Genomic DNA, 57,671 nt, shown 5'->3' with positions numbered 1-57,671 from the left:
CACGATACGGCCCTGGTCCATCACCACCAGCCGGTCCATGCGCGCGATGGTGGACAGGCGGTGCGCGATCGCGATGACCGTCTTGCCCGCCATCAGCTCGTCCAGGTTGTCCTGGATCGCCGCTTCCACTTCCGAATCCAGTGCCGAGGTCGCCTCGTCCAGCACCAGGATCGGCGCGTCCTTGAGCAGCACCCGAGCGATGGCGATGCGCTGGCGCTGGCCACCGGACAGCTTCACCCCGCGCTCGCCCACGTGCGCGTCATAACCCTGCCGCCCTTCGGCATCACGCAACGTGTCGATGAAGGCGGCAGCGCGCGCCTTGCCCACCGCCGCACGCAGTTGTTCCTCGGTGGCGTCAGGCCGTCCGTACAGCAGGTTGTCGCGGATCGAACGGTGCAGCAGCGACGTGTCCTGGGTAACCACGCCGATCTGCCGGCGCAGGCTTTCCTGGGTGACCGCCGCGATGTCCTGGCCGTCGATGCGGATGTGCCCGCTTTCCAGGTCGTACAGGCGCAGCAGCACGTTCACCAGCGTCGACTTGCCCGCGCCCGACGGGCCGACCAGGCCGATCTTCTCGCCCGGCTTCACGCTCAGGTCCAGCCCGGCGATCACCCCGCCCTGCTTGCCGTAGTGGAAATGGATGTCATCGAACTGTACCCCGCCTTCGTGCACCACCAGCGGCACCGCATCGGCGCGGTCCTGCACGCTCAGTGGCTGCGAAATGGTGGTGATGCCGTCCTGCACCGTGCCGATGTCCTCGAAGATGCCGTTGATCGTCCACATGATCCAACCGGACATGTTGTGGATGCGGATCACCAGGCCGGTGGCCAGCGTGATCGCGCCCACCGTGATGTTGCCGTGGCTCCACAGCCACAGCGCCAGCCCGCAGGTACCGGCGATCAGGAAGCCGTTGACGATCGCGATGGTCAGGTCCATGCCGGTGGTGATCCGGGTCTGGCGGCGGTGCTTGACCGCCAGTTCCTCGATCGCCTCGGCCACATAGGCCTGCTCGCGCCCGCCGTGGGCGAACAGCTTCAGCGTGGGAATGTTGGTGTAGCCATCGACGATCCGGCCCATCGCCTTGGAGCGCGCCTCCGACGCGATCCACGCACGCTCCTTCGCACGCGGCACGAAGTACACCATGATCACCACGTAGGCCGCCAACCACAGCACCAGCGGGATCATCAGCCGCCAGTCCGCCTGCGCGAACAGGTACAGCGCCGTGCCGGTGTACACCACGATGTACCACAGCGAATCCACCATCTGCACCGCCGACTCGCGCAGCGACGTACCGGTCTGCATGACCCGGTTGGCCATGCTGCCGGCAAAATCATTCTGGAAGAACGACAGGCTCTGGCGCACCACGTAGTTGTGCATCAGCCAGCGCGACCGGTTGCTCAACCCCGGCACGATGGCCTGGTTGACCAGCAGGTTGTGCAGGCCCACCAGCACCGGCCGCGCCACCAGCGTGATCGCCGCCATCCACAGCAGTGTGTCGGCGTGCCGGGCGAAGAAGCCCGCATCCGGCTGCTCGCTGACCATGTCGACGATGCGGCCGAGGAAATCGAACATGGCCACTTCCACCAGCGCCAGCAGCAGCCCGGCGATCAGCGTGGCCAGCAGCACCGGCCAGACCGGGCGCAGGTAGTGGAGGTAGAACGGCAGCACGCGGCGCGGCGGCATGCGCGCGTCGATCGGCGGAAATACGGGAATCAGCGACTCGAACCAGCGGAACATTCCATTTCCTGGAAAACAGGCAGGCCGCGATTATCCCACCGCAGCCTGCCGTTTGTTTTCACGGGGTCAACACCAGGTCCTGGAAATCGAAACTGAAGTCGGTCAGCGACGATACCGCCTGCATGCGCACCTCGCGCACCTTGCCATCCGGATCCAGGCTGAAGTTCACGAACGCATCGGCGTTGAGCGAGCGGTCGTCCCAGCGCACGATGAACGTATCGTGCTGCCAGTGCTCCATCGTGCCCACCAGCTGCGCCGTCCTGCCGAAACGCAGGCGCAGCTCGCCGGCACGCTGCTCGACGAACACCTCGCCATACCACGGGTCACGGTAGGTGCCGGCGTAGCGCGCCAGCGGCAGCGACGGCGTGGATTTCGGATCGCGCGCCGCCTGGTGCGCCGCCCAGCCCTCATCGGCCTTGTCCTGCGCCTTGGCCACCGCCGCGGCGTACGCCGCCACCCAGTCGGTGGCCGGCGCCTTGAGATAGGCGTCCAGCACGTCCATGGTGATCGCGTTGAAGGCCGCGCCCACTTCCTGGTTGGTCAGCACCACGATGCCCAGCTTCTGCTCCGGCACCAACGTCACCCGCGACACCATGCCCGGCCAACCGCCGGTGTGCCACACCAGCTTCTGCCCCCGGTAGTCGCTCAGGCTCCAGCCCTCGCCGTAGCCGGCGAAGTTCGGGCGCGCGGCAGCCAGGGCCGGCACGCTCGGTTCGGGCACCACCTGCGGGGTGATCATCTGCCACATCGCCTGCTGGCTCTTCGGGCTGAACAGCGCGGTGCCGTTTTCCAGCTTGCCCTGCGCCAGCTGCACGTTCATCCAGCGCGCCATGTCGTGCACGCTGGAATACACCCCGCCCGCGCCGGCGTTGTTGGACCAGGTCAGCGGCGCCACCGTGCGCAGGTCGGTGAAGTCGAACTTGGCATGCCCGGTCGCGGCCTTGTCGCCCGGCTTCAGGTGATCGGCATTGAAGCGGGTGCCGGCCATGCCCACCGGGGTGAAGATGTGCTGCTGCAGGAAGTCCGCATACGACTGCCCGGAAACCTGTTCGATCACCTGCTGCGCCACCGCATACAGGATGTTGTCGTAGGCGTAGCGGTCGCGGAAGCCGGCTTTCAGCGGCACCTTGCCCAGCCGCTGCACCACCTCGGCGTTGCTGTAGGTGGTGGTCGGCCAGAACAGCAGGTCGCCCGCGCCCAGGCTGAGCCCGCTGCGGTGCGAAAGCAGGTCGCGGATGCGCATTTCGCCGGTCACGTACGGATCGGACATGCGGAACGACGGCAGATGGTCGATCACCCGGTCGTCCATCTTCAGCTTGCCCTGCTCGGCCAGCAGGTTCAGCGAGGTGGCCGTGAACGCCTTGGTGTTGGAGGCGATGGCGAACAGGGTGTCGGCCTCGACCGGTGCCGGCTTGCCCAGCTCGCGCACGCCATAGCCGCGCTCGAAGACGACCTGACCGTCCTTGACCACCGCCACCGCGATGCCGGGAATGTCGAACTGGCTGCGCACGCGTTCCACCGTGGCATCCAGCCGCTGCAGTTCGGCCGGCACGGTTGCCGACGCCAGGGGTGCGCACGCCAGCAGCACAAGGCCTCCGATCCAGGATGTGTTCAATCAGTGTCTCCGGTTGCATGTTGCAGGGGCGTCGAGGCCACCGACGGGCCGGTTACGCCAGGTTTCGCGCGATGGTAACGCGGCCGGCCGCAGGCTCGCCTGTGCCAGAAGCCGCCCACCCCGGAGCACCCGCATGACCGTCCCCACCGACCGCGGTTCCACCATCATTCCCTGCCTGCGCTACCGCGACGCGCGCGCGGCCATCGCCTGGCTGGAGCGTGCGTTCGGGTTCACCGCGCAGGCCGTGTACGCCGAAGGCGACCTCGTGTACCACGCACAGCTGGTGTACGGCTCCGGCATGATCATGCTCGGCTCGGTCGACAACGGCGGCGACTGGGGCAAGCTCATCGTGCAACCCGATGACGTCGAGGGCCGCGAAACCCAGAGTGCCTGCGTCATCGTGACCGACCCCGATGCCCACTACGAGCGCGCGGTCGCCGCCGGGGCCGAGCTGGCGATCGATATCGCCGACCAGGTCTACGGCGGCCGCGGCTATGCCTGCCGCGACCTCGAGGGCCACCTGTGGTGGTTCGGCAGCTACGACCCCTGGAAGGAGACCGACGCTTGAAGCACGCTGTTCCCGGACCGATTCATACCGGCATCGGCGGTTGGGTGTTCCCGGCCTGGCGCGGTGGCACGTTCTACCCCGCCGGCCTGCCGCAGCGCGAGGAGCTGGCGCATGCCAGCCGCCAGCTCGGCTGCATCGAAATCAACAGCACCTTCTACCGCGCGCAGAAGCCGGCGGTGTACGCGCAGTGGCGCGAGCAGACCCCGCCGGGCTTCAAATTCTCCGCCAAGGCGCCACGCACGATCACCCAGACCCACGACCTGGCGGCGGCCGGCGCACGCGCCGACAACTTCATCAACGGCATCACCGCGCTGGAGGATCGCCTCGGCCCGCTGGTGTGGCAGTTTGGCGATACCCATCCGGCGGGTGCACAGGAGTTCGATCGGTTCCTCGATGCCCTGCCCGGCAAGGCCAATGCACAGGTGCTCCGGCACGCACTGGAAGTGCGCAATCCCGAGGCGTGGACGCCGGAGCTGGTGGCCGTGGCGCGCGCGCACGGCGCGGCCCTTGTGTTCAGCGGCTCGGCCGATTACCCCAGCTTTGCCGACCCCACCGCGGATTTCATCTACGCCAGGCTGATGCAGTCGCGCGCCAACCTGCGTGCCGGCTACCCCGAGCGCACGCTGGAACAGTGGTGCCTGCGCGCGATGCGCTGGGCGCGTGGCGACGACAACCCCGACCTGCCGCACATCACGGCCGACGCCCCCGCCAGCGGGCCGCGCGAGGTGTACATGCTGTTCATCGGCGCCGCCAAGCACCGCAACCCGGGCGCCGCGGTGGCGCTGCGGAAACAACTGCAGCAGGTCGGCGCGTAGGGCCGGGCAAGGCCCCGCGCTATCGGGGCCTTGCCGATTGACGCACAATACGCGGATGCCGATGACCGACACCCGCAAAGCGCTGCTGCAAATCCACTTCTGCGTGCTGCTGTGGGGCATCACCGCCATCCTCGGCAAGCTCATCAGCCTGCCCGCGTTGCCGCTGGTGTGGTGGCGAATGCTGCTGGTGGTGGCCATGCTGGCCCTGCTGCCACGCGTCTGGCGCGGGTTGCGCCAGCTCTCCCCCGCCCTGTTCGCCGGGTACTGCGGCGTGGGCGCGCTGGTCGCCCTGCACTGGCTCACCTTCTACGGCGCGGTGAAGCTGGCCAATGCCTCGGTGGCGGCAACCTGCATCGCGCTGGCCCCGGTGTTCACCGCCGTCATCGAACCCTGGGTCGCCAAGCGCCCCTTCCAGCTGCGCGAGCTGGCCTTCGGTATCGCCGTGCTGCCGGGCGTGGGCATGGTGGTTGGCGGCGTGCCTGACGGCATGCGCGTGGGCGTGCTGGTCGGCGCCATGTCCGCATTGCTGGTCGCCATCTTCGGCTCGCTCAACAAGCGGCTGGTCAGCCACGCCGACCCACTCACCGTCACCGCGGTGGAACTGGGCGCCGGCACCGTCACCCTGACCCTGCTCGCCCCGCTGCTGCCGTTCCTGCTGCCCGCGCTGGCCAGCCCGCTGTGGGTGATACCCGACCTGCGCGACGGGATGCTGCTGCTGGCCCTGGCCGGCGTATGCACCCTGCTGCCGTTCGCCCTGGCGCTGGTCGCGCTGCGCCACCTCAGCGCCTACACCGTGCAGCTGGTCACCAACCTCGAACCGGTCTACGCGATCCTGTTGGCCATGGTCCTGCTGAGCGAACAGCGTGAACTGACCCCGCTGTTCTATGCCGGCGTGGCGATCATCGTTGGCGCGGTATTCCTGCATCCGCTGTTGAACCGGCGCAAGAAAGTGCAGCATCCCGAGATCCTTGGCACCGCCGAAGCGCGCAACATCGCCGAGTGACGAACCGGAACCCGCGCGGCGGGTAGAGCCGACGGGTAAAGCCGGCGGGTAGAGCCGACGGGTAGAGCCGACTGTTAGTCGGCTGCCTTTCGCGCGAAAAGCAGCGGACTAACAGTCCGCTCTACCGATCCGTTTTCCGGTCCGTCTTCCCGATCCGTTTCCCGATCCGTTTCCCGATCCGTTTTCCCGATCCGTTTCACCAATCCGTTTCACCGATCCATTTCACCAATCCGTTAACCGATCCGCTTTTTACGGGCCAACGCTTCCGGCATCAGCGTTCGGGCCAGTACCATGCCGGCGCGTCCAGCACGCCCTGGCCCACCAGCGTCGTACGGCTCATCTGCTTTTCCAGCGCGATCGACGTGCACGGCTCTGCCTCGCGCAGCGCCGCGATCAACCGGCTGGCATGCGACACCACCCACACCTGGCTGCGCGCCGCCGCCCCGATGATCAACCGCCCCAGCGCCGGCAGCAGGTCCGGATGCAGGCTGGTTTCCGGCTCGTTGAGCACCATCAACGGCGGCGGGCGCGGCGTATGCAGCGCCGCGATCAGCAACAGATAGCGCAACGTCCCGTCGGACAGCTCCGCCGCGCCCAGCGGCCGCAGCAGACCGGGCTGGTGGAACTTCAGGCTCAGGTGATCCTCACTCGGCTCGATGTAGACCCGCGCCCCGGGGAACGCATCGTCCAGCGCTGCCGCCAGCGCATCGGAATCGCCGATTTCCACGATCGTCCGCCACGCCGCCGCCAGGTCATGCCCATCGTGGCTCAGCACCGGCGTACGCGTGGCCAGGCTCGCCTGCCGGGCCGGCGCATCCCGGTCACTGCGGAAATGATCATAGAAGCGCCAGCTGCGCAGCGTCTCGCGCAGCCGCAGCACCTCCGGCATCCGCTGCGGATCGGCCACCTGCGTAACCAGGCTTTCGTGCACCGACAGGTTCGATTCCAGCAGCTCCCAGCTGCGCCCACTGCGCCGCCGCACCATCGCCCCGCGCCGCTCCACCAGCACGTTGCTGCTGCGCAGGAACGGCCCGGCCCAGATGCTCTCGCACTTGATCTGCGGGTCCAGGTTGAACATCGAATGCGAATCGGCCACCGGGTAGCCCAGATCGATCGCATACCCGAAATCATCCGCCGCAAAACCCAGCCGCAGCGCCACCGATGCCTGCCGCGGCCCGCCCTGCACCGGCACCTCGCCCGACAGCATCCGCCGGTCCAACCGCTCCGGACCGGCCCACAGCGCCGACTGGAACCCGCCCTCCCGCGCCAGCGACGGCGTCACTCCTCCCCGCGCCGTATCGGCCAGCAGCCGCAGCGCGCGGTACAGGCTGGACTTGCCACTGCCGTTGTCACCGGTGACCAGGTTCAATGCCCCCATCGGCACGACCAGGTCGTGCAGGGAACGGTAGTTGGAAATGGCGAGGGTCTGCAGCACGGAAGGACTCCGCAGGGAAACGGGATTGCAGGATGGCAGCGCCAGGTCGCAGATATTGCGATTGATGGCGCGATTGACCACGCCCGCAGACCAAGGCTCTAAAACTCAGGGCGCCAACTCAACCCGATTCCGCCCATTACCCTTCGCCCGGTACAAGGCCGCATCCGCCCGCTCCAGCGTCTGCTCCACCGTGTCACCTGAACGATGCGCCGCGACCCCGATACTGACCGTCACCGGAAACCCCAGCGGCAGGTCGGAAACTGCCATCCGCAGGAAATCGCACTGCAACTCCGCCGTGCGCAGGTCCGTATCGGGCATCAGCACCACGAACTCCTCCCCGCCATAGCGCGCCGCCAGCCCGCGGCCCGAGAACTGCGCCCGCAGCAGCACCCCCAACTCCGCCAGCACCCGGTCGCCGGTCGCGTGCCCGTTGAAATCGTTGATCTGCTTGAAATGATCGATATCCACCAGCGCCACCGCCGTCTGCCGTGGCTGCCCGTCCGCATCCAATACCGACGCATCCAATGCCACCGCCATCGCGCGCCGGTTCGGCAGCCCCGTCAGCACATCCGTCCGGCTCTGCTCGGCCAGGTCCGCGTTCTGCGCCAGCAGCACATCGTGGTACTCGCCCAGCAACCGCTCGTAATCGTCGCGCTCCACCATGTGCGTCTGGATGTCCAGCGCAAACCGGCGCAACTCCATCACCAGCATCACCTGCCGCGACAGTGCCGCCAGCGCCTCGGTCTGCTGCGCATCCAACCGCTGCGGCTGTGGATCGAACACGCACAGCGTGCCCATCGGCAACCCCTCCGTACTCACCAGCGGCGCCCCCGCGTAGAAGCGCACCTTCGGGTCACCGGTCACGATGGGATTGTCATGGAAGCGCTCATCGCGTTGCGCATCCTCGACCACCATCACCTGTTCCGGGTGCAGGATCGCATGGCCACACATCGACTCCGAGCGTGGCAGCTCCTGCGCCTCCGTTCCCTGGATGGATTTGAACCATTGGCGTTCGGCGTCGATCAGCGTGACCGCCGCCATGGAGGCGCCACACACCGCCTTGGCGATGGTCACCAGATCCTCGAAGGACTTTTCCTTCTCCGAATCCAGGATGCGATAGCGATACAGTGCCGCCAGGCGAACCGCCTCGTTGACGGGCTTCTCGGGCTTGATCATGCAGCGGGTCGAATCCGGGAGCTGGCCACAGTCTAGCCCGATCACCCGAGGCAAAGGTTACCCGCCGGTGCAGGACCTACCAGTCCTGCTGCTGCGGCAGCAGCCCCTTCAATTCCGCATCGGTCAGGTTGCGCCACTGGCCCGGCTTGAGCGCCCCGATCTTGACGTTGTCGATGCGCACCCGGCGCAGCTGGGTCACCCGGTAATCGAACGCCGCCGCCATCAACCGGATCTGCCGGTTCAGCCCCTGCTGCAGCACGATCCGGAAGCCGAACTTGGCGATGCGCGAGGCCCGGCACGGCAGCGTCGTTTCATTGTGGATGCGCACCCCGCGCGCCATGCCGCGCAGGAATTCGTCGGTCACCGGCTTGTTCACCGCCACCAGGTATTCCTTCTGGTGGTTGTTCTCCGCGCGCAGGATCTGGTTGACGATGTTGCCGTTGCTGGTCATCAGGATCAGGCCTTCCGAATCCTTGTCCAGCCGGCCGACCGGGAAGATGCGCTGCTCATGGCCGACGAAATCGACGATGTTGCCCTTCACCGCACTTTCGGTGGTGCAGGTGATGCCCACCGGCTTGTTCAGCGCAATGTACACATGACGGCGGCCACCGGCCTTTTTTGCCTCGCGCGCGCGCAGCGGCTGGCCGTCGACCAGCACCACGTCGCCCTCGCCGACCACCGCACCGGTACCGGCCGGGTGGCCGTTCACGGTGACGCGGCGCTCGCCGATGATGCGGTCGGCTTCACGCCGGGAACAGAAGCCGGTTTCGGCAATGAACTTGTTGAGTCGGGTTGTCATCGCGCCATTATCCGGCAAAACCCCGTCCGGCGCGGCATCAGGCGACCAGCGGATCATCCGCCGGCAGCGCCTGTTCACCGTCGCAGACCTGGTTGCGCCCCGCACGCTTGGCCCGGTACATCGCATGGTCGGCGCGCCGCAGCAGCCCCGCCAGGTCATCACGGCCTGGGCGCAGCACCGCCAGCCCGATGCTCACCGTCACTGCCAGGCCGGAAATGCCCAGCGGCGCGGTCACCGTCGGAATCTGCCGGCGCACGCTTTCCAGCCGCGCCAGTGCCGCGCCGTGGCTGGCGCCCGGCAGCAGCACCAGGAATTCCTCGCCGCCCATGCGGATCACGTCGTCCTGCACCCGTACCGCCCCGCGCAGGCCACGCGCCACCGCCACCAGCACCTGGTCGCCGACCTCGTGGCCGAAGCGGTCGTTGATGTCCTTGAACAGATCGATGTCCAGGAAGCCGATCGCCAGCGGCTGCTGCTCCGCGCCCGCCCGTTCCAGATGACGGGCCAGCAGGTGCAGCCCGTGGCGGCGGTTGGGCAGGCCGGTCAACGCATCGGTATCTGCCAGCTGGCGCATCTCGTCGCGCTGCTGGCGCAGCCGGCCCAGGCGCAGGTTGAGCGCATAGGCGGCCATCATCAGGAACCAGGTCGCCGACAGCTGCAGCGCCTCGATCCGGTACGCGGTCAGCCAGTGCGCGTGCAGTGCGTCGGCGATGACCAGGATCCACCACGGTACCAGCGCGAACAGCCCCGCCGCCGCATAGCCATCGCGCTGCGCCAGCGCCCACAGGCCCACCCCGAGGCAGACCACGCAGCCCAGTACGAACACTGCTTCCAGCGCGGCCGCCATCCAGGCCAGCCCGGCCGTGCCCATCCATGGCACGCACAACCCGGCCAGCACCAGTCCCCACAGCACAGCGCGCTGGCCGGTGCCTGAGCCCGGCCACAACCGGGCGCCGCCGTTGAGCCGCCACAGGATCGGCAGCAACAGCGCCAGCGCGAACGTGCTCAGCGCCACCAGCCACCACGACGCGCGGTCGTGCACCGGCAACCACGGCTCGGGGTACCCGCTGAGGCCACCCAGCACCGCCTGCCACAGCACGAACACCGCGCAGATCGCCACGTAGTAAAGGAAGGTGCGGTCGCGGGCGGTCACGAACCCCATCAGCGCCGACAGCGCCAAAGCGATTGCCACCGCGATGCAGGCCGCGCGCACCAGCAGGCGGGCGGTATCGTTCTGCTGCACCGGGCTGGGCGCCCCCAGCCGGACGGTGGGAATCCAGCGCGGCTTCAGCGGGGCGGCCCATGACACGATGATCGGCTCGCGCTCGCCGGCCTTGGGCACCACCACCATGCCGACCCCGGCGCGGAAGCGCGAATCCCGGGTGCGGGCGTCGTGCATGCTGCCGCAGATCTGGCGGTCGCCGTGACTGATCCGTACCTCCCCGGTCAGCACCCCGAACACATCCACCGCCTGTGGCGCACCGGACCAGCCGCCTGCAGGCGCCGGAATCGAAAGGATGTCCTGGTGATGGGCCAGCACCTCCGGTGAGCAGGGGCGCTGCGGGGCCTGCTGGTCAGTGGCGGCCCCCAGCAGCAGCACATCACGGCCGACCTGGGCCGCGCCGGCCAACGCCGTGGCCGACAGCAGCAGCCACACCAGGCCGGTCAGCCACCGGATGGCCCCGCTCATCCCCTGCATCCCGCCGTCGCTGCGCCTCACACCATCACCCTGTCGCCCTGCACCGCCATGCACACCGCATGGCGTCCCCGTGGCGATTATCGCAAGAAGGCGCGCCGGTGCACGTCACAGTTCAGGAAAGGCGGCTGGACGGCACCGGGGTTTCCCGCCACAGCGAGGGCTGGGTGAGCTTTTCCAGCGGCATCGGCCGTTCGATGGCATACCCCTGCAGCCCTTCCACCCCGAGCGCCCGCAGCTGCGCGGCGATCTCTTCGGACTCCACCCACTCGGCGGTCACGCTCATGTGCAGCTCGCGGCCGATTTCGGTGATGGCCCGCACCGTGGCACGGCTGACCGGATCGATATCCATGTCGCGCACGAACACCCCATCGATCTTGAGCATGTCCGCCGGCAGCTGGCGCAGGTAGCCGAACGAGGACAGACCGGCACCGAAGTCGTCCAGTGCCACCCGGCAGCCCCGCGCCTTGACCCCTTCGACGAAGCTGCGGGCCTGGTCCAGGTTGCTGATCGCCGCGGTCTCGGTGATCTCGAAACACAGCTTGCGCGCCAGCCCGCGGTTGCGCTCGAGCAGGTCGCAGACGAAGGCCAGGAACGTCGGCTCGGCGATCGACTGCGCCGATACGTTCACGTTGCACAGGCCCAGCCGCTGCACATGCGCCGGGCACAGCTGCAGGTGGCGGAACAGCAGCCCCAGCACGTGCCGGTCCAGCGCCATGCCCATGCCATAGCGCTCCACCGCCGGCATGAAATCGCCCGGGCCCTGCAGCTGGCCGTCGGTACCGCGCATGCGCACCAGCACTTCGTAATGCAGGAAGCCCGGGTCGCCCACCTGCTCGATGCGCTGGGCGTACAGCAGCATGCGGTTTTCGGCGATCGCGCTGGACACATGCGCCAGCCGGTCTGCTTCCAGCAGCCGCTCCTCCAGCGCCATCCGGTTCTCGTTGAAACAATGCACGCGGTTGCGCCCGGCCTGCTTGGCCGCATAGCAGGCGCTGTCGGCCGCGCTCATCAGCCAGTTCACGTCCGCCACCTCCGCGGTGATTTCGACCACCCCGATGCTGCAGCTGACCCGCGGCAGCCCGTCGTCGCGCTGGAATCCGGCCTGGCCCAGGTTGCGTGCGATCCGCTGCAACACCTGCTTGGCTTCTTCCTGGCGGGCGTCGGCCAGGAACATCGCGAACTCGTCACCGCCCATGCGGCCCACCCAGTCCCCTTCGCGCACCGCACCTTCCAGGTAGTCGGCAAAGCCGCGCAGCAACTGGTCACCGGCCGCGTGGCCAAGGCCATCGTTGACCAGCTTGAAATAATCCAGGTCCAGGTAGCACAGGCTGTGGGTCCCACCATGGCTGCGCACATCCAGCAGCGCCAGTTCCAGCAGGCGTTCGATCTCGCGGCGGTTGACCAGCCCGGTCAGCGGATCGTGGCTGGCGTGGTGCTCGACCTCGCGGGCCAGCGCGTGGTTCTGCGAGACGTCCTCAATGATCGCAAACACCGAGACCTCACGGCCGGGGCTGCGCACCAGGGTGCCGCTCCAACGCCCCCACAGCAGGCCACCGTCGGCATGCCGGAAGCGCAGTTCGCCCGGGCGCAGCTGGCGCGGCCAGTCGATCTCGCCGGCCTCGTCGAGCACCAGCTCGCCATCCACCAGCAGTTCCGGCAGCTCCATGCCCAGCAGCGCGTCGCGGCGATAGCCGAGGATATCGGCCATGGCCTGGTTGGCTTCGACAATGCCCCCGGCGTGGTCCAGCTTGAGCATGCCCACCGTGGCCTGGTAGAACGCGGCGCGGAAGCGGCTTTCGGTGTCGATCAGGTCATGGCGCACGCGTCGTGACAGCAGCACGGCAACCAGGGTGATCAGCAGGACTGAGAGGCCGCCGACCACCAGCGTGACCATGCGCACGATGGAAGCCGTATTGAGCAGCGCCAGCGAGAAGGCGCGGGCCTGCGCCTGCAGGCTGCGGTCCAGCGCCTGCAGCTGGACCAGCAATGCTTCGCGCATGGCAGGCTCCACGCGGCCGTCTGCGTGCATCGCTTCGGCGCTGTCCATCATCGCCTGCAGCTGCGCCAGGCCATGGTCGGTCTGCTGCCACAGGTGCACCGCATCACGGAAGTAACCGAGATGCCCCAGGTAGCGGAACGACAGGATCAGCCGGTTGATGTCGCCCGGCTGGTTGCCGCCCTGCAGGAAGCCGCGCCGCGCCCGCGCGAGATCCACGTCGTCCTGTTCCAGCGCGCGGCGTGCGTCCAGGTCACCCAGCGGCACCTGCAGCGCCGCGCGCGCTTCGGCCAGTGCGGCCGGGTTGCCCGAGGTGAGGTATCGCTCCAGCGCGAAGGTGGCATGCTGCTGGCTGCGCGACCAATGGCTCTGCCCCACGATCCAGGCGGTGGAGGCGCCCTGCAGTTCCTGGATCAGCGCCGACAGCCCCACCAGTCCGACCGCCATGCCGGTGAGCAGCACGAACCGCAGGGTCAAGCCCCGCGTTACATGCGGCACGGCGGTACTGCCTACATCCCTGCTGCCTCCCAGCATCGCAGATCCCTCCGGCGCCCATGGGTGCTTGGCATAGTCCTCTGTGATTGCAGGCTAGGTCCAGCCTTGTTGAAACGGCGCGAAGTTTCGCCGTCACATCGGTCAGGTAGCTGAAACGACAACGCCAGCCCGAAGGCTGGCGTTGTTGGCTGCGGCGATGTGGAGCGATCAGCCGTTGCGCGGACCGCGCGGCTTGAAGCCGTCACGACGCGGCGGACGGTCGTTGCCGCCCGGACCACCCGGGCCACGGTGACCACCCGGACCGCCCGGCTTGCCGCCGCGGCCGAACTTCGGCTTGAACGGCGGGCGTGCCGAACCCGAGCCTGCGGTGTCTTCACCCGGCTCGACCTTGCGCATCTGGAGCTGCTGGCCCGACACCCACACCTTCTTCAGGTGGCTGAGCAGGTCGGCCGGCATTTCCGCCGGAAGATCCAGGATCGAGAAGTCGTCACGGATGTCGATGCGGCCGATGAAGCGGCTTTCCAGCCCGGCTTCATTGGCGATCGCGCCGACGATGTTGCCCGGCTTGACCCCGTGCACATGGCCCACTTCGATGCGGAAGGTTTCCATGCCGGGTTCCGGCTCGCCACGCGGGGCGATTTCACGGCGCGGGGCACGTTCGAAGCCACCGTCGTTACCGCCGAAATCGCCTTCCGGACGCGGCGGACGCGGGCCGCGGTCGTCTTCACGGCGCGGGCCACGCTCGAAGCGCGGTTCGAAACGCGCCGGGCGCTCGCCACGGTCGTTGCGGTCGGCACGCGGGTGCGGCGCACGCTCTTCACGGGCACCACGCACCGGCGGGGTCAGCAGGAACGGCGAATCGCCCTGCAGCAGCTTGGCCAGCGCGGCGGCGATGTCGATCGCCGGCACGTTCTTCTCGCCTTCCAGCTTCTGCAGCAGGTCGCGGTAGAACTCGGTGCCGCCGGCATCGAGCGCATCGCTGATGCGGCTCATGAACTTGTTGATGCGGGTGTCGTTGACCGCGTCCACGCTCGGCAGCTGCATCTCTTCGATCGGCTGGCGGGTGGCGCGCTCGATCGCACGCAGCATGCCCTTTTCGCGCGGGGTGGCGAACAGGATCGCATCGCCGGTGCGGCCGGCACGGCCGGTACGGCCGATGCGGTGCACGTAGCTTTCGGTGTCGTACGGAATGTCATAGTTCAGCACGTGGCTGATGCGCTCCACGTCGAGACCGCGCGCGGCCACGTCGGTGGCCACCAGGATGTCCAGCTTGCCTTCCTTCAGCATGCCGATGGTGCGCTCACGCTGCGCCTGCTGCATGTCGCCGTTGATGGCGGCAGCGGCCAGGCCACGGGCCTGCAGCTTTTCCGCCAGTTCTTCGGTGGCCGCCTTGGTGCGCGAGAAAATGATCATCGCGTCGAACGGTTCCACTTCCAGGATGCGGGTCAGCGCGTCCAGCTTGTGCATGCCGCTCACCCACCAGTAACGTTGGCGGATGTTGGCCGACGTGGTGGTCTTGCTGACGATGGTGACTTCGGCCGGGTTCTTCAGGTAGGTCTGCGCGATGCGGCGGATCTGCGACGGCATGGTGGCCGAGAACAGCGCGACCTGGCGGGTTTCCGGCAGCTTCTTCAGCACGGCTTCGACGTCGTCGATGAAGCCCATGCGCAGCATTTCATCGGCTTCGTCCAGCACCAGGGTCTTCAGCTCGGACAGGTCCAGGGTGCCGCGATCGAGGTGATCGATCACGCGGCCCGGGGTGCCCACGATGACGTGCACGCCACGGCGCAGGGCCTGCAGCTGCTGGCCGTACGGCTGGCCGCCGTAGACCGGCAGCACGCGGAAACCGGGGATGCCCGACGAGTAGGTCTGGAACGCCTCGGCGACCTGGATGGCCAGTTCGCGGGTGGGTGCCAGCACCAGCACCTGCGGCTTGGTCTGGTTGAAATCCAGGTTGGACAGGACCGGCAGTGCGAAGGCGGCGGTCTTGCCGGTACCGGTCTGGGCCTGGCCCAGCACGTCGCGGCCTTCCAGCATCGCCGGGATGGTGGCGGCCTGGATCGGCGACGGGGTTTCATAGCCGACGGCGGCAACGGCCTTCATCACAGCGTCGGACAGGCCGAGGTCTGCGAACAGCAGCGGCGTGGGGGATTCTTGGGACATGGGGAACTCCGAAGCCACTACCGTTTTACGTGGCAGTGGCATAAAAAAGGGGATGGTCCGCGCTTTGGGCGCCCTTTCTTATCGCGTGCCCTGGCGCTGCTCGGTCGGAGGAGAATTCACTCGCTCAGGGCGCGATGATACCGCATGAATCCTGAACCACGCGTACAGATTTCAGCACGGAAGCGGTAAACGCCGCGTGCTGGCGCACAATATGCGCCCGATTTCGGCGCGGCCCCGCTCCGCGCCCCTTCACAGGATACCCAGCTCCATGCAGACCCTCGAATTTGAACTGGACAGCGAGTACGTGGAACTGAAGCAGCTGCTCAAGCTGGCCGACCTGGTGACCAGCGGCGGCGAAGCCAAGACCGTGATCGGCGACGGCCAGGTGCTCGTTGACGGCGAAGTGGAGTTGCGCAAGGCCTGCAAGATCCGCGGCGGCCAGCAGGTCCAGTTCGGCGACACCGTGATCAACGTCATCGCCGACAGCGACGCCCCCTGATCCCGTGTGACGACCAACGGTCGTCACCTACCGGTGAGGTCCAACGGTGGTCACCTGCCGGTGAGGTGCGCGGCAATCAGCTGCCGGAACGGCGTCACCCCGTGGGCCAGCCGCAGCCCCGCCCGACGCAGCACCCGCGCCGGCAGGCGGTCATCGGTATAGAGCGTGGCGATCGCATTGGTCGCCTCGTACAGCGGCCGTGAGGCCAGCCGGTGCCCCCGCTCGTAGGCGGCCAGACCGGCCGGAGCGGCGATATCGGCACCACGCCCGGCCGCCCGGCGCAGGATCGCGGCCAACCGGTCCTGGCTCTGCAGGCCCAGGTTGAACCCGTGCGCGGTGACCGGGTGCATGCCCACCGCGGCATCGCCGATCAGCGCGCAGCGCGCGCCCACGAACGCGGTGGCGTAGACCCCCACCAGCGGGTACGCATGGGGCCGCGCCACCGGCGTCATCGCGCCCAGGCGGTGTTCGAAACATGCACTGATGCTGCGTCCGAAGGTCGCCGCGTCCTGCGCCAGCAGCGTTTCGATTTCACGCGGTGGCAGGGTGATCACCGCCGAGGCCTGGTCGCCGTTGAGCGGCAGCAGCGCCATGGTGCGGCCATAGCCGAACCACTCCCACGCAGTGTGCTGGTGCGGCACCTCGACCTGCATCCGGCAGACCAGCATCGATCTGCCGAAATCGCGCATGCGCGCGCCGATGCCCAGCATGCGCCGGGTGGACGAGAACCGGCTGTCGGCCGCCACCACCAGCCGCGCCTGCAGCCGGCGCCCATCGGCAAGGGTCACCTCGCTGTGGCGCGCACCGGGCACGATGCCGCGCACGCTGCACTGGTCGAGGATCTCCAGGTCGGCCTGGCCCTGCACGCTGTCCCATGCCGCGCGGCGGATCAGGTGATTGGGCACCAGCCAGCCCAGGTCGCCGCCGTGCGCGTCGCGCGCAGCGAAGGTCAACGCGAACGGTGAACCCCCATCCATGACCTTGGCGTCGCGCAACGGCGAAATTTCAGCGGTATCCAGTCGCTGCCACAGGCCCAGCTGCTCCAGGATGTGCCGTGAGGCATGGGTGAGCGCGATCTCGCGCCCGTCGAAGGCGGCCTCGGCCAGCGCCGCGCGCGGCTGCTGCTCCACCACCGCCACCCGCAGGCCGCTGCCGGCCAGCGCGCGGGCGAAGCACAGCCCCGCCGGCCCAGCGCCCACCACCAGCACATCCACTGCCTGCACTCCGCGATCGTCCTGCATGATCCGTTTCCGTTGCGTGTCCACGACCGAGCTTACCGCTCGCGGGCAGGCGCGCTCTTGATCTGAATCAGCCGCGTCGGCGCCGGTTCACGCCAGCCCGTGCAGCAGGCGCCACAGCAACAGCACGATGCCCAGCATCGAAACCACCCAGACCAGGCTGCGCACGTAGGGAATGCCGGCGGCATACAGCGGCACGTAGACCAGCCGCGCCCAGAAATACAACTGCACCGCAAGCGCGGTGGTGCTGTCCTGGCGCTGGGTGAGTACCACGGCCAGCACGGCGGCGGCGAAGAACGGGAAGGTTTCCAGGAAGTTGGCCTGCGCCCGCTGCAGGCGTGCCGCCAGCGGCCCCGGCGGCGGCGCAACGCCATCGCGGGCCGAGGCATTCCAGGCCAAGCCGCGTTCGCGGGTGACCGCGCCTGCGGCGATCATCACCTGCACCAGGCCCAGCACGATGGCCCAACCCAGCATCTGGATCTCGATACCCATGCATTTCTCCTGCGGTCAGGGCGCGGCAGCGCGGACGCTGTAGCCGGCCAGGCGCCAGACCTTGTCTTCATCGAAACGGAACGACACCAGCTCGCGGACCGGCTGGGCGTTGTTGGCAAACTTGGTGGGGAAACTGACGTTGATGTAGAGGCCTTCGGGCACGGTCGCGCCGGCCTTGTACTTGACCCGGGTCACCACGGGCTGCCCGCGCGAGAGCAGCGCGCCGAGACGCTTGCGGTCGCCGTCCAGCTGGGCCACGAAGGCCTGTTCGGTGACGGACTTGCGGGCCACTTCGGAAGCACCCTTCCAGGCCTCGGCAGCGCGACCGGTGTCAACCAGGGTCGCCACCTTCAAGCCGGCCGCGGCCATTTCCTGGTCCTGCTTCTGCACCTGCGCCTGCTGCTGCGGGGTCAATGCCGGGCGTGCCGGTGCGGCCGGGGCGACCGGTGCGGGGCGCGCGGGCGCCGGGGCCGGGGTGGCCGGCGGCGGGGTCTGGGCCAGGGCAACGGCGGGAAGCAGGAGCGACAGCAGCAGCGGAACGCGCATCGGGACACCGTAGGCAGCAGTGGACTGCATTGCAGTCTACGGGAATGCCGTGAGCAGGCCGTCAGTTGCGTTCGGCTGCCTCGGCGGGGGGCTGGTCGGCGTCGCTGGCGGTGCGTTCGGCCACCGCATCACGCGGCTTCCCGCCGGTGGGCAACAGCGTGGACACATCGATTTCCGACAACGGGCTTTCGTCCGGGCAGGTCACATCCGGGAAGCCGAAGCGCTGCTTGAGCGTCTGCCCGCAGCGGGTAATCACGTCCAGTTCGCTGCCTTCGCGCTTGCACTCCTGGTCGAAGGCGACCAGGAAGGCATCCTTGCGGCGTACGAAATCGTCGCCGCACTTGCGCATCTGCTTGATCCGCTCCAGGTCGTCCTGCACCGCATTGGTGCCGTCCAGGCCGAACTGGCGCAGCTCTTCGCTGCTGAGCAGGCGCAGGCTGCGGTTGGGCACGGTCATCATCAGGTCGGCCACGCCGACGGCCACGCCGTTGCGCTGCAGGTAATCCTTGACGTTGTCGTAGACCTCGTGGAGTTCCAGGTTGAGCTCGGCACGCGAGGTCGCCTTGGAACTGATCCGCATCATGCGGTGGATGCCGACCTTGCCCGACACCAGCCGGTTGTCACCGGCCGCCAGCACGAACACGCAGGCGCTGTGGCAGACCGAGCCTTCGCGCACCCAGATGGTCCAGTTGGATTCGCCGATGCGGTCACCGGCCACGATCGCCGCTTCGACCTGGCCACCGCTGGAATCCAGGTCCAGGATGCGCCGCGAGACGCGCTGGGCGTCGGCCACCAGCGCGATCCGCGCCACCAGTTCGGCGAACCCGGGATTGATCTTGCCCGCGTAGCGCACGCGCAGCAGGCCACGTTCCACGCACGGGGCGATGGCCGCTTCCAGGCTCGCCCGGTCCAGCGCCTCCAACGCAGCGCCGTCGCCGCCGTCGTTGGCGTACTCGGTGTCGCAGCTGAGCCAGGCCTTGCCGTTGTCCAGCGCTACCGTCGGCCAGCCCTGCTCGCCCTTGCGGGGCGGCGGCGGTGGCGCGGGCGGTGCATCGGCGGCGTTGAACGACACCATGTGGTCGCCGTCGGCGGTCTGCGCCCGCACCGCCTTGTCGGCGGCGGTGACGTTGCCGGGGTTCTCCAGCTGGCTGCAGGCGGCCAGCCCCAGGCACAACAGCAACAACCCGCACGACTTGAGCAGCATGGACACCCGGCTTCCAGACAAAGGGCGTGCCGAAAACGGCACATGAAGGCACAGTCTAGTGCGCCCGGCCGGCATCGCGGGAACCTGCCCTGAACCGCACCGGGCGTGCCCGGGATTGCTGTCCGAAAACGGCGAGCCGGGCCCTGGCCGGGCGCATAGACTGGGCTCCATGGACACCGCCCTGCCCCTGGACTACGCCGCCTGCGAAAGCGCCCGCCTGGCCCGCGATGCGCGCTTCGACGGCGTGTTCTTCACTGCCGTGCGCAGCACCGGCATCTACTGCCGTCCGGTCTGCCCGGCGCCGGCGCCGAAGCCGGTCAATGTCGACTACTACCCCACCGCCGCCGCCGCGGCCGCGGCCGGTTTCCGCCCCTGCCTGCGCTGCCGGCCGGAACTGGCCCCGGAGGCGCAGGACGCACTCAGCAACGAAACCCTGCAGCGCGCTCTGGCGCTGATCCACGATGGCTTCCTGCAGGATGCGGCGGTGGGCGACCTGGCCGCCCGGCTCGGCTTGAGCGCGCGCCAGCTGCAGCGGCTGTTCGTGGCGCGGCTGGGCGCGGCCCCGGCGCAGATCCACGCTACCCGCCGGCTGCTGCTGGCCAAGCAGCTGCTGACCGAAACCGCGTTGCCGGTCACCGACGTGGCCATGGCCGCCGGCTACAACAGCCTGCGCCGATTCAACGCCGCGTTCGTGGAAGGCTGCGGCATGCCGCCCACCGCGATCCGGCGCCAGCGCGGCGTGCTGGCTGACAGTGCGCTGACCCTGCGCCTGGGCTACCGGCCGCCGCTGGATTTTGCCGCGATGCTGGGCTTCCTGCGCCGCCGCTGCATCCCTGGCATCGAGCAGATCGACGACAACAGCTACCAGCGCGTGATCGGCCCGGCTGAACGCCCCTCGGTGATCCGGGTCACCGCCGACCCGCGCCGGCCCGAGCTGCTGCTGCAGCTGGGCCAGGTCGATCCGCGCGCGATCCCCGGCATCGTGCGCCGGGTGCGGCGCATCTTCGACCTGGACGCGGACCTGCGCATCGTGCACGCCACGCTCGGCCAGGATCCGCTGCTTGCGCGCGGTATCGCCGCACGTCCCGGGCTGCGCGTACCCGGCGGTTGGGATGGCTTCGAAGTGGCGGTGCGCGCCGTGCTGGGCCAGCAGGTCAGCGTGGCCGCGGCCATCACCCTGGCGCGGCGCGTGGTAGACCGCTTCGGCACCGCGCTGGACGGCATGCCCGAGGGCCTGGACCGCCAGTTCCCCACGCCTCAGCAGCTGGCCGACGCGCCGCTGGAAGGCATCGGCCTGCCGCGCACCCGAGCGGCCACCGTGCGCGCGGTGGCCGCCGCCGTCGCCGACGGCAGGCTGGATTTCCATGCCGGCCAGCGCCTGGATACCTTCATCGAACGCTGCGTGGCGCTGCCCGGGATCGGGCCGTGGACCGCGCACTACATCGCGCTGCGCGCCTTGGCGCTGCCCGATGCCTTCCCCGCCGGCGACCTGGTGCTGCAGCAGGTGCTGGGCGGCGATACCCGCCTGACCGAGCGTGCCACCGAGGCCCGTTCGCAGGCCTGGCGGCCCTGGCGTGCGTACGCCGTGCTGCACCTGTGGCATCTGGCCACGTCCGCTTCGGAGTAACCGCATGAACCTGCTCTACGACACCTTCGACAGCCCCATCGGCGCACTGACCGTCGCCGGCGACAGCCAGGGCATCCACCACATCCTGTTCAAAAACAACCGCTACGACGCCAAGGGCCGCGCACAGTGGCAGCGCGATGCGCATGCGCTGCGCGAAGCGCGCACCCAGCTGCTGCAGTATCTGCGCGGCGAACGCAGCGGCTTCGAACTGCCCCTGGCCCCGCACGGCACCGGGTTCCAGCTGCGCGTGTGGAAGGCGCTGGCCGACATTCCGTTCGGCGAAACCTGGAGCTACGTGCAGCTGGCACGCCACATCGGCCAGCCCACGGCCAGCCGCGCGGTGGGCGCAGCCAACGGACGCAACCCACTGCCCATCGTGCTGCCCTGCCACCGCGTGATCGGCAGCAGCGGCGCACTTACCGGGTTCGGTGGCGGCCTGGAAACCAAGGCCGCATTGCTCGAACTCGAATCGCGCACGCAGCCGCTGTTCGCCTGACCGTGCCATCGGTTGTCTTCGCCGCGTCACTGCGGCGGACTATCATGGGCGGATGATTTCCGTCCGCCTTTCGCTGGCGCTTGCCGCCGCCCTCGCGCTGACCAGCTGTGCCAGCGCGCCGCCCACGCCCACGCCGCCAACGGCGGCTGCCGCCGGCGCCGCTGCGGTTGTGGCCACTACGCCGAAACTGCTGCTGGTCTCGATCGACGGCCTGCGTGCGGACATGCTCGACCGTGGCATCACGCCGAACCTGTCGCGCATCGCGCACGACGGCGTACGCGCCCGCTGGATGACGCCGTCGTACCCGTCGCTCACCTTCCCCAACCACTACACGCTGGTCACCGGGCTGCGCCCGAACCACCACGGCATCATCCACAACAGCATGCAGGAAGAGGCGCTGGGTCGGTTCCAGGTCAACCTGCCGGAAGCGGTGACCGATTCGCGCTGGTGGGGTGGCGAGCCGATCTGGGTCGGCGCGGAGAAGGCTGGCCTGCGCAGCGCCACCTGGTCGTGGCCAGGCAGCGAGGCGGCCATCCAGGGCGTGCGGCCGAGCCAGTGGCGGGTATACAGCCCCGATGTGCCCCTCGCCGACCGCGTCGATGACGTATTGCGATGGGTCGGCGATGACGGCCCGGATGCGCCGCGGCTGGTCACCCTGTACATGGAGCAGGTCGACAAGGCCGGCCACCATTACGGTCCGGATTCCCCCGAGTACGCCGCCGCCATCGTCCAGGTGGACACGGCCATCGGTCGCCTGCTCGACGGCCTTGCGGCACGCGGCCTGGATGGCAGCACCAACCTGATCGTGGTCTCGGACCACGGCATGGCGCAGGTACCCGATGGCCAGACCATCGCGGTGGAAGACATGGTCGACCCCACCATCGCCAGCAACGTGTCGACGGGCCAGTCGATCGGCTTCGCCCCGCTGCCTGGAAAACAACCGGCGGCCGAGGCGATCCTGCTGGGCGCGCACGCGAACTACGACTGCTGGACGCGGCAGACGCTGCCGGCGCGCTGGGAGTACGGCTCCAATCCGCGCATCCCGCCGATCATCTGCCAGATGCACGAAGGCTGGAACGCCCTGACCCGCGAGCGCCTGGCCGAGCGCAAACCCGGCGACCGTGGTTCGCACGGCTACGACAACGCCCTGCCCTCGATGCGCGCGATCTTCATCGCCCGCGGTCCGTCGTTCAAACAGGGCGCCACCCTGCCCGGCTTCGACAACGTAGACCTCTACCCGTTGATGACGCGTCTGCTGGGCATTCCGGCCGCCCCGAACGATGGCAATGCCGAGACGCTGGTTCCTGCGTTGAAGTGATTGCTCGAAACAAAAAAAACGCGGCGCAAGCGCCGCGTTTTTTCGTCGGACCTGGCTGAGCGATCAGCCGGCCTTGGCAACAGCCTTCTTGGCCACTGCCTTCTTTGCCGGGGCCTTGGCCACGGTCTTCTTGGCGACCGGCGCAGCTGCGCCCACGGCCACCTTGCTCACCGCGTGCGAACGCGAATTGCCGTAGCTGGCGTTGTAGCGCTTGCCCTTGGCGGTCTTGCGGTCACCCTTACCCATGTCGTCAACTCCTTAGTCTGAAATCTGATTACCCCGTGCTGACACGGGTTCGGCGGGCCCGTCCTTGCAGACGCCCCCGCGCACGATCGCAAAGCCTACCACAGCACCTCAGTGCGCACAGCTCGCATCATGGACGTGCCCGTGGTTCAGGCGCAGGTTGACCAGGTGTGCAACACCCACCAGCACCCCGCCCAGCGTCATCACCACCGCATGCGGCACCGCCGAATGGTGCAACGGCCCGTACAGCAGCCCCGCCCACAGCGCGGTCAGGCCCGGCACCAGGAAGCCCAGCGCGCGCAGCGCCCCGTGGCGGCGATAGCCCCACACCAGGCTGAACAGCCCCAGCAGGGTCACGAAGCTGACCAACGCCAGTTCCACCCCGTCGCCCAGCCACACCGACAACCCCAATGAGGGCGCCGCCGCCAGCAGAACAGGCAGCACGGCGCAGTGCACCGCACACAGCAGCGAGCCGGTGGCACCAAAGCGATCCAACAGATGACGGAGGCGGGGGAACAGGGGCATGACTTCCAGCAGGGTCGGCGAAGCGTTATGGAATAATATAACATCAATCCCGACGCGCACTCCCTCCCCCCTGCCTCACCCGGTTCCACCCTCCCGATTTGACGGGATTGGCGCGCCCCACCATTGATACATTGTAACAATTCGACCGACGGATCCCTTGCCCATGCGCTCTTCCCGCTCCCTCACGCCGCACGCCCTTTCCCTGGCGCTTGCCGCTGCGCTGCTCCCAACCCTGGCCCTTGCCGCCGACGATACCGCCGAGCGTGACCACCACCTGACCGAACTGTCCGCAGTGAAGGTCACCGCCAGCCCGCTGCAGGGCGATGCCGAATCGCTGGCGCGCCCCGTGGACGTGCTCGCCGGCGAGCGCCTGGACGAACAGAAGGCCGGCACCCTCGGCGACACCGTGGCCAAGCTGCCCGGCGTGCAGAGCACCTTCTTCGGCCCCGGCGTCGGCCGCCCGATCATCCGTGGCCAGGAAGGCCCGCGCGTGGCCGTGTTGTCCAACGGCATGGGCAACATGGATGCCTCCACCGTCAGCGCCGACCACGCCACCAGCATCGAACCATTCCTGGCCGACCAGATCGAAGTGCTCAAGGGTCCGGCCACCCTGCTGTTCGGCAGTGGTGCCATTGGCGGCGCAGTCAACGTGGTGGATGGCCGCATCGCCCGCGACCTGCCCGACCGCCCGCTCAGCGGCCGCGCCGAACTGCGCGGCAACTCGGTCAACGACGAACGCAGCGGCATGTTCCGGCTCGATGGCGTGAACGGCAACTGGGTGCTGCATGTCGATGGCCTGGTCCGCAACGGCAATGACTACCGCATTCCCGGCTACGCGGTGATCGACGGCCTGGAAGACCACAGCGGCCACGACCACGAAGAGGGCGACACCGACGAACCGCGCCGCGGCACCCTGGACAACAGCTCAATCCGCACCCGTGCTGGCGGCGTCGGCGCCACCTGGCTCGGCGAAGGCGGCTATTTCGGCGCCTCGGCCAGCACCTACCGCACCAACTACGGCATTCCCAACGGCGCCCACGTGCATGCCGACGACGACCATGATCATGACCACGACCATGGCGACGAGGAAGAAGAAGGCGACGAGCACGACGTGCGCATCGACATGGTGCAGAACCGCTTCGAAGCCAAGGGCGGCATCTACAACCCCGTGTCGTTCCTGAAGAACATCAACCTGCGCACCGCCTACACCGACTACGAACACGTCGAGCTGGAAGCTGGCACGCCGTCCACCCGCTTCACCAACCGCGGCGTCGAAGCCCGCCTGGAAGCCGTGCAGCAGCAGATCGGCGGCTGGGACGGCGCGTTCGGCCTGCAGTTCGGCAACAGCGATTTCGGCGCCAAGGGCGAAGAAGCCTTCGTGCCCGATACCGGCACCCGCAACGTGGGTCTGTTCGTGCTGCAGGAAAAGCAGTTCGGCCCGTTCAAGCTGGAACTGGGCGGCCGCCACGACCAGGTCAAGCTGGACCCGACCGGCGACTACCGCGCGCGCACCTTCGATGCCACCAACCTCTCGGCGGCCGGCATCTGGAAGCTCAACGACGCCGTCGACCTGCGCTTTGGCGTGGATGGCTCCGAACGCGCGCCGACCAACGAAGAGCTGTACGCCGCCGGCGCGCACATCGCCACCCGTTCGCTGGAAATCGGCGATGCCAACCTGAAGACCGAACGCGGCCAGCGCGTGGAGCTCGGCATCCACACCCACAGCGACCGCCTCGATTTCTCCGCGTCGATCTACCAGACGAAGTTCAAGGACTTCATCTACCTGGCCGACACCGGCGTGGTCGAAAGCCTGCCGGTGCGCCTGTGGACCCAGCAGGATGCCACCTTCAAGGGCGCCGAGGCCGAAGCCCTGGTGCACCTGTTCGAAGGCAACAGCGGCGACTGGGACCTGCGCGTGTTCGGTGACTACGTCAAGGCCGAACTGGATGGCAGCGGCAGCCGCAGTGTCGACATCGCCGTGCCGCACGGTGACCACGACCACAACTACACCGTGGACCTGGCCAACAGCGGCTACCTGCCGCGCATCTCCCCGGCACGGGTCGGCGCCGACCTGCGCTGGTCGCGTGATGGCTGGCGCGCCTCGGTGGGTGCAGTGCGTTACAGCAGCCAGAAGGACACCGCGCAGAACGAAGCCGAGAGCGCGGGCTACACCCTGGTGGACGCGCACTTCGCCTACCGCTGGGACCGCTCGGACAGCAACAGCTACGAGGTGTTCCTGGACGGCAACAACCTGACCAACCGCGAGGCGCGTGCGCACACCTCGCTGCTGCGAGATTACTCGCCGCTGCCGGGCCGTGGCGTGGCGTTCGGCATCCGCGCGTACTTCTGATCCCCGCTGGGGTCACTGTCTGACCTTCGGGGGCCGCACGGCCCCCGTTTTTTTGGTCGTACAATCCGGAACATCCACCGACCCGGAACGTCCCATGCTTCCAGCGTCCCCCGCCCCGCGCATGCATTGGGGCCTGCTTGTGGCGGCCTCGGCGATCCTGATGGTGACCATGGGCGTGCGGCAGACGTCGGGGCTGTACGTGGACCCGATCCACCGCAGCACCGGCGTGAGCATCGTCGAGATCAGCTTCGCGCTCGCGATCGGGCAGTTCGTCTGGGGCGCGGTGCAGCCGGTGTTTGGCGCGGTGGCCGACCAGCGCGGGGCATGGCCGGTACTGTTGGGCGGCACGCTGATCCTGGTGGCCGGCCTGCTGTTGGCGCCACTGCTGACCAGCCCGCTCGGGCTGAGCTTCACCTTGGGCCTGTTGATGGCCGCCGGTGCCGGTGCGGGCAGCTTCTCGGTACTGATCGGCGCCACCGCGCATCGCCTCCCCGCCGAAAAACGCTCCTTCGCCGCCGGCCTGATCAACGCCGGCGGTTCGCTCGGCCAGTTCGTGTTCGCCCCGCTGGTGCAGTGGGTGATCAGCAGCGCCGGCTGGGCGCGGGCGATGTGGGTGATGGCGGCCGCCGCGCTGCTGTCGCTACCGCTGGCCTGGCCGCTGCGGCGACGTGCCGGTGACCATGCCGCGGCTGACACCGTCGATGACGATGGCCTGCGCGCCCAGCTGCACGTGGCCGCGCGCGACCGCAGCTATTGGTACCTGCACCTGGGCTTTTTCACCTGCGGGCTGCACATCGCGTTCCTGGTTACCCACCTGCCCGGCGAAATCGCGCTGTGCGGGTTGTCGCCGACGGTCGCGTCCACCTCCATCGCCCTGATCGGGCTGTTCAACATCGCCGGCAGCCTGCTGGTGGGCGCACTCGGCCAGCGCTACCGCATGAAGTACCTGCTGTTCTGGATGTACGCCAGCCGCGCGGTCATGATCGGCGCCTACCTGCTGGCCCCGCCCACCGCGCTCACCTTCTATGTGTTCTCCGCCGCGCTGGGCTTCACCTGGCTGGCCACGGTGCCGCCCACCGCCGGCCTGGTCGGCAAGCTGTTCGGTCCGCGTTACCTGGGCACGTTGTTCGGCCTGACCCTGCTCTCGCACCAGCTCGGCGGCTTCTTCGGCGCGTGGCTGGGCGGGTTGGCGCTGGCCCATTCCGGCAACTACCTGTGGATGTGGTACGCCGACATGGCCCTGGCCGCGCTGGCAGCGCTGATCAACCTGCCGATCCGCGAAGCCCGCTACGGGTGCCATGCGGTTCCGGGCGCGCGCTGACTTCACGCCTCGTTGACCAAGCAGAGCGGCCTCATACCGGTATCGCCTGCCCGGCTTCCATTGCGGACATTCCTGTCCGAAAATAGCCCATGCAAAGTCAACGTGCCGATGCGGCTGCCCGCCGCGCCCTGATCCTCGATGCCGCCGACAGCGTGTTCGGCCAGCATGGCGTGACCGCACCGCTGGACCTGGTGGTCGAAAAGGCCCAGGTCGGCCGCGCCACCCTGTACCGCAACTTCCCCGACCGCACCGCGTTGATCGAAGCGCTGCTGGACCGCACCGTGGCCCGCATCGCGCGCCAGGTGGAAACCCTGGGCGATCGCGACGACGCCTTGTTCGAGGTGCTGCAGGGCATGGCCTCGCGCATCGTGCAGTCGCCCGCGCTGGCCGACTACTGGCGCGCGGTGGACCCCGACGAACCCACGATCAAGGCGGCGCGGCAGACCGTGCACGCCCTGCTCAAGGCGCCCATCCAGCGCGCGATCGATGCCGGCCTGTGCCGCCCGGACCTGCAGGCGGCCGATATTTCGCTGATTTCAAGCATGCTGGGCGCCGCACTGCGCGGCAAGACCCGCGAGGAGCGCGCGCGGCTGGCCGGGCGCGCTCTGCAACTGCTGCGCGGAGGGCTGGGCGGACAGGTCGACGGGAGTCGCTGATGCCCGAGTACCTCAAGCCCATTCCCGATTGGGAGGAACACGAAAAGCCGACCCTGCCCGGCTCGGCGTCGATGCCGTGGCATCCGCCGCACCGCCGTGTCGCCTATGCGCTGGTCGCACTGCTGGTGGGCATCACCGGCGGGCTGGGCAACGCGCTGGTCACCGCCAACCTGCCGTTCCTGCAGGGCCAGCTCGGGCTGACCCCGACCCAGGGAAGCTGGCTGGTGGCCGCCTATGCGATGGTCAACGTCACTGCCAACCTGCTGGCCTTCAAGTTCCGCCAGCAGTACGGCATCCGCCTGTTTGCCGAGATCGGCCTGGGCCTGTATGCCGCGCTGGCAGTACTGCATCTGTTCGTGGGCAGTTTTGAAACCACCTTGATGATGCGCGCCGCCAGCGGTTTTGCTGGCGCAGCGTGCAGCACGCTGGGCACGCTGTACATGCTGCAGTCGCTGCCGCGACGCTATACCGGCAACCTGCTGGTGATCGGCGTGGGCATCTCGCAGATGGCGTTGCCGATTGCCTGGCTGGTGTCGCCTGGCCTGGTGGATACCGGCCAGTGGCACAACCTGTACCTGTTCGAAGCCGGCCTGGCGCTGTGCGCATTCGCCGCGGTGGTGATGCTGAAGCTGCCGCCTGGTGCGCAGATCAAGGTGTTCGAGCCGATGGATTTCCTCAGCTTCGCGCTGTTCGCACCAGCGGTGGCGCTGCTGGTCGTGGTGTTGGCCCAGGGCTACCTGCGCTGGTGGTTCGACACGCCATGGCTGGGCTGGGCACTGGTCGCCTCGGTCGCGCTGGGCACCACCGGCGTGGTGGTGGAACACTACCGGCGCAACCCGCTGCTGCAGACCCGCTGGCTGGCCAGCCCGGCAACGCTTCACTTCATCTTCGGCGCGTTCCTGATCCGCTTCCTCACCACCGAGCAGTCCTATGGGGTGATCGGCCTGATGCGCCAGCTTGGCATGGGCCCGGACCAGATGCGGCCGCTGTTCGCGGTGATCCTGGCCGGAGTGATTACCGGCATTGCCACCAGCTCGCTGACCTTCGGGCCCAAACGCATCGTCGCGCAGCTGCTGATGGCGATCCTGCTGCTGGGCACCGCCGCGCTGCTGGACCAGAGCCGCACCAGCCAGGACCGCCCGCACGATTTCTTCCTCAGCCAGTTCCTGGCCTCGATGGGCGCGGGCATGTTCATGGGCCCCTTGATCATGATGGGCATCACCCAGGCGCTGAAACAGGGCACCGACCACATGATCACGTTCCTGGTCACGCTGTCGATCACCCAGACCCTGGGCGGGCTGGCCGGTTCGGCGGTGCTGGGCACGTTCCAGCTGCATCGTGAGCAGGTCTATTCCAGTGCCTTTGTCAGCCAGCTCGACCCCAGCGACGGCGTGGTCGCCCAGCGCCTGAAGCTGCAGCAGCAGATCTATGCGCCGCTGCTCACCGATCCGGTGCAGCGCAGTGCCCAAGGCACCGCGCAGCTGGCACAGATCACCCGGCGTGAGGCCAACGTGCGCGGCTTCAATGACGTGTTCTCGTTGAGCGGCCGGGTTGCCTTGATCTTCCTGGGCTGGCTGCTGTTGTTGTCGTTGCGCACCGCCGTGCTCAAGCAGTGGCGCAAACGCCATCCCCACCCCGTCTCCCTGCAATAGGTCCATCCATGTCCACGACGCCTCCGCGCGATGACAATCCTGATGAGGTCAACCCGCCGGTGCCCACCGATGCCGCACCGGTAACCGCACCGGCAGCGCCTGCCGCCGCCGCAGCGCCAAGCAGTGCACCGAAGTACCTCAAGCCCAGCCGGGCCAGCGTAGCGGTGATGATCGTGGTGGCGTTGATCGGCATCGCGCTGATCCTGCGCGCCTGGTCATTGTGGCCGTTCAACAGCAGCTGGGTGAGCACCGACAACGCCTATGTGCGCGGCCAGATCACCGTGCTGGCGCCGCAGGTCAACGGCTATGTCACCGACGTGCTGGTGAAGGACTTCCAGCACGTCAGGCAGGGTGAACCGCTGCTGCGCATCGATGACCGCATCTACAAGGAAAAGGTGGCGCAGGCGCAGGCGAACCTGGACAGCGCGGTGGCCGCCTTGGCCAACTCCGACCAGGCGCAGGCACAGAACCGCGCGCAGATCGGCGCGGCCCAGGCGGCACTGTCGGCCGGCCAATCGGAACTCGCCCGCTCGCGCACCGAACTCAAGCGCTATGAAGAACTGGCCGACCAGCAGCTGGTGGCGCTGAACGACCGTGACAAGTTCCGCACCAGCGCGCAGGCCGCGCAATCCTCGGTGCAGCAGTCGCAGGCGCAGATCCGCATTGCCGAAGAAACACTGACCTCCACCCAGGTCGCGCGCAAAGGCCTGGAAGCCGGCGTGGAAACGGCCAAGGCGCAGCTGGAACTGGCCCGCATCGACCTGGCCAACACGGTCATCCACGCCCCGCGCGACGGGCAGGTGAGTGAAGCGTCGGTGCGCTTGGGCCAGTACGTCACCGCCGGTTCGCAGCTGCTGTTCCTGGTGCCGGACACGCTGTGGGTGGTGGCCAATTTCAAGGAAGGCCAGACCTGGAAGATGCGCATCGGCCAGCCGGCCACCTTCGCGGTGGATGCCTTCGACGGGGAACGGTTGAGCGGCCACATCGAGCAGATCGCCCCGGCCACGGGCTCGGAATTCAGCGTGCTGCGCCCGGACAACGCCAGCGGCAATTTCACCAAGGTGGTGCAGCGTCTGCCGGTGCGGATCGCGATCGACCCGGACCAAGAGCTGGCGCCGCGCCTGCGTCCAGGCATGTCCGTGGTGGTGCGGGTAAACACCGCCTCGACCGCGAGGGACCGGTAGGGTCGGTTCCCGAACGACCGCCGACCCCGTTGATCGGCACTTGGACGCATGACCCCGGGCCGGAGCCGCGCCTTCGTTGCAGGTCACGCGTTACCGGACCCTGCACCTTTATCGGTGGTCGTTCGGGAACCGACCCTACCGTCAGCGCAGCGTCTTCATCATTACCGGCGCGACCGGCGCCGTACTGCCGATCAACCCGCAGGCGGGTGCGTCATCCCGCGCAGCGGGCGCACAGGCCGTGCACTTCCAGGGTCTGCGCCTGCGGCTGGAAGCCCAGCTCCTTGGCGCGTTTTTCCAGCTGGCTGACGATGTCGCGGTCTTCCAGCTCCACCGCGCTGTGGCAGCTGTTGCAGATCAGGAACGGCACCGAGTGCTGCGCACTGCTGGGGTGGTGGCAGGCCACGAAGGCATTCACCGATTCGAGCTTGTGCACAAAACCATTCGCCATCAGGAAATCCAGCGCGCGGTACACGGTGGGCGGGGCATCGGCGCCCACGCCCTTGCCGCTGCGAACCCACTCCAGCAGCTCATACGCCTTGACCGGCTTGCCGGCCTCGGCAATCAACCGCAGCACGTTGGCGCGGATCGGCGTCAGCCGCAGTCCGCGCTCCGTGCACACGCGCTCCACCACCTTCACGAAGTCCGAAGCGTCGTGAACGTGATGGTGTGGGGCGGTACAAGCGGTCTTGGCGGACATGCGGTCTCCTGTGCTCAGGCCGTCGGTACTTTAGTGAGTGCGACGTCGATGCGTTTCAAGGCCTCTTCACGCCCGGCCAGGAACACGGTCTGGGAAATGTCCGGGCTGACCTGGGTGCCGGTGATGGCCACGCGCAGCGGCTGGGCGACCTTGCCCATGCCGATCTCCAGCGCGGTGGCAACGTCGTGCAGGGCCACCGACACGCTTTCCGCGGTCCACTCGCTCGCCGCAGCCAGCAGCTCGCGGGCCTTGCCCAGCGCCAGCTCCGCGCCCGGCTTGAAGTGCTTGGCCACCGCCGCCTCGTCGTATTCGACCAGCGGCTGGTACCAGACCACGGCCTTCTCCGCCATTTCCTTCAGGGTCTGCACGCGGTCGCGCAGTGCCACCACCACGTCGGCCGGGGCCGGGCCGGCGCCCAGGTCCAGGCCCAGCTTGTTCAGCTGGTAGACCAGGAGAGGGGCGATGTCGGCCGGGCTTTCGGTCTTCAGGAAGTGCTGGTTGACCCAGCCCAGCTTGGCCATGTCCAGGCGCGAGGCCTTGGAATTGCAGTTGGTCACGTCGAACAGGTCGATCAGCTCCTGGCGGCTGAACAGCTCCTGGTCGCCATGCGACCAGCCCAGCCGGGCCAGGTAGCTCAGCAGCGCGTCGGGCAGGTAGCCGGCGTCCCTGTACTGCATCACGTCGGCCGCATCTTTGCGCTTGGACAGCTTGGCGCCCTGCTCGTCCAGGATCATCGGCATGTGGCCGAACTTCGGCACCGGCGCGCCGATGCCTTCGTACAGGTTGATCTGGCGCGGGGTGTTGTTGATGTGGTCGTCGCCGCGGATGACCTCGGAGATGCGCATGTCCCAGTCGTCCACCACCACCGCGAAGTTGTAGGTGGGGAAGCCGTCCGGACGGAAGATCACCATGTCATCCAGCTCGCTGTTGGCGATCTCGATGCGGCCCTTGATCAGGTCGTCGAACACGACCGTGCCTTCCAGCGGATTCTTGAAGCGGATCACCCGGTTCGGATCGTCGCGGTACGGCAGGTTCAACTCACGCGCAGCGCCGTTGTAGCGGGGCTTTTCCTGCTTGGCCATGGCGGCCTCACGCATCGCATCGAGCTCCTCGCGGGTCTCGTAGGCGTAATAGGCCTTGCCGTCGGCGATCAGCTGCTCGGCCACTTCCTTGTAGCGGGCCACGCGCTGGGTCTGGTAGATCGGGCCCTCGTCGTAGTTCAGGCCCAGCCACTCCATCGCCTCCAGGATCGCGTCGATGGCGCCCTGGGTGCTGCGTTCACGGTCGGTATCCTCGATGCGCAGCACGAATTCCCCGCCACGGTGGCGCGCCTCCAGCCAGCAGTACAGCGCCGTGCGGGCGCCGCCGATGTGCAGGTAGCCGGTGGGACTGGGGGCGAAACGGGTGCGGCAGGTCATGGGGGGCTCGGGAGAACGGGGATCGGGACAATTTTACCTGCCCCGGCCGACATTGGGGGCCGGAGCGTTCACGTTCCCCCACCCGCCGGCCCGACGTGCTCGTACAGCGCGGTCCAGCCGCGCGCGGCGGCCTGTTCCTGCATCCGTTCCGGGTGGATCTGGCGCAGGTGGAACTGCATCCGCCGGCTGCCCGGGGTCGGGATCGCCCCGTACATTTCAGCCAGCGTCTCGGCGTTGGCGTCGCCCAGGGTCCGCGACGACAGCCGGCTGAAATAGCGCGACCCGAACAGGTTGTTCACCCACTGGTTGAAGCGCGAGAGTTTCTTGAACACCATCAGCCCGAAGTTGGGATCGTAGAGCAGGTATTCGCGCCGCCCGTTGTCCAGCACGTTCACGCCGCAGGCCATGCTGTGCTGCGTGCCGCTGAAGACGAAATGGCTGCTGCGCGCGGTGTTGGCAAGGAAATCCGCCAGTGCATCGACGTGGATCAACGATGCCGCCGACATTGAACCGGGCTGCAGGGCCGCGCCCTGCGCGTCGCGGATCAGCGCACGCAGCGCGACCGCATGCCGGCTGTCGGGCTCGCGGATCGCCTGGCGCAGGTGCTCCAGCACGTGCAGCTCTTCGCCCTGCCCCATCGCCGTGGCCATGATCCGCGACAGTCCGGTGCACATGCCCGCTGCGGACAGTCCGTTGCCTTCGGCCAGCAGGCCCTGGGAGGCCTGGATGAACTGGCCGCCGGCGATGTAGACCGAGTCGTGCACCACCTCGTTGACCACGGTGTAGCGCTCGGCACGCAGCGTATTGTCCAGCCGCTCGATGATCACCGACAGTGCGCCCTGCTGCACCGCGTCGAGATGGCCCGACACGAACAGCTCCTTCATCTGCTCCAGTGAGGCGCTGTCGCGCGCCTGTTCCGGCGTCATCACCCGCTCCCAGTGATTCACGCCCCACTGGAAATCCTGCGAGCTGCTGTCCACCGAATGGGAGTGGGTGCGTTCGACCAGGGAATTCAGGGAACCGCGATAGCTGCGTTCCACCGACTGCCTGCGCTTGCTGGATCGGCTGATCGGTGCGCCGCCGCGCAGGCCGACGTCGCTGTGGGGTTCCCACGCCCCGTCGGCATTCAGCCGTACCGGCTGGTGGTAGAAGCTGCCCGGCTGCGGATTCTGCAGCCGCCAGGTGCCATGGGCACGGTCGAAGGCCACCTCGTAGGCGTGCCCGCCCTGGCTGATGTATCGCCGACCGAGGTAGTCGTGGACGCCATTGTCGGCGGCGCGCGCTCCGGACAGCGCCACCGGCCGGGCGTAGCGCTCGGCCAGCTGCGCCAGTGGATCATCCACCTGCTCCCACGCCGGCGTCTGTATCGCCGGTTGCAGTCGTGAACCATCGCGCGCGGCCACCGCCGCCAGCCGCGCCGTGCCCAGCGGCGCCGACAACGCCAGCCCAAGGGCACCGCCTGCTGCCGTGCCAAGGCCAGCACGGCGTTGGCCGGGCGTATCGCCGTCGATCGTCTGCTCCACGCCCACCCCCAGCTGCAGCGCCGACAGCACCGCCACCACGGGCAGCGTTTCCGGCAGCACCAACGCGACCAGGCCCATCGCCTGCTCACAGCGCTCCAGGCGCGGCATCCACCGGCGCCGGAACGCTTCCCACTCCGAGGTCATCAGCGTCTGCGCATCGCGGCGCGCGCGTTGCCGCAGCCGCGCGAGCAGTGCCTGCGACGCCTCGCCGCTGATCGGCACCACCGCACCCCCGTGTCCGAAGATCGCCTGGGTGCCGGCACCGAGCGCGGTATGCACGCCGTTGGACATCCAGCCGTCCTGCAGGTCGGCCAGGTCGAATGCGGTCTCCAGCCATTGCCGCCCGGCGTCGGTGGCTGCGGCGCGCTCGATCCAACCCATCATGTCGGCCTCGCTGGCGAACTCGTGGAAGCGGTTGCGGTCGTTGGGGAAGTACAGCAGTACCTCCGGCCCCACCTCGTCGCCAACGTGCAGCACGGTCGAGGCAATGCCATGGACCTGCAGCCAGCCGGTGCGCACACCGGCACGCGCAACCGGCCGGTAGGCGGGATCCTGCGACTCGGCCGCGGACATCGTACCGAACACACCGAGGGCCAGCTGCATGCCGCGCGCGGACAACGATCCGTCGGCATGCTGTTGCGCGCAGCCGTACAGGTAGCCGCCGCGCAGCGTGGTCAACACGGCCGGCGCGTGCGCCTCCCAGAACCGGTCCAGCGCGCGCAGGTAGTCGCCCTGCACATCCAGTTCGCGCGCCATCGACAGCAGCTGCGATGCGTCCAGTCCCACCACCTCGCTGTTCTCGTCGAACACCGCGCTGTCGCTGCTGGTGTACAGGCCCAGCAGGCGCGCGGGGGTATCGTCAAAGCCGGCCGCGCGGGTCATGGCACAGTCGGCGAAGCTTGCCGCCGCCTGCTTCTGCGCCCGGTTGTGGACCCACCCACTTCGCGTCTGGTCGCTTGGATACCCGTCCTTGAAGGACACGATGTAACAACAGCTGCTGTCGAACGCGGTGCGGTAACGGCGCATGATTTCGTCATCCAGGCGCTGTTGGACGAACGGTACCAGCAGGGGATAGGCGTGCTCGACCAGGCTGCGGCCGGCACTCAGCGCGTGCAGCCAGCGCGCGCCGTCCATGCCGGCATTGCGCAGCGCACCCGGGGTGCCGGCCGGAAAGCGCGCCGTCCAGTGCGCCGCGCTGCGCGCGTTCAGACCGTCCATGTCCAGCGCGGCCAGCTCGCCTGCCGCGGCCAGCACCGGCACGGGAACCGGCAGGTACGGCAGGGCCAGCGCCGAATCGAGCGCATTGAAGGCCTCACGGATGCGCGAAGGCGATGACAGGCCGGCGGCGCGCAGCTGCGCATGCCGCAGCTCCAGCGCCTGCATGAACAAGGCCCAGCGGAAGTCGCCGTCGATCCCGTAGGCCTTCACCACCGGCAGCGCGCCCTGCTGCCAGCGCGCGTGCTCGTTGACGGCCACGCGCACCGGCAACTGGTGGCGCACCTCGTCGGCAAGCTGCTGCAGCGCGGCGTCACTGCAGTTGAATGCCTCGATCAACGGAATCCGGGTGGTGCTGATCACCAGCGTGATCGGCGCCTGTGGCGAGGCCGCGGCTTGCGCGGTGACCAGCAGCACGCCGTGCAGCGGTACCGCATGGCCACGGTCGTTGGCCGCCAGCGCATGCACGTCGATCTGCCAGCCCGGCAGGGCCAGCGCGCGGCCGTTGGCGGCTTCGGCAAGATCGAAACGCGTCGGGAAGTCGGACAATACCTTGACCGCTGCGGCCGCGTCGTCGCCGAGCTGGCCCGCCGCATTCAACAGCACCGCCGTACCGGCGAGACGCCGTCCGATGCCCGAGACGAACCCTTCCGAACCCGGCGTCGGGCGGGCATGCCAGGCCTGTTCAAGGCACGCATCGTACCGGCGGCGGAAGGCGCCCAGGTAATCGCGCCCCTGCACCCTTTTGAACTCCTCCAGGGTCAGCTCGCGGCACTCCTGCACCGGGAAGTAGGTTCCCGGTACGCAGCGGTAGTAGAGCCCTGCATGACCCGTGTCGGCGTCGACCGGCAGCAGTGCCGCCCCCACCAGGGTGTGGGTGCTGACCAGCCCGCTGCGTACCCGCCGGTCGGGCGGGAGCAGCCGATGCTGGTTGCGGAACAGCGCGCCGGGCGGGCGCAGCTGGTCGGCTTCCCAGGCGCGCCATTGCTGGCTGTCCTGGAAGGTGTTGAGGTAGATCGTGGTGGGATCGATCCGCTGGCCGGTCACGTTGAGCAGGTCGGCGGCGACCTGGCGCGCGAGATCGGCGTCGAGATTCGGCAAGGCGGCGGCGGACAGGGTCAGCGCCCGCTCGGAGGCCACCACGTGGCGCCACGCCGCGGTCAGGCGCTGGTGCTGCTCGCTTGCGTTGCGACCCATCGACTGCACCCAGGTCAGCATCCGCGAGCGCGTCACCGCCAGGTCCACCCCGGCCGGTGGCGCGAGCGCGGCGGCGCCCGGCGGCGGCGCCTGCTGCGCCACGTCGACCAGCAGGCGGGTGGCCGCGTCGAGCCGGGTGCGCTCGGTGGCATCCAGCCCCTCACCGCCGTTGCGTGGCGCGGGGAGGGGGCGAAGCGCACGGCGCACACGCGCCCTGCCCTCCGCGGGCGGAGGTCCGCCCAACGCATCGATGACTTCGCGTGCGATCCCGTTGGACGCCAGCAGGGTGGCCACGGTGTCGCGCAGCGACGTCGCATCGCCTCCTGCGCTCTTGTGCACGCGTTGCCACAGCACGTCCCAGATCGATCCGTCGCCGTCGCGGTCGATCACAGTGTCCAGAAGCCGCACTACGTGCTGCGTGCGCTCGGCCACCCGCGCAGCGTCCGATTCCGGCCCAGGCTGCCGTTCCGGTTGCACGTCCGCCGTGGGCGCAGTGGCCTGCGTGTCGCCGGATGCCCAGCGCCAGCCCAGCGTCGCCACGCCCAGTCCGCCGCCGACCAGGCTTGCGGCCAGCGCCAGCATGCTGCGGCCGCCCTGCCGCGCTGCGCCCGACGCCACCGCGGGCGGCGCGCTGGCAATGACCGGGATGGGCGCAGCACTTCCTGTTGGCAACACAGCGTCCGCCGTACCCCAACGCAGCGCCTTGATCCCGGGCGCGAGCCCGGCAACGAACAGCACCGCATCGCCCAGTGCGCTTCGCAGGCTGTGGCGCGTCGTGGCGGCCAGGGCTGCACGCTCGGCGACCGACAACAGCCACTGGCCCAGCCGGTCGCCGCGACCGCCCTGGGTAGCCAGCAAGGGGTCTGGCGCGCCGCCGGCCAGCTGATCCAGCGTCGCCAGTATCCGGGCGCGCTGGGCATCGCCGATCAACGGCACGCCCGCGTCATCGATGCTGTCGAACAGCGCCGGCAGCGCGCTGCGTGCATCGATGCAGGCGCCATTGAGCGCGGCGGCCGCAGCGGCCTGTGCCACCGCACGATCGACCTGCGCCGGGGTCAGTGTCGGCATCCAGTCGCACAGCTGCTGGCGCACCGCGTCACGCTGACGGGATGGCGACATGCTGCACAAATGCTGCGCAACCTCGCGGGCGTCTGCCATGCCGAGGGCGCGCGCGGCATCAAGTGCTGCGTTCCAGTCGCGTCGGGACTGGTCCACCGGGCGGTACAGGGCATCGCGCATCGCCTGCAGCAGCGTATTGCGGCGAGCGACCGCGTCGGTAAGCAGTGCCCGCAACGGTGCGCACTGCACTTCCCAGTCCACCCGTGGCAAGGTCAGCAATGCCATCAGGCAGCTGCGCCAGGCGGCCCGCTGCGCGGGCGGAAGCGCCACGGGCAGCAGCCGGTCCAGCGCATCGTCCACCAGCCCCTGCGCCATCGGCGCGGCCAGCGCGGTGCGGTGGAAGTGCGGCTGCAGGGTCAGGAAAAAATGGGCATCCAGCGGCCCCTGTCGCAAGGCAGCGGCGAGCGCGTCCAGCTCGCCGCGCGGTATGCCGTCCAGCCACAGTCTGCGCGTCGGTGCGCACGCCGGCGTGTTGCGGATCGACAGCGGATCGACAGCAGGCCGATGGCGCGACGATGGCGGGGACGACGGACGGGCCGGTGCGCCGCCAGCACGGCCCACCGGGGACAACGTAAGGTTCGCCATGGACGTGTGGTGAGGTGACGAGGGGCTGGAACCTAGCGCGATCCACTGCGGTTACCAGCCTGCCCTTGTCCCAGCAGCGTCCGGTGGTCCCACACGAAGCCGGAAGCGTCGTGTGGGATGGCGAATAACGTCAGCGCCGCCTACTTCAGGCCCGCGCCCAGTTCGTACCAGTCGATGCGGCGCGTGATCCACATTGCCGTGGCCAGCACCGCGAACAGCAGCAACGAGCCCATCAGCAACGCATTGTTCTCCGACACCAGCAACCCGTACAGCGCGCCGTACAGCACCGTGAGCATCCCGGCAAAGCCCATGCCCCGCACCCAGCTGCGCAGCACGCCCGACAGATACACCGCCTGCAATCCAATACACGCCACTGCAGACACCACATACGCCACCCAGAACGGAATGTGCTCGGACAGGCTCAGCAGCAGCAGGAAGAAGATCGCAAGCGCCAGGCCCACCATCAGGTACTGCAGCGGGTGGATGCGCAGGCGCTTGATCAGCTCGAACAGGATGAAGCCCACGAACGTCAGCACGATGAAGAGGATGCCGTACTTGCTGGCGCGGTCGGCCTGGGTGTAGATGTCGACCGGGTTGACCAGCTCCACGCTTACCGTTTCCGGTTCCACATCGCGGTTGTCGCGCAGCTGGCGCTGGGCCTCCGATGCCAGCGAGGATACCGCCCACTCGGCGTCGAAGCCCTTCTCACCCACCTTGCGCTCGTTGGGCAGGAAGCTGCCACCGAACAGCGGGTGCGGCCACGGCGAGCGGATCGCGATGCGGCTGTCATCCCCGACCGGCACCACCGCCAGCGAACGGGTGCCATCGAGCACCAGCGACAGGTCCACCCTGCTGGACTTGAGCATGCCGCCGGTGTTGTCGGCGAAGCCCTGCAACGGTACGTGCAGGCCCTTGCCGATGCCGGTGACATCACCGATGCCCGGCTGCAGCGTGAGCGCTTCGCCATCCACCTTCAGATCGGGCGAGCCGACCAGGCCGCGCACGTCGGCAATGCCCACCGCCAGGTACGGTGTGCCGTACACGCGCCCCGCCTTCACCGGGTAGTCGTCATCGCTGAACTCGGCGCTGACCTTGGCCTTCCAGGTGTAGACCGGCACGCGGAACAGGCCAACCCGGCGTTCGTCGGGCAGCATGCCGCCATCGACGACCAGCTTGGACGGCATCTGCAACCAGTAGCTCTGCTCCACCTGGGTTTCGATCTTCTTGGTACCGGCCGCGTCGATCACTTCGACCTGGCGGGTCTCGGTCCACGGCACCACCCGGATCGGCCCGGTCAGGGTCTGCGCGCCGGCCCGGCTCTGCGCCACGCGCAGGTAGGCCTGGTCGCGGTATGCCTCGCGTTCGCTGATCACGCCCTTGATCATCATCAGCGGGATCAGCAGCAACAGGATCAGCCCGCCCACGATGGCGAACCGCAACAACATCTTCAGGGATTTCATCACCCGTCCTCGGTTGGGAAGGGTGCCAGCTTCAGCGCTGCCGGTGTGCGGGGTTTGTGGTCTATTTGAAGCGAATGTGAAGTGACGCGATGGCGCCGCCGCCTTCGCGGTTGCGCAGGCTCGCGCGGCCGCCGTGAAGGCGCGCCACTTCCTGTACGAACGACAGGCCCAGGCCGGAACTGCGCTGGCCGGTGGCCGGCCGCGCCAGCGAGTAGAAACGCTCGAACACCCGCTCCAGCGCGTATTCCGGCACGCCGCTGCCACGGTCGGCCACCCGCAGCACCACGCCATCGCCTTCGCGCGAAGCGCCCAGCTGCACCCGGCTGCCTGGGCTGGAGAACGCCAGCGCGTTCTCCAGCAGGTTGTTCAGGGCCTGCCGCAGCAGGTAGGCGTCGCCCTGGATCTCCAAGCCGTCGGCAACTTCAATGCCCACCGCGACGTCGGCCGCCTGCGCCCGCATCGCCACGGCATCGGCAGCGGCCTGCAGCAGCGGCGCCAGCGCGATGCGTTCGCGCTTCTGCAGCCAGCCGTGCTGTTCCACTTCGGCCAGCGCCAGCAGCTTGTCGATGGTTTCGGTCAAGCGCTGTTCCTGGCCCTGGATGCTGCGTGCGAAATGCACCCGGTCAGCATCGGGCAGCGGCTCCTGCAGCAGTTCGGCCGCGCCGCGGATCGCCGCCAGCGGGCTTTTCATCTCATGGGTCAGCGACTGCACGTACTGCTCCACGTACGCCTTGCCTTCCAGCTTGCGGCGCATGGTTTCCAGCGCCTGCCCCAGATCGCCGATCTCGTCGCGGCGCGGCCTGGGCGGCGGCACCGGTTCGCCGGCGCTGACCGCCTTGGCATAGCGGTTGAGCCGGTTCACGCCGTGCATCAGCCAGGCCGTCATCAACAGCCCGATCAGTGCCGACAATCCGATCAGCCACGCGCCGCGCTGCAGAATGGCGCGCTGGCTGGCGGCGATGAACGGATCGATGCTGCGGTTGGGCTGGGCCAGGCTGAGCACGCCGATCAGCTTGCCGGGGTCAGCCGGATCATGGATCGGCGCGGCCACGTGCATCACCGAATGGACTTCATCACCGGGCGTTTCCGGGCTGGAGCGCGCGCCGTATTCGCCGCGCAGGGTGCGGTAGACATCGTTCCAGCGCGAATTGTCGCGGCCGATGTCCTGCCCGGTGGAGTCATACACCACGATGCCGCGCGCATCGGTGATGGTCACGCGGTAATCGAGGCTGCGCTTGGGAAAGCGCCACACCATCGCCTTGGGATCGCGGCGCTGTGCGCGTGCCAGGCTGGCCACGAACGGGCCATTGCGGATATGCCCGGCCTTGAGGTCGGCCGCGGCCATTTCCGCCAGCACGTTGGCCGCATCGACCAGGGTCGACTCCATCGCCTGGCGCACCCCAGGCTTTACTTCGTTGACGAACACGCGCATCACGAAGAATGCGGCGATGCCCACGATCAGGAAGAAGCCCAGGAACAGTTTCAGCCCGAGCCGCACGCTACACCTCCAGCGCGTAACCCACGCCGCGATGGGTGCGGATCGGGTCGGGCTCGGCCCCGGCGGCGCGCAGCTTGGCGCGCAGGGTCTTTACGTGGGTGTCCACGGTGCGGTCGGCGCTGTCGGCATCGGTATCCCAGCCGCGGTCCATCAGCTGGGCGCGGCTGAGGATCGCGCCGGGGCGCTGCAGCAGTGCGGCCATCAGCGCGTATTCGTAGCGGGTCAGGTCCAGCAGCTGCCCGCCGAAGCGGATACGGCGGCCTTCGCGGTCGATCGCAAAGCGGCCGTGCTGCTGCCAGCCGGCCGCCTCCGCGGGGGCCGGTGCCACCGCGCGGCGCAACCGCGCCCGCACCCGCGCCACCAGCTCGCGCGGCGAGAACGGCTTGGCCACGTAGTCGTCGGCGCCCAGCTCCAGACCCAGCACCCGGTCGAATTCGTCATTGCGGGCGGTCAGGAAGATCACCGGCACGTCGCTGAAGGTGCGCAGCGTGCGGCACACCTCGAAGCCGCTCATGTCCGGCAGGCCCACGTCCAGCAGCACCACGTCCACCGGCTCCTGCCGCAGCAGCTGCAGCGCCTGCCCGCCCAGCAGGCAGTGGCGGGCCCCGTAGCCCTCGCTGCGCAGCGCGTAGAGCACGGTATCGGCGATGGCGGCTTCGTCTTCGACGACCAGGACGTTGTGCAGGGGGCGGTTCATGCGCGCAGCATAGCCGCTGGGGCCGCCGCCCCGTACACTGCGCCGATGAATTACCGCCACGCCTTCCATGCCGGCAACCACGCCGATGTGCTCAAGCACATCGTCCAGCTTGCCCTGCTCGACACCTTCAAGCGCAAGGACAGCCCGTTCTTCGTGCTGGACACCCACGGCGGCGCTGGCCGCTACCTGCTGGCCAGCGAGGAAAGCCGCAAGACCCTGGAGGCCGAGGACGGGGTGATGCGGCTGATGGCCCAGCCCAAGCTGCCGGCCGTGGTCGAGCGTTACCTCAAGGCGGTGCAGGCCGACAACCCGGTCGGGGCGATGATCAGCTACCCCGGCTCGCCCCTGCTGAGCGCGCAGACCCTGCGCGAGCAGGACCGCATGGCCGTGTGCGAGCTGCAGGATGCCGAAGCGGCCTCGCTCAAGGCGCTGTTCGCGCATGACAGCCGGGTGGCGGTGCTGCACGCCGACGGCTACGCACAGAACAAGGCGCTGCTGCCGCCCAAGGCCAACGGCGTGAAGATCGGCCGTGGCCTGGTCCTGATCGACCCGCCCTACGAGGGCCAGGATGCCGAGTACCAGCGCATCCTTGCCTCGGTGAGCGAGATCCTGGCGCGCTGGCCGCAGGCCAGCTTCGCCATCTGGTTCCCGATCAAGCAGCGCCGCACCATCCTGCACTTCCTGCGCAAGGCCTGCGCCCTGCCGGTGAAGTCGGTGCTTACAGTAGAACTACTGGTTCGGCCCGATGACTCTCCCCTTCGGCTCAACGGCAGTGGCATGCTGTTGCTCAACCCGCCCTGGCAGTTCGACCAGGTGCTGGCCCCGGCCATGCCTGCGCTGAAGCAGTATCTGGGCGAAGCCGGCGCCAGTACCCGCCTGCAGTGGCTCAAGCAGGCCGAGTAACGCCACGACCGCCCGCTGAACGGCGTGAGTGTTTCGTTCACGGAACGCGCCCCCGGGGATGCGAGAATCCGAAGACCACCAAGGAATCACCGGTATGGCTACCCGTAACCGCATGCCGCCCTGGCACGAAGTTTTCAAAGCGCCCAGCGGCCATGAGCTGCTGATCCGCCCGATTCGTCCCGAAGACGACGAACCCCTGAAGGGGGCGTTCAGTCTGTTCGGGCCCGCAGAAGTCCGCGACCGCCTGACGCAGTCGGTCGATGAGCTTTCTGCAGAGGCGGCGTATCGACTCACCCATCCCAACGTCAAGAACGAGATCGTGCTGGTCGCCGCCGAAAACGAGCAGGCAGGCGTTGCGGTGGTCGGTGCGCTGGCGCGCGCGTCGATCATCCCGGGCACGAAGGATGCCGAATACTCGATCCTCATCAGCCGGTTCCTCATCGGCCAGGGTCTCGGCCGACAGTTGATGCGCAAGCTGGTCAAGTGGGGCAAGGGCAAATACCTGGATCACCTGTACGGCGACGTGCTGGAAGCAAACGAACCGATGAAGCAGCTGGCCGCCTCGCTGGGCTTCAAGGCCGTGCCGCATCCGCAGGGCACGCCCGGCCTGGTGCGCATGGTGCTGGAACTCGATCCGGGCCAGTAAGAGGTCATCACGTGGCGGTCTGCTAAAATCGACCGCTCATGTCACGTACCTCAACTCCTACACCGCCGCTGCCCCGTTCCGGGCAGCTCCGCGCCTGGTGGCGCGCTCCCGCCTCGCCCACGGCGCTGGCGTGGTACATCGCACGCGCTGCGGAAACGCACGACGGGCCGTTGCTGGTCATCGCGCGCGACAATCACGGCGCCAACCAGATCGAGTCCGACCTGCGCACCCTGCTGGGTGCCGCGTCGGACCTGCCGGTGGTGGCCTTCCCGGATTGGGAAACGCTGCCCTACGATGCCTTCAGCCCCCATCCGGACATCATTTCGCAGCGCCTGGCCGCACTGCACCAGTTGCCGACGCTGCGCCGTGGCATCGTGGTGGTGCCGGTGCAGACCCTGCTGCAGCAGCTGGCCCCGCTCAAGTACATCATCGGCGGCAGCTTCGACCTGAAGGTCGGCCAGCGCCTGGATCTGGATGCGGAAAAGCGCCGGCTGGAAGCGGCCGCCTACCGCAACGTGCCCCAGGTGATGGACCCGGGCGATTTCGCCGTGCGCGGTGGCCTGCTCGACGTGTTCCCGATGGGCGCGGAAGCGCCGTTGCGGATCGAGCTGCTGGATGAGGACATCGATTCGATCCGCGCCTTCGACCCGGAAAGCCAGCGATCGCTGGACAAGGTCGACGCGGTGCGCATGCTGCCCGGCCGCGAAGTGCCGTTGGACGAACTGAGCGTGTCGCGGGTGCTGGCCACCCTGCGCGAACGCTTCGACGTGGATACCCGGCGCAGTGCGCTGTACCAGGATCTCAAGTCCGGGCTGGCACCGGCTGGCGTGGAGTACTACCTGCCGCTGTTCTTCGACGCGACCGCCACGCTGTTCGATTACCTGCAGCCGAACGCGCTGCCGGTGATCGCGCCGGGCGTGGGCGAGGCGGCGGCTTCGTTCTGGGCGCAGACCCAGAACCGCTATGAGCAGCGCCGGCACGATGTGGAGCGCCCGTTGCTGGCGCCCACCGAGCTGTACCTCAGCCCGGAGGGTCTGAGTGCACGTTTGAACACCCTGCCGCGCATCGAAGTCTGGAGCGCCGACCACCCGCGCATCGACGAAGCCACGCCGCTGGGCGACCAGCCGCTGCCGCCGCTGCCGGTGGCCGCGCGCGATGCGCCAGCCGGTGAAGCACTGAAGTCGTTCCTGGGCCACTACCCGGGTCGGGTGCTGATCGCCGCCGATTCGCCGGGCCGCCGCGAAGCGTTGCTGGAAGTGCTGCTGTCGGCCGAACTGAAGCCGCCGGTGGTGGCCGACCTGCCGACCTTCCTGGCCGATCCGGGCCAGCGCTTCGCCATCACGGTGGCGCCGCTGGAAGACGGCTTCGCGCTCGATACACCGCCGCTGGCGGTATTGACCGAGCGCCAGCTGTTTCCCGAGCGCGCCGGCACCACCCGGCGCAGCCGCCGGGTCGGACGCGAGCCGGAAGCGATCATCCGCGACCTGGGCGAGCTCACCGAAGGCGCGCCGATCGTCCATGAAGACCACGGCGTCGGCCGCTATCGCGGGCTGATCGTGCTCGACGCCGGCGGCATGCCGGGCGAATTCCTGGAGATCGAATACGCCAAGGGCGACCGGCTGTATGTGCCGGTGGCCCAGCTGCACCTGATCAGCCGCTACTCCGGCGCCTCGCCGGAGACCGCGCCGCTGCATTCGCTCGGTGGCGAACAGTGGAGCAAGGCCAAGCGCCGCGCGGCCGAGAAGGTCCGTGACGTGGCCGCCGAACTGCTGGAGATCCAGGCCCGCCGCCGCGCGCGCGCCGGCCTGGCGCTGCATGTGGACCGCGCGATGTACGAGCCGTTCGCGGCCGGCTTCCCGTTCGAGGAAACCGCCGACCAGCTCGCCGCGATCGATGCGACCCTGCGCGACCTGGCCAGCAGCCAGCCGATGGACCGCGTGGTCTGCGGCGACGTCGGCTTCGGCAAGACCGAAGTGGCCGTGCGCGCCGCGTTCGCCGCCGCCAGCGCCGGCAAGCAGGTCGCCGTGCTGGTGCCGACCACGCTGCTGGCCGAACAGCACTACCGCAATTTCCGCGACCGCTTCGCCGATTGGCCGCTGCGGGTGGAAGTGCTGTCGCGCTTCAAGAGCACCAAGGAGATCAAGGCCGAGCTGGAAAAGGTGGCGGCCGGCACCATCGACGTCATCATCGGCACCCACCGCCTGCTGCAGCCGGACGTGAAGTTCAAGGACCTGGGCCTGGTAGTGGTGGACGAAGAGCAGCGCTTCGGCGTACGCCAGAAGGAAGCGCTGAAGGCGATGCGGGCCAACGTACACCTGCTGACCCTGACCGCCACGCCGATTCCGCGCACGCTCAACATGGCCATGGCCGGCCTGCGCGACCTGTCGATCATCGCCACCCCGCCGCCGAACCGGCTGGCGGTGCAGACCTTCATCACCGTCTGGGACAACGCGCTGCTGCGCGAAGCCTTCCAGCGCGAACTGGCCCGTGGCGGCCAGCTGTATTTCCTGCACAACGACGTGGAAAGCATCGGCCGCATGCAGCGCGACCTGGCCGAGCTGGTGCCCGAGGCACGCATCGGCATCGCCCACGGGCAGATGCCCGAACGCGAGCTGGAGCGGGTGATGCTGGATTTCCAGAAGCAGCGCTACAACGTGCTGCTGTCGACCACGATCATCGAATCGGGCATCGACATCCCCAACGCCAACACCATCATCATCAACCGCGCCGACCGGTTCGGCCTGGCCCAGCTGCACCAGCTGCGTGGCCGCGTCGGCCGTTCGCACCACCGCGCCTACGCCTATCTGGTGGTGCCGGACAAGCGCTCGATGACGCCCGATGCCGAAAAGCGCCTGGAAGCCATCGCCTCCATGGACGAACTTGGCGCCGGCTTCACCCTGGCCACGCACGATCTTGAGATCCGCGGCGCCGGCGAACTGCTGGGCGAAGACCAGAGCGGGCAGATGGCCGAGGTGGGCTTCAGCCTGTACACCGAACTGCTTGAGCGCGCGGTGCGCAGCATCCGGCTGGGCAAGCTGCCGGACCTGGATTCGGGCGAGGAGGTGCGCGGTGCCGAGGTTGAGCTGCACGTGCCGGCGCTGATCCCGGACGACTACCTGCCCGACGTGCACACCCGCCTGACCCTGTACAAGCGCATCAGCAGCGCGCGTGACAGTGGCGAGCTGCGCGAACTGCAGGTGGAGATGATCGACCGCTTCGGGTTGCTGCCCGACGCGGCCAAGCACCTGTTCGCGGTGGCCGAGCTGAAGCTGCAGTGCAACGCACTGGGCATCCGCAAGCTGGAACTGGGTGAGAACGGCGGCCGCATCGTGTTCGAGGCCAAGCCGTCCATCGACCCGATGGCGGTCATCCAGATGATCCAGAAGCAGCCCAAGCTGTACACCATGGATGGCCCCGACAAGCTGCGCATCAAGGTGCCGCTGCCGTTGCCCGAAGACCGCTTCAACGCGGCCAAGGCGCTGCTGACCACGCTGACGCCGGGCTGACCTCCCCCGCGAAGGTAGAGCCGACTGTTAGTCGGCTACGCGGACTAATCGCCCCGCGAAGGTAGAGCCGACTGTTAGTCGGCTACGCGGACCGACCGCCCCGCGACGGTAGAGCCGACTGTTAGTCGGCTACGCGGACCGGACCCGAGCGCGGACGGCAGCGGACTAACAGTCCGCTCTACCTCGGACGCCGCTTGCACAAAAAAGGGCCCGGCATTGCCGGGCCCCCTCGATTACCAGATCACCACGCGCTTGTCGTCGGCACTCACCATCGCATCGCCCGGCTTGCACTCGAACGCCTGCGCGAACGCCGGCATGTTCGACGGCGCGCCGTTGGCACGGAAGTTCGCCGGCGCATGCGGGTCGGTGTTCAGGCGCACGCGCAGTTCGCCGTCGGTGAAGTTGCGGCGCCACACGGTGGCCCAGTTCATGAAGAAGCGCTGGTCCTGGCTGTGCCCATCCACGGCGACATTGGCCTTGGGGTTCTCCTTCAGCGCCATCTGCAGCGCGTCGTAGGCCACGGTCAGGCCGCCCAGGTCGCCGATGTTCTCTCCCAGGGTCAGCTTGCCCTTCACGTTCACGCCCGGCAGCGATTCATAGCCATCGAACTGCGCCACCAGCTGGTCGGTACGGCCGGTGAAGGCCTTGCGGTCGCTGTCAGTCCACCAGTTGTCGAAGTTGCCGTTGGCGGCGAACTGGCTGCCCGAATCGTCGTAGCCGTGCATCATTTCGTGGCCGATCACCGCACCGATGCCGCCGTAGTTCAGCGCCGGATCGGCCTTGGCGTCGAAGAACGGCGCCTGCAGGATCGCGGCCGGGAACACGATCTCGTTCTTGGTCGCGTTGTAATAGGCATTGACGGTCTGCGGGGTCATGCCCCACTCGGTCTTGTCGACCGGCTTGCCGATCTTGTTGAGCATGTAGCGGTAGTTGAACGCGCGCGCGGCCTGCATGTTGCCCAGGTAGCTGTCGGCGTTGGTCTCAAAGCCCGACCAGTCGCGCCACTTGTCCGGGTAACCGATCTTCGGGGTAAAGCTGGCCCACTTCTCCAGCGCCTTCTTGCGGGTGTCTTCGCCCATCCACTCCAGCTTCTCCAGGCGCGCCTTCAGTGCCACCGAGAGGTTTTCCACCAGGTGCTGCATCTGTTCCTTGGACTCGGCCGGGAACACCGCGTCCACGTACAGCTGGCCAAGGCCTTCGCCGATGGAAGTGTTGACCGACTCCAGCACGCGCTTCCAGCGCGGCTGCATTTCCTTCTGGCCACGCAGGGTGGTGCCGTAGAAGTCGAAGTTGGCCTTCTCGAACGCACTGCTCAGGTAAGGCGCGGCGTCATCGACGGTGTGGAAGCGCAGATAGGCCTGCCAGGTCGAGGCCGGCACTTCGGTGAGCATCTTGTCCATTTCGCCGAAGAAGCCCGGCTGGGCCAGCGAGAATTTCTGTGCGGCCGGCACCTTCAGGGTGTCGAACAATGCAGTCCAGCTGAAGTTCGGAGTCAGCTTGTCCGCTTCAGCGGCGCTGACCGGGTTGTAGCGCTTGGCCGGGTCACGCAGTTCGATGCGCGACAGCGAGGCCTTGGCCAAGCGAGTTTCGAACTCCATCACCGCCTGCGCCTGGGTCTTGGCCTGCGCGGCGTCCACCCCGGACAGGGTCAGTGCCTGCGCGATGTAGGCCACATAGGCCTCGCGGATTTTGGCCTGCGATTCGTCGAAGTAATAGCCCTTTTCCGGCAGGCCCAGGCCGCCCTGGCCGACATAGGCGATGACGTTGGCCGAGTCCTTGTAGTCGGCGTTGGCCGACAGTGAGAACAGCACGCCCTGGCCCTGTGCCTGGCTGTCGCGCAGGTACTGGGTGATGGCGGCGGTGTCGTTCAGCGCGGCGATCTTGTCCAGCTGCGGCTGCAGCGGGGCGATGCCGGCCGCTTCGATCTTTGCTTCATCCGAGCCGGTCTTCCAGATATCACCGATCTTGGCTTCCACCGAGCCGGCCTTGGCCTGGCTGGCGGCCGCCTGCTGCACCAGCGCGTGCTGCACTTCCAGCGAGCGCTCGCGCAGGATCTCGAAGCTGCCCCAGGTGGTCTGGTCGTTCGGCACCGGGTTGGCCTTGAGCCAGCTGCTGTTGACGAACCCGTTGAGGTCGGTACACGCGGCGATGGCCGGATCGAGGTCAGCGCTGTTGAGCGAGATCAGCGGCGTCTTGATCTGCGACAGATCGAACGCCGGCTTGGCATCGGCCACGGCGGCAGCCGGCGCGGTATCGGTCTTGCCACAGGCCGCCAGCGACGCGGCGATGGCAACGGTCAGGCCCAGCGGGACCAGCTTGGAAAACTTCATTCGACTCTCCGGCTACAGGGAAGCATCACCCGCAATGCGGGCAATCAGGCAGCGTAGCGCGGGTGAGCGGGTTCGGGACCGGCCAAAGGTCACAGGCTGTATCGACCAACGGTCGATACCTGCCTGCCCCCGCCCGGTAGGTGCGGACCGTTGGTCCGCACGCACGGAGCGCAGGGAAATCCACCAACGGTGGCTATTTACCGCACTTTGCCCTGGTTCGCCACGGCCTCAGCGGCCTTGCGGGCTGCTTCCGGGTCGCCCAGGTAGCGGAACGACTGCACGGTCAAGTCTTCGTTGAGCTCGAACAGCAACGGAATGCCGGTCGGGATGTTGAGCTCCAGGATGGCTTCCTGCGAGACGTTGTTGAGGTACTTGTACAGCGCGCGCAGCGAATTGCCGTGCGCGGTGACCAGCACCGTCTTGCCGTCCTTCAGCTGCGGCGCGATCGCGTCGAACCAGTACGGCAGCACGCGGTCCAGCGTGGTCGCCAGCGACTCCGTGCCCGGCAGCGCATTGCGGTCCAGCGTCGAGTAGCGACGGTCGTGGATCGGGTGGCCCGGATCCTCGCGGTCCATCGCCGGCGGCGGGATGTCGTACGAACGGCGCCAGATCTTGACCTGGTCCTCGCCGTGCTTGGCCGCCGTCTCGGCCTTGTCCAGGCCCTGCAGCCCACCGTAGTGACGCTCATTGAGGCGCCAGCTCTTGCTCACCGGCAGCCAGTCCTGGTCCAGCTCGGCCAGTGCGCCCTGCAGCGTGTGGATCGCGCGCTTCAGCACCGACGTGTGCGCCACATCGAACTGCAGCCCCTCTTCGCGCATCAGGCGGCCGGCGGCGGCGGCCTCGCGGCGGCCCTGCTCGGTCAGTTCCACGTCCACCCAACCGGTGAAGCGGTTGTCCAGGTTCCACTGGCTCTGGCCGTGGCGCAACAGTACGAGTTTCCGGGTCACTGCGGTTTCTCCGAGGGGATGGCGAGGCAGACCCCCATTGTAGCGGCAGCCGCCGGTTCAGGGATGTGGATGACCGTGATGGCCCTGCGCGTCCGGGCTGCTGCGGCGTGGCTCATGCGTCCGCCCATGCGCGTGTCCGGCATGGTCATGGTCATGATCGCCGTGCCCCGCCTTCACCGCCGGCGTGCCATCGCCGCAATCATCCCCGCAATGGTCCGCCTCGATCTGCAGCGTCACATGATCGATGCCGAACTCCTCGTGGAGCGCCGTGCCCAGCCGGCGGCGCAGCCCGTCCGCATCCACGCCTTCGGCGACCACCACATGCGCGGTCAGCGCTGGCGTGCTCGAGGCCAGCGCCCATACATGCAGATCGTGCACATCCTGCACGCCCGCGTGCGCGCACAACCGCGCGCGCACCGCCTCCACCTGGATGCCCTTGGGCACGCCTTCCAACAGCACGTTGATCGCCTCGCGCATCAGCACCCACGTGCGCGGCAGCACCCACAGCCCGATCAGCACCGCCAGGATCGGATCGATCGGCCTCCACCCGGTCCAGCGGATCAGCAGCGCGCCGATGATCACCGCCACCGAACCCAGCATGTCCGCCCACACTTCCAGGTAGGCGCCCTTCACGTTGAGGCTCTCACCGCTGCCCGCGCGCAGCAGACGCATCGAAATCAGATTGATCACCAGCCCGAAGGCCGCGATCACCAACATGCCGGTCGACGCGATTTCCTGCGGCTGGCGGAACCGCGCCACCGCCTCCCACAGGATGTAGCCGGCCACCACGAACAGCATGCCGCCGTTGATCATCGCGCCCAGCGCTTCCAGCCGCGCATACCCGTAGGTGCGCCGTGCATCCGGTGGGCGCCGGCTCAGCCGCACCGCCACCAGCGCGATCATCAGTGCCAGCGTGTCGGTGGCCATGTGCGCCGCATCGGACAACAGCGCCAGGCTGTTGGTCCAGAACGCGCCCACCACCTCGACGATGAGGAAGGTGGTGGTCAGCCCCAGCGCCCACCACAACGGCTTCTCGTGGCGGATCTCGCTCGGCAGGTGATCGTGGTCGTGACCCATGGCAACAGCTCCTGTGCAATGGGCAAAGCCTACTGCGGCAGCCGCCGGGGAGACTATTACGGTGTTTATAACATTGCAGCTCGCGCCGCCTGGGCATGGGGTGTGCCCGGAAACCGCTGCAGCACAAGGCTCGGCACGGCGCATCCCTCGATCGAGGGATTCGACAGGGTCGCCGACGTCAAATACTATTGATTCTCAATTGCTTTGCAGCCCCCGCCGCCGTGTCCCGTTCGCAACCGCCCTCCCCCTCCCCGACCGTACCGGCCGGTGCCACCCCGCGCCGCGCATCGCCGCGCAAGGCTGGCAACGGCGTGCTCTGGGCGCGCGGCGGGCTGGCCCTGCTCGGCGGCTACGCGGTTGCGGCCACCTGGGCTGCCGCGCTGGCGCGCCTGCTGCCCGGCAGCCTGGCGGATGCCGCACTGGCCGCGACCATGGCCTCGTTCGTGATCTACACCCTCGCCGCGATCTGGGCCTATGCGGCGCGCAGCGTCGCACGTGCGGCGGTGGGGCTGGCACTGGCAGCCGCCGTCGGCGTTGCCCTGTCCACCCTGCTGGCCGGGAGCGCGGCATGAGCCAGGGCTTCCGCCAGTCGCAGGCGGTGCTGCACACCTGGTCCGGCCTGGTGGTCGGCTGGGTGCTGTACCTGATCTTCATCGCCGGCACCGCCAGCTACTGGCGGGTGGAACTGACCCGCTGGATGCAGCCGGAACTGACCCTGCCGGCCACTACGGAAATCGCGCTGGAACAGGCGCAGGCCTTCCTGGCGCGCACCGCGCCGGATGCCACGCGCTGGTCCATCGAACTGCCCGGCAGCCGCAGCAACGCTACCGCAGTGCGCTGGCAGCCCAAGGATGCACCGGAACCCAAACGCGGCCAGCCCAACCCGTGGCAGGCCACGCTGGATGCCAACGGCGCCCCGGTGCAGGCGCGCGAAACGCGCGGCGGCGATTTCTTCTACCGCCTGCACTTCGACCTGCACTACGTGCCGGTGATCTGGGCACGCTGGTTCGTCTGCTTCTGCACCATGTTCATGCTGGTGGCCATCGTCAGCGGCGTGATCACCCACAAGAAGATCTTCGCCGACTTCTTCACCCTGCGCCGCGGCAAGGGCCAGCGCAGCTGGCTGGACGGGCACAACGCACTGGCGGTGCTGTCGCTGCCGTTCCACCTGATGATCACCTACACCGGGTTGATCACGCTGATGACCGTGTACATGCCGTGGGCGGTGGATGCCAACTTCGGCGGGCGCGATGCGTTCTTCGCCGAGCTGTTCCCGCGCGAGGCCAAGGTCGAGCCGCTGGGCCAGGCCGCCACGCCACCGGCGCTGGCGGCCCTGTTGCCGGTGGCCGCGCGGCAGTGGGGCGATGGCCATGCCGCCTCCGTGGTGGTTGACCAGCCCGGCGATGCGGCGATGCGCATCACCCTGCGCCGCGACAGTGGCGACCGCATTGCCGACAGCGGCGAACCGCTGCGCTTCGATGCCCGCGGCACGCTGCTGGGTGAGGCCCCACGACGCTCGGCCACCGTGTACACCCGCGACGGCATGATCGGCATGCACGCCGGCCGTTTCGCCCCGACCGCGATGCGCTGGCTGTTCTTCCTGTCCGGCGTGGCCGGCACGCTGATGGTGGCCACCGGGCTGGTGCTGTGGACGGTGAAGCGACGCGAACAGCTGCCCGATCCCGCCTGCCCTCACCTGGGTTTCCGCATCGTGGAACGCCTGAACATCGGCTTCGTGGCCGGCCTGCCGGTGGCGATGCTCGCGTTCCTGTGGGGCAACCGGCTGCTGCCGGCCGCACTGGAGCAACGCTCCAAGGCTGAAATCAGCGTGTTCTTCGCCGCGTGGGCGGTGTGCCTGGTGCATGCCACGCTGCGCCTGCCGCGCCGCGCGTGGGTGGAACAGCTCGCCTGTGCAGGTGTGCTCGCCGTGCTGCTACCGGTGTTCAACGTGGCGGCGTGGCACGGCGGCATGTTCACGGCCTTTGCCACAGGCGACCTGGCCAAGGGCGGCATCGATGTCGGCCTGCTGCTGATCGGTGCAGGCCTGTTGTGGGCCGCGCGCAAGGTCAACCGGCATGTGCCGGCGCAGCGTCGTGTGCGTGCGCCACGCGCCGGCGCGGCCACCGCGACCGGGCCCGGCGCATGACCGTGCTTGCCCTGCTGCTGTCGCTGTTCGGCTTTGCGTGCCTGTCGCTGGCCATGGAACGCCACCATCGGGATGTCTTCGGTCCCGCCCCTGCGCCGGCGCGCCGCCGCCGGCTGCGGCTGCTCGGCTGGGTCGCGCTGAGCGCCGCCGTGGCCTGCAGCATCAGCGCCTGGGGCATCGCCTACGGCGTCATCGCCGGTTGCGGCATCCTCGCCGCCGGTGCCGTCCTGCCCCTGCTCTGGCTCAGCTACCGGACCGCGCCCATGGCGCGACCCTCGCCACGCTCCGCCGCACCGCGCGCGCCCGATTCCTGATCTTCGCTGCTACCGAGGTTTTCCCATGTCCCGCTTCCGCACCGCTGGCGCCCCGCGCCGGAACACCCTTGCCCTGTGCCTGGCGCTGGCCGCCACGGCGCCCTCTCTGGCGCTGGCCCAATCCGTCGCCACGCCGGACGGGGACACCCCGAAGACCACCGAGCTGGACAAGGTGATGGTCACCCAGCGCACCGAGGGCTACCAGGTGTATGGCACCAACACCGCCACCAAGCTGCCGTTGACCCTGCGCGAAACCCCGCAGTCGCTCACGGTGTTCACCCGCCAGCGCATCGAGGATTTCAACCTCATCACCATCGCCGAAGTACTGCAGCAGACCCCAGGCGTGACCGTGCAGTCGTATGACAGCAACCGCACCCTGTTCAATGCCCGTGGCTTTGCGATCAACAACTTCATGTTCGATGGCGTGCCGACCAACTACACCACCGGTGCCGGCGGCAACTCGATCCTCAGCGACACCTCCATCTACGAGCGCATTGAAATCGTGCGCGGCGCCAGCGGCCTGGTGACCGGCTCGGGCAATCCCTCTGCCACGGTCAACATGGTGCGCAAGCGCCCGACCGACACCTTCCAGGCCAGTACCAGCCTCAGCGCCGGCTCGTGGGACTACAAGCGCGGCGAAGTGGATGTCTCCGGCCGGCTGACCGACAACGGCCGTGTGCGCGGCCGCTTCGTCGGCGCCTACACCGACAAGGAAAGCTGGGTGCGTTTCCAGCACGACAAATCACCCAGCCTGTACGGCGTGATCGAAGCCGACCTCACCGACAGCACCCGCCTGCGCGCCGGCATCGATTACCTCAAGACCGAATCCGACGGCGGCGCCTGGAGCGCCTCGCCGCTGTTCTTCCGCGATGGCAGCACCGCGAAGATGCCGCGCTCCTACAGCGCCGCAGCACGCTGGAACGAATGGAACCGCGAAAGCACCAACTATTTCCTCACCCTGGAGCAGCAGTTCGGGGCCGGCTGGAGCGGTCGGCTGGCCTACAACCGCCGCAACACCGACACCGACAGCCTGCTGCTGGCCGGCTCCAATACCGGCAACTGGGCCGACCGGGTCACCGGCCTGGGCCTGCGCATCGCCGATACCTATTCGGTGTCCGAAACCCGCGAAGATGCCTTCGACCTGTATGCATCGGGCCCGTTCCAGCTGTTCGGGCGCCAGCACGAACTGGTGGTGGGCGTGAACCATTACGACCGCGACCTGGACACGATCCGTGCCGGCATCAGCTCGCGCCCGTACAACGTGGCCGCCTTCCCCAGCATCTACAGCTGGGACGGCAACATCGGCAAGCCGACCACGTTCAACTACGGCATTCCCTCCAACACCACGACCACCACTGAAACCGGCTACTACGCCGCGGTGCGCCTGAACCCGATCGACCCGCTCAAGGTCATCGCCGGTGTGCGCTACTCGGACTACAAGAGCAGCACCGACAATTTCGATGTCAACGGTGTGTTCACTGGGCGCAGCGCGCGCACCACCGCGCATGAGCCGACCCCGTACCTGGGTGCCATCTACGATCTCAGCGCGAACATCTCCGCGTTCGCCAGCTATTCCGATGTGTTCCAGGCCACCGCGCTGCGCGACATCAACAACCAGCTGCTGGATCCTGTGACCGGCAGCAACTACGAATATGGCTTCAAGGGCGAGTTCTTCGGCGGCCGCCTGTACGGCTCGCTCAACGGCTTCTACATGAAGCAGGACAACGTGGCCACGCGCGACCCGGCCGGCGCCGACATCGTGCTGCCCGACGGCAGCGTGCCCTACATCGCCAGCAAGGGCATTGAAACCAACGGCGCCGAATTCGAACTGTCCGGTTCGATCACCGACACCTGGAGCATGACCGGCGGCTACACCTACGCTTACAGCACCAACCCGGATGGCAGCCGCTTCGCCAGCACCAGCCCCATGCAGCTGGCACGCTTCAACACGACCTGGCGCCACGGCAGGTGGATGGTCGGCGGTGGGTTCACAGTGCAGAGCGAGATCTACCAGATGCAGCCGATCCCGACCGGGCGCTACACCGCGGCCGGGGCCCCGATCACCGCCACCGGCAAGATGCGCCAGGGCGGGTACGTGCTGTTCGACCTGATGGGGCGGTACCGGATCACCGACAACGTGAGCGTGGGGGTGACCGTGACCAACCTGTTCGACAAGGTGTACTACCGCAATGTCGGGTTCTTCAATTCGGGCTACTGGGGCGAGCCGCGGCGGGTGTTGTTCAATCTGCGGGCCAGATTCTGAGGGGCAGTCACGCAGGGCATGGCTCCATGCGGCGCGGTAGGCGACGACCGTTGGTCGTCGCGGCCACATTGCGCATGGTGGGCTGACCAATGGGGCATAGCTGAGGGGTGTGGCGCCGGTTAGGATCGGGTGGGCGGCGTATCGCCGCCTGCCCCGTTCCGCTGGAAGTTTCCGATGCCGCTTCGTGCCCGTTCTGCCGCCGCCCGCCTGATCCTGGCCGGGCTTGTCCTGGTTCCCCTGCTTGCCGCCGCCCGCGAGGTTCCCGCGCCGGCCGAACATGTGGATGCCGACGGCCCCTACGTGTTCATGACCAGCAAGGGCCACCAGGCGCAGTGGGTGTGCAATGACCACGTGGTCGAGCGTGACCTGCCGGCGCGCGGTGCCGGCACCGTGGTGCTGCCCGAATGCGGCTACCCGCATCCGTTGACGGTGGCTGCGCCTCAGCTGGCCAGCACCGCGCAGTACCCGGCCACGCCGCGCATCGTGGCGGTGTCGGACATCCACGGTCAGTACGGCCTGCTGGTGAAGCTGCTGCGCGCCCATCATGTCATCGACAACGACGACCACTGGTCACTGGGCACAGCCACCCTGGTGGTGGCCGGTGATGTATTCGACCGGGGTCCGCAGGTGACCGAAGCCTTCTGGCTGCTGTACAGCCTGCAGCAGCAGGCCGCTGCGGCCGGTGGCGCGGTGCACTTCGTGCTGGGCAACCATGAAACCATGGTGCTGTACGACGACCTGCGCTACGTGAACCCCAAATACCTCAAGAGCGCCCAGCTGCTGGGCCGCAGCTACCCGGCGCTGTACGGCGCCGACTCGGTGATCGGCCAGTGGCTGCGGACCCGCCCGGTCATGCTGCAGATCGGCGATACGCTGTTCCTGCACGGCGGCATCGCGCCGCAGAACCTGGACCTGGTACGCGGTCTGGACGCCACCAACACCCTGTACCAGGCTTCGGTCGGCCTGCCCAAAGACCAGGTCAAGGCCGCACCGGACACGGCGCGCCTGTTCGACGGAAAGACCAGTCCGATCTGGTTCCGTGGCTACTTTGACGGGCAGATGGCTACCGACCAGGTCGATACCCTGCTCAAGGACCTCGAGCTCAAGCGCATCGTGGTCGGACATACCTCGATGCCGCACGTGAGCAGCTTCCACGGTGGGCGCATCATCGCCATCGACAGCAGCATCAAGAACGGCGAGAACGGCGAACTGCTGTTCATCGAAGACGGTGCAGTCAGCCGTGGCCTGCTGGATGGCTCACGGGTGCCGCTGGCCGAA

43 protein-coding genes (2 of these 43 running past the window's edge) are annotated in these 57,671 nt (G+C 68.1%); 20 read left to right on the top strand and 23 right to left on the bottom strand.

Translation table 11 applies throughout. The annotated features are described in order from the left end of the window. Both smrA and AC06E7_RS10790 read right to left on the bottom strand, forming a co-directional pair. Positions 1–1,737 carry the 5' portion of a multidrug efflux ABC transporter SmrA gene (gene smrA, locus AC06E7_RS10795; RefSeq protein ID WP_093533155.1) on the bottom strand. Its footprint begins 99 nt before the window's first position, so 1,737 of the gene's 1,836 nt are visible here — the first part of the coding sequence; its start codon is at positions 1,735–1,737; its stop codon lies off the left edge, out of view. A gap of 58 nt (positions 1,738–1,795) precedes the next feature. Further along, positions 1,796–3,352 (bottom strand): serine hydrolase, encoded by a 1,557-nt coding sequence (locus tag AC06E7_RS10790; RefSeq protein ID WP_478064600.1) that lies wholly within the window; start codon positions 3,350–3,352, stop codon positions 1,796–1,798. A 133-nt stretch (positions 3,353–3,485) separates the two neighbouring features. Between AC06E7_RS10790 and AC06E7_RS10785 the strand changes: the two genes are divergently transcribed. The 3 genes from AC06E7_RS10785 to AC06E7_RS10775 are packed head-to-tail and all read left to right on the top strand — an operon-like array spanning position 3,486 to position 5,738. Next, a complete protein-coding gene (locus AC06E7_RS10785) occupies positions 3,486–3,920 on the top strand; it encodes a VOC family protein (RefSeq protein ID WP_478064598.1) in 435 nt (144 codons plus the stop codon). Continuing rightward, entirely contained in the window at positions 3,917–4,735 is an 819-nt protein-coding gene (locus tag AC06E7_RS10780) for a DUF72 domain-containing protein (protein ID WP_478064596.1), read from the top strand. The genes AC06E7_RS10785 and AC06E7_RS10780 overlap by 4 nt, the downstream gene beginning before the upstream one ends. A gap of 55 nt (positions 4,736–4,790) precedes the next feature. Beyond that, positions 4,791–5,738, top strand: a complete 948-nt coding sequence (locus AC06E7_RS10775) for a DMT family transporter (protein WP_068850402.1) — start codon at positions 4,791–4,793, stop codon at positions 5,736–5,738. Between the two features lie 271 nt (positions 5,739–6,009). Here the strand turns inward: AC06E7_RS10775 and AC06E7_RS10770 are convergent, their stop codons facing one another. From AC06E7_RS10770 to AC06E7_RS10745, 6 genes are all read right to left on the bottom strand, one after another. Beyond that, positions 6,010–7,173: an AAA family ATPase gene (locus tag AC06E7_RS10770; RefSeq protein WP_478064594.1), complete on the bottom strand. Its 1,164-nt coding sequence runs from the start codon at positions 7,171–7,173 to the stop codon at positions 6,010–6,012. A 105-nt stretch (positions 7,174–7,278) separates the two neighbouring features. Beyond that, positions 7,279–8,349 carry a sensor domain-containing diguanylate cyclase gene (locus tag AC06E7_RS10765; protein ID WP_478064592.1) on the bottom strand — a complete coding sequence of 357 codons (1,071 nt, stop codon included), beginning with the start codon at positions 8,347–8,349 and terminating at the stop codon, positions 7,279–7,281. 76 nt (positions 8,350–8,425) lie between these two features. Beyond that, positions 8,426–9,148 (bottom strand): pseudouridine synthase, encoded by a 723-nt coding sequence (locus AC06E7_RS10760; RefSeq protein WP_093533149.1) that lies wholly within the window; start codon positions 9,146–9,148, stop codon positions 8,426–8,428. A 37-nt stretch (positions 9,149–9,185) separates the two neighbouring features. Next, positions 9,186–10,838: a sensor domain-containing diguanylate cyclase gene (locus AC06E7_RS10755; protein ID WP_478064590.1), complete on the bottom strand. Its 1,653-nt coding sequence runs from the start codon at positions 10,836–10,838 to the stop codon at positions 9,186–9,188. A gap of 121 nt (positions 10,839–10,959) precedes the next feature. Further along, on the bottom strand, positions 10,960–13,377 hold the full coding sequence (locus AC06E7_RS10750; RefSeq protein WP_478064588.1) for a putative bifunctional diguanylate cyclase/phosphodiesterase: 2,418 nt from the start codon (positions 13,375–13,377) through the stop codon (positions 10,960–10,962). Positions 13,378–13,545: 168 nt separating this feature from the next. Then, positions 13,546–15,501 (bottom strand): DEAD/DEAH box helicase, encoded by a 1,956-nt coding sequence (locus AC06E7_RS10745; RefSeq protein ID WP_093533146.1) that lies wholly within the window; start codon positions 15,499–15,501, stop codon positions 13,546–13,548. 268 nt (positions 15,502–15,769) lie between these two features. Between AC06E7_RS10745 and AC06E7_RS10740 the strand changes: the two genes are divergently transcribed. After that, a complete protein-coding gene (locus AC06E7_RS10740) occupies positions 15,770–16,000 on the top strand; it encodes an RNA-binding S4 domain-containing protein (RefSeq protein WP_068850383.1) in 231 nt (76 codons plus the stop codon). Between the two features lie 50 nt (positions 16,001–16,050). Here AC06E7_RS10740 and ubiM read toward each other — a convergent pair whose 3' ends face one another. The 4 genes from ubiM to AC06E7_RS10720 form a co-directional block, all read right to left on the bottom strand. Further along, a complete protein-coding gene (gene ubiM / locus AC06E7_RS10735; RefSeq protein ID WP_478064585.1) occupies positions 16,051–17,241 on the bottom strand; it encodes a 5-demethoxyubiquinol-8 5-hydroxylase UbiM in 1,191 nt (396 codons plus the stop codon). Positions 17,242–17,328: 87 nt separating this feature from the next. After that, positions 17,329–17,730, bottom strand: a complete 402-nt coding sequence (locus AC06E7_RS10730; RefSeq protein ID WP_093533144.1) for an MAPEG family protein — start codon at positions 17,728–17,730, stop codon at positions 17,329–17,331. Between the two features lie 15 nt (positions 17,731–17,745). Further along, complete coding sequence (locus AC06E7_RS10725; RefSeq protein WP_068850378.1) at positions 17,746–18,276, bottom strand: DUF4019 domain-containing protein; 531 nt, start codon at positions 18,274–18,276, stop codon at positions 17,746–17,748. Between the two features lie 61 nt (positions 18,277–18,337). Further along, the gene (locus AC06E7_RS10720) at positions 18,338–19,477 is read right to left on the bottom strand and encodes a COG3904 family protein (RefSeq protein WP_255220478.1); all 1,140 of its coding nucleotides are present in this window, start codon (positions 19,475–19,477) and stop codon (positions 18,338–18,340) included. 172 nt (positions 19,478–19,649) lie between these two features. On the opposite strand from AC06E7_RS10720, the gene AC06E7_RS10715 reads away from it, so the two are divergent. Genes AC06E7_RS10715 through AC06E7_RS10705 form a run of 3 tightly spaced genes read left to right on the top strand, consistent with a single transcriptional unit; the run spans position 19,650 to position 22,921 of the window. Next, positions 19,650–21,107, top strand: a complete 1,458-nt coding sequence (locus AC06E7_RS10715) for an AlkA N-terminal domain-containing protein (protein WP_478064583.1) — start codon at positions 19,650–19,652, stop codon at positions 21,105–21,107. Positions 21,108–21,111: 4 nt separating this feature from the next. Continuing rightward, entirely contained in the window at positions 21,112–21,603 is a 492-nt protein-coding gene (locus AC06E7_RS10710) for a methylated-DNA--[protein]-cysteine S-methyltransferase (RefSeq protein WP_478064581.1), read from the top strand. Positions 21,604–21,655: 52 nt separating this feature from the next. Then, complete coding sequence (locus AC06E7_RS10705) at positions 21,656–22,921, top strand: alkaline phosphatase family protein (RefSeq protein WP_478064579.1); 1,266 nt, start codon at positions 21,656–21,658, stop codon at positions 22,919–22,921. A gap of 63 nt (positions 22,922–22,984) precedes the next feature. Here the strand turns inward: AC06E7_RS10705 and AC06E7_RS10700 are convergent, their stop codons facing one another. Both AC06E7_RS10700 and AC06E7_RS10695 read right to left on the bottom strand, forming a co-directional pair. After that, on the bottom strand, positions 22,985–23,167 hold the full coding sequence (locus tag AC06E7_RS10700) for a 30S ribosomal protein THX (protein ID WP_068850363.1): 183 nt from the start codon (positions 23,165–23,167) through the stop codon (positions 22,985–22,987). A gap of 108 nt (positions 23,168–23,275) precedes the next feature. After that, entirely contained in the window at positions 23,276–23,689 is a 414-nt protein-coding gene (locus AC06E7_RS10695) for a MerC domain-containing protein (protein WP_093533140.1), read from the bottom strand. 163 nt (positions 23,690–23,852) lie between these two features. On the opposite strand from AC06E7_RS10695, the gene AC06E7_RS10690 reads away from it, so the two are divergent. The 5 genes from AC06E7_RS10690 (at position 23,853) to AC06E7_RS10670 (ending at position 30,852) form a co-directional block, all read left to right on the top strand. Further along, a complete protein-coding gene (locus AC06E7_RS10690) occupies positions 23,853–26,039 on the top strand; it encodes a TonB-dependent receptor (RefSeq protein ID WP_478064577.1) in 2,187 nt (728 codons plus the stop codon). Positions 26,040–26,133: 94 nt separating this feature from the next. Beyond that, positions 26,134–27,360: an MFS transporter gene (locus AC06E7_RS10685; RefSeq protein WP_478064575.1), complete on the top strand. Its 1,227-nt coding sequence runs from the start codon at positions 26,134–26,136 to the stop codon at positions 27,358–27,360. An 89-nt stretch (positions 27,361–27,449) separates the two neighbouring features. Beyond that, positions 27,450–28,016 carry a TetR/AcrR family transcriptional regulator gene (locus tag AC06E7_RS10680; RefSeq protein WP_068850351.1) on the top strand — a complete coding sequence of 189 codons (567 nt, stop codon included), beginning with the start codon at positions 27,450–27,452 and terminating at the stop codon, positions 28,014–28,016. After that, positions 28,013–29,668, top strand: coding sequence for an MFS transporter (locus tag AC06E7_RS10675; RefSeq protein WP_478064624.1), 1,656 nt, complete (start codon positions 28,013–28,015; stop codon positions 29,666–29,668). Before AC06E7_RS10680 ends, AC06E7_RS10675 begins: the two co-directional genes overlap by 4 nt. 8 nt (positions 29,669–29,676) lie before the next feature. Continuing rightward, positions 29,677–30,852, top strand: a complete 1,176-nt coding sequence (locus AC06E7_RS10670) for an HlyD family secretion protein (RefSeq protein WP_478064574.1) — start codon at positions 29,677–29,679, stop codon at positions 30,850–30,852. A 211-nt stretch (positions 30,853–31,063) separates the two neighbouring features. Here AC06E7_RS10670 and AC06E7_RS10665 read toward each other — a convergent pair whose 3' ends face one another. The 6 genes from AC06E7_RS10665 to creB form a co-directional block, all read right to left on the bottom strand. After that, entirely contained in the window at positions 31,064–31,549 is a 486-nt protein-coding gene (locus AC06E7_RS10665) for a Fur family transcriptional regulator (RefSeq protein WP_068850345.1), read from the bottom strand. A 14-nt stretch (positions 31,550–31,563) separates the two neighbouring features. Further along, positions 31,564–32,967 (bottom strand): glutamate--tRNA ligase, encoded by a 1,404-nt coding sequence (gene gltX / locus AC06E7_RS10660; RefSeq protein ID WP_478064572.1) that lies wholly within the window; start codon positions 32,965–32,967, stop codon positions 31,564–31,566. A gap of 68 nt (positions 32,968–33,035) precedes the next feature. After that, positions 33,036–38,606 carry a dermonecrotic toxin domain-containing protein gene (locus AC06E7_RS10655; RefSeq protein WP_478064570.1) on the bottom strand — a complete coding sequence of 1,857 codons (5,571 nt, stop codon included), beginning with the start codon at positions 38,604–38,606 and terminating at the stop codon, positions 33,036–33,038. Between the two features lie 140 nt (positions 38,607–38,746). Next, positions 38,747–40,066, bottom strand: a complete 1,320-nt coding sequence (gene creD, locus AC06E7_RS10650) for a cell envelope integrity protein CreD (RefSeq protein WP_478064568.1) — start codon at positions 40,064–40,066, stop codon at positions 38,747–38,749. Between the two features lie 61 nt (positions 40,067–40,127). After that, on the bottom strand, positions 40,128–41,564 hold the full coding sequence (creC, locus tag AC06E7_RS10645) for a two-component system sensor histidine kinase CreC (protein WP_478064567.1): 1,437 nt from the start codon (positions 41,562–41,564) through the stop codon (positions 40,128–40,130). A gap of 1 nt (position 41,565) precedes the next feature. Continuing rightward, on the bottom strand, positions 41,566–42,261 hold the full coding sequence (gene creB, locus AC06E7_RS10640; RefSeq protein WP_478064565.1) for a two-component system response regulator CreB: 696 nt from the start codon (positions 42,259–42,261) through the stop codon (positions 41,566–41,568). A 45-nt stretch (positions 42,262–42,306) separates the two neighbouring features. Between creB and AC06E7_RS10635 the strand changes: the two genes are divergently transcribed. The 3 genes from AC06E7_RS10635 (at position 42,307) to mfd (ending at position 47,316) form a co-directional block, all read left to right on the top strand. Further along, the gene (locus AC06E7_RS10635) at positions 42,307–43,164 is read left to right on the top strand and encodes a 23S rRNA (adenine(2030)-N(6))-methyltransferase RlmJ (RefSeq protein WP_210131498.1); all 858 of its coding nucleotides are present in this window, start codon (positions 42,307–42,309) and stop codon (positions 43,162–43,164) included. A 94-nt stretch (positions 43,165–43,258) separates the two neighbouring features. Then, positions 43,259–43,810 carry a GNAT family N-acetyltransferase gene (locus AC06E7_RS10630; protein ID WP_093533131.1) on the top strand — a complete coding sequence of 184 codons (552 nt, stop codon included), beginning with the start codon at positions 43,259–43,261 and terminating at the stop codon, positions 43,808–43,810. 38 nt (positions 43,811–43,848) lie between these two features. Then, positions 43,849–47,316 (top strand): transcription-repair coupling factor, encoded by a 3,468-nt coding sequence (mfd, locus tag AC06E7_RS10625; protein ID WP_478064563.1) that lies wholly within the window; start codon positions 43,849–43,851, stop codon positions 47,314–47,316. Between the two features lie 233 nt (positions 47,317–47,549). Here the strand turns inward: mfd and AC06E7_RS10620 are convergent, their stop codons facing one another. From AC06E7_RS10620 to AC06E7_RS10610, 3 genes are all read right to left on the bottom strand, one after another. Then, positions 47,550–49,646: a M13 family metallopeptidase gene (locus AC06E7_RS10620; protein ID WP_478064561.1), complete on the bottom strand. Its 2,097-nt coding sequence runs from the start codon at positions 49,644–49,646 to the stop codon at positions 47,550–47,552. A gap of 197 nt (positions 49,647–49,843) precedes the next feature. Further along, the gene (gene gpmA / locus AC06E7_RS10615) at positions 49,844–50,593 is read right to left on the bottom strand and encodes a 2,3-diphosphoglycerate-dependent phosphoglycerate mutase (protein ID WP_478064559.1); all 750 of its coding nucleotides are present in this window, start codon (positions 50,591–50,593) and stop codon (positions 49,844–49,846) included. A gap of 57 nt (positions 50,594–50,650) precedes the next feature. Next, complete coding sequence (locus AC06E7_RS10610; protein WP_307107231.1) at positions 50,651–51,670, bottom strand: cation diffusion facilitator family transporter; 1,020 nt, start codon at positions 51,668–51,670, stop codon at positions 50,651–50,653. Between the two features lie 221 nt (positions 51,671–51,891). Here AC06E7_RS10610 and AC06E7_RS10605 point away from each other — a divergent pair, with 221 nt between their 5' ends. The 5 genes from AC06E7_RS10605 to AC06E7_RS10585 form a co-directional block, all read left to right on the top strand. After that, on the top strand, positions 51,892–52,242 hold the full coding sequence (locus tag AC06E7_RS10605) for a hypothetical protein (RefSeq protein WP_478064557.1): 351 nt from the start codon (positions 51,892–51,894) through the stop codon (positions 52,240–52,242). Continuing rightward, complete coding sequence (locus tag AC06E7_RS10600; protein WP_478064555.1) at positions 52,239–53,816, top strand: PepSY-associated TM helix domain-containing protein; 1,578 nt, start codon at positions 52,239–52,241, stop codon at positions 53,814–53,816. The genes AC06E7_RS10605 and AC06E7_RS10600 overlap by 4 nt, the downstream gene beginning before the upstream one ends. Next, positions 53,813–54,130, top strand: coding sequence for a DUF3325 domain-containing protein (locus AC06E7_RS10595; protein WP_478064554.1), 318 nt, complete (start codon positions 53,813–53,815; stop codon positions 54,128–54,130). Before AC06E7_RS10600 ends, AC06E7_RS10595 begins: the two co-directional genes overlap by 4 nt. A gap of 25 nt (positions 54,131–54,155) precedes the next feature. After that, on the top strand, positions 54,156–56,393 hold the full coding sequence (locus AC06E7_RS10590; protein ID WP_478064552.1) for a TonB-dependent siderophore receptor: 2,238 nt from the start codon (positions 54,156–54,158) through the stop codon (positions 56,391–56,393). A 174-nt stretch (positions 56,394–56,567) separates the two neighbouring features. Continuing rightward, positions 56,568–57,671 carry the 5' portion of a metallophosphoesterase gene (locus AC06E7_RS10585; RefSeq protein WP_478064550.1) on the top strand. The gene runs 24 nt beyond the window's last position, so the window shows 1,104 of its 1,128 coding nt (coding positions 1–1,104); the start codon lies at positions 56,568–56,570; its stop codon lies beyond the right edge, outside the window.

This window comes from Stenotrophomonas sp. Steno-Z4 (assembly GCF_056393145.1).
Note: the sequence above shows the minus strand (reverse complement) of the source record. Positions and strands in the feature narration are given on the sequence as shown.

Bases quoted from the DNA above. Each gene is read 5' to 3' on its own strand.
- AC06E7_RS10670 (WP_478064574.1), top strand. From the start codon at position 29,677: ATGTCCACGACGCCTCCGCGCGATGACAATCCTGATGAGGTCAACCCG.
- AC06E7_RS10685 (WP_478064575.1), top strand. From the start codon at position 26,134: ATGCTTCCAGCGTCCCCCGCCCCGCGCATGCATTGGGGCCTGCTTGTG.
- AC06E7_RS10785 (WP_478064598.1), top strand. From the start codon at position 3,486: ATGACCGTCCCCACCGACCGCGGTTCCACCATCATTCCCTGCCTGCGC.
- AC06E7_RS10755 (WP_478064590.1), bottom strand. From the start codon at position 10,838: ATGAGCGGGGCCATCCGGTGGCTGACCGGCCTGGTGTGGCTGCTGCTG.
- AC06E7_RS10750 (WP_478064588.1), bottom strand. From the start codon at position 13,377: ATGCTGGGAGGCAGCAGGGATGTAGGCAGTACCGCCGTGCCGCATGTA.
- AC06E7_RS10680 (WP_068850351.1), top strand. From the start codon at position 27,450: ATGCAAAGTCAACGTGCCGATGCGGCTGCCCGCCGCGCCCTGATCCTC.
- AC06E7_RS10655 (WP_478064570.1), bottom strand. From the start codon at position 38,606: ATGGCGAACCTTACGTTGTCCCCGGTGGGCCGTGCTGGCGGCGCACCG.
- AC06E7_RS10730 (WP_093533144.1), bottom strand. From the start codon at position 17,730: ATGGGTATCGAGATCCAGATGCTGGGTTGGGCCATCGTGCTGGGCCTG.
- AC06E7_RS10595 (WP_478064554.1), top strand. From the start codon at position 53,813: ATGACCGTGCTTGCCCTGCTGCTGTCGCTGTTCGGCTTTGCGTGCCTG.
- AC06E7_RS10695 (WP_093533140.1), bottom strand. From the start codon at position 23,689: ATGCCCCTGTTCCCCCGCCTCCGTCATCTGTTGGATCGCTTTGGTGCC.
- mfd (WP_478064563.1), top strand. From the start codon at position 43,849: ATGTCACGTACCTCAACTCCTACACCGCCGCTGCCCCGTTCCGGGCAG.
- AC06E7_RS10745 (WP_093533146.1), bottom strand. From the start codon at position 15,501: ATGTCCCAAGAATCCCCCACGCCGCTGCTGTTCGCAGACCTCGGCCTG.
- AC06E7_RS10700 (WP_068850363.1), bottom strand. From the start codon at position 23,167: ATGGGTAAGGGTGACCGCAAGACCGCCAAGGGCAAGCGCTACAACGCC.
- AC06E7_RS10630 (WP_093533131.1), top strand. From the start codon at position 43,259: ATGGCTACCCGTAACCGCATGCCGCCCTGGCACGAAGTTTTCAAAGCG.
- AC06E7_RS10710 (WP_478064581.1), top strand. From the start codon at position 21,112: ATGAACCTGCTCTACGACACCTTCGACAGCCCCATCGGCGCACTGACC.
- AC06E7_RS10600 (WP_478064555.1), top strand. From the start codon at position 52,239: ATGAGCCAGGGCTTCCGCCAGTCGCAGGCGGTGCTGCACACCTGGTCC.
- ubiM (WP_478064585.1), bottom strand. From the start codon at position 17,241: ATGCAGGACGATCGCGGAGTGCAGGCAGTGGATGTGCTGGTGGTGGGC.
- creD (WP_478064568.1), bottom strand. From the start codon at position 40,066: ATGAAATCCCTGAAGATGTTGTTGCGGTTCGCCATCGTGGGCGGGCTG.
- AC06E7_RS10765 (WP_478064592.1), bottom strand. From the start codon at position 8,349: ATGATCAAGCCCGAGAAGCCCGTCAACGAGGCGGTTCGCCTGGCGGCA.
- AC06E7_RS10635 (WP_210131498.1), top strand. From the start codon at position 42,307: ATGAATTACCGCCACGCCTTCCATGCCGGCAACCACGCCGATGTGCTC.
- AC06E7_RS10760 (WP_093533149.1), bottom strand. From the start codon at position 9,148: ATGACAACCCGACTCAACAAGTTCATTGCCGAAACCGGCTTCTGTTCC.
- AC06E7_RS10690 (WP_478064577.1), top strand. From the start codon at position 23,853: ATGCGCTCTTCCCGCTCCCTCACGCCGCACGCCCTTTCCCTGGCGCTT.
- AC06E7_RS10610 (WP_307107231.1), bottom strand. From the start codon at position 51,670: ATGGGTCACGACCACGATCACCTGCCGAGCGAGATCCGCCACGAGAAG.
- AC06E7_RS10620 (WP_478064561.1), bottom strand. From the start codon at position 49,646: ATGAAGTTTTCCAAGCTGGTCCCGCTGGGCCTGACCGTTGCCATCGCC.
- AC06E7_RS10725 (WP_068850378.1), bottom strand. From the start codon at position 18,276: ATGCGCGTTCCGCTGCTGCTGTCGCTCCTGCTTCCCGCCGTTGCCCTG.
- AC06E7_RS10665 (WP_068850345.1), bottom strand. From the start codon at position 31,549: ATGTCCGCCAAGACCGCTTGTACCGCCCCACACCATCACGTTCACGAC.
- AC06E7_RS10775 (WP_068850402.1), top strand. From the start codon at position 4,791: ATGCCGATGACCGACACCCGCAAAGCGCTGCTGCAAATCCACTTCTGC.
- AC06E7_RS10590 (WP_478064552.1), top strand. From the start codon at position 54,156: ATGTCCCGCTTCCGCACCGCTGGCGCCCCGCGCCGGAACACCCTTGCC.
- gltX (WP_478064572.1), bottom strand. From the start codon at position 32,967: ATGACCTGCCGCACCCGTTTCGCCCCCAGTCCCACCGGCTACCTGCAC.
- creB (WP_478064565.1), bottom strand. From the start codon at position 42,261: ATGAACCGCCCCCTGCACAACGTCCTGGTCGTCGAAGACGAAGCCGCC.
- AC06E7_RS10705 (WP_478064579.1), top strand. From the start codon at position 21,656: ATGATTTCCGTCCGCCTTTCGCTGGCGCTTGCCGCCGCCCTCGCGCTG.
- AC06E7_RS10715 (WP_478064583.1), top strand. From the start codon at position 19,650: ATGGACACCGCCCTGCCCCTGGACTACGCCGCCTGCGAAAGCGCCCGC.
- AC06E7_RS10740 (WP_068850383.1), top strand. From the start codon at position 15,770: ATGCAGACCCTCGAATTTGAACTGGACAGCGAGTACGTGGAACTGAAG.